The following is a 46,293-nucleotide window of genomic DNA, read 5'->3' as shown; positions in this document are numbered from 1 at the left end:
TGAAGCCACCCGGGCGAAGCCGAGTCTCTGAGCTTTGAAGAAGCGCAGAAGTCTGCCATGAGGTAAGGTGGTGTTTCCCCGGGAGAGCGGGAGTCCTCCCGGGGCCGGGATCAAAGAACAGAAGGGTGATAGAGAACTGAGATGAACAATATCAGGGTGATGGCGGAAGGGGATTCCTCTCTTTTGGTCGAATTCGAGCAGAAAATCAGTCCGGAGGTAAACCGGCGGATTGCGGCGGTGGTGAAGCTGATCCGGCAGCAGCAGATCGAGGGGATCGTGGATATGATCCCGACCTACTGTTCTCTTCTCATAAGCTATAATCCGCTTGTGATATCCTACCGGGAGATCCATGAGCGGATCAGCTCTATCGCGAGGATGGATACGAAGGTGGAGTCCGTCCGGAAGAGAATCTTCGAGATTCCGGTGCTCTACGGGGGAGAGGGGGGGCCGGATCTCCCGGCGATCGCCTCTCACGCAGGGCTCTCAGAGGAAGAGGTGATCGCGATCCACTCGGGGCGGGATTATCTCATTTATATGCTGGGCTTCCTGCCGGGCTTCACCTATCTGGGCGGGCTCGACGAGAGGATACACACGCCGCGGCTTCCGAATCCCAGGGTCCGGATCCCGGCGGGCTCAGTGGGGATCGGCGGCTCCCAGACGGGGATCTACCCCGTGGATTCTCCGGGCGGCTGGCAGCTCATGGGGATCACGCCGGTCAAAACCTATGATCCCGGGAGGGAGAAGCCGATTTTGGTCGAAGCGGGGGACTATATCCGCTTCCGGCCGGTTTCCGCCCCGGAGTACGAGGAGATCCGGGGGGCAGTGTCCGAGGGAAGCTATCAGCTCACAGTGCGAGAAGGAGATTAGGATGGGATTCAGAGTTCTGAAGGGCGGTATGCTCACGACGGTTCAGGATCTCGGAAGGAGCGGTTATCAGAGTCAGGGCTTCAATGTGGGCGGCGTTATGGATGTGCGCTCCTTCCGGATCGCAAATCTCCTCCTCGATAATCCGGAGAACGAGGCGGTGCTGGAGTGCACCCTGATCGGACCGGTGCTGGAGTTCACCGCGGCGCAGATCATAGCGATCACCGGAGGGGATTTCCGCCCGGAGCTAAACGATGAGCCGATCCCGATGTACACGGCGATCTATGTGAAAAAGGGCGATGTCCTGAAGGTGGGATCCGCGAGGACGGGGAGGAGCTGCTACCTCGCCTTCTCAAACTATATCAAGGTGCCGGTCGTGATGGGCTCCCGCTCCACGAATTTAAGATGCGGGATCGGCGGCTTCAAGGGCCGGAAGCTGGAGGACGGGGACTTTCTGGACAGCAGGATCAACCGAAGGATCTATCTGCCCTACTTCCTCTCCCGGACGCTGGACATCCGGGACTATGAGAAGAGCAGCGTGACGATCCGCGTCATCATGGGACCGCAGGAGAGCTACTTTTCCCGGAGGGGGATCGAGAACTTCCTCTCGGAGGAGTATACGGTCTCCAGCCAGTTTGACCGGATGGGGCTTCGCCTGGAGGGACCCTTCATCGAGACGAAGAAGGGCTCCGACATCATCTCGGACGGCATCGCTCTGGGGGCAGTCCAGGTGCCGAGCCACGGAAAGCCCATCATCCTCCTCTCGGACCGGCAGACGACGGGGGGCTATGCGAAGATCGCGACGGTCGCCTCGGTGGATCTTCCGCTCCTCGCCCAGAGGAGAATGGATGACAGGATCCGCTTCCGGAAGATTTCCGTGACGGAGGCACAGCGTCTGCTCCGGGAGGAGGAGCAGAAACTGCAGCTTATGCGGGACCGGATTCACAGGCCCTGCCGGGAGGTGCTGGAGTGCAGACTCGCGGCAAAGCGCCTGGAGAAGCTTTTCCGGGAGCTTCAGCCCTGATCAAAGATCAGGATGAAATCAAAGCAGGGAAGGTTCGGAGCAGAGTTTCCATGGATAAATATCCATGTCTGAGGGAGATAAGATGGATTTAGAGAAGATCGAGGGACTGGTGAAGATATTGGAGAGCTCCTCCTTGAATGAGATGACGATCCGGGACGGGGATTTCAAGATTTCGATGAGCAAGCTCTGCCCCTCCGCACTGATTTCGGCTTCCGGCATAGGGACGGCCCCGGCTGTCTCCTATGAGGAGAGGAGCGCGGAAGCAGGGGGGGAGGCTGAGGAGAAGGAGGTCAACATTATAAGCCCGATCGTCGGGACCTTCTACTCCGCCTCCGGGCCGCAGATTCCGCCCTATGTGAAGGTCGGGGACAGCGTGAAGGCGGGAGACACCGTCTGCATCCTCGAGGCGATGAAGATGATGAATGAGATCACGGCGGAGTTCGACTGCGAGATCGAGGCGGTGCTCGTCTCCAATGAGCAGAAGGTGGAGTACGGGCAGCCGCTCTTCCGCGTGAAGAAGCTTTGACGGGAGGGAAAGGTGCTGAAACGGGTACTGGTTGCTAACCGGGGAGAGATTGCGGTCCGCATCATACGCGCTCTCCGGGATATGGGGATTCCCTCTGTCGCGGTCTATGCGAAGGAGGACAGGACAGCGCTCCACGCGAGGCTCGCGGACAGCAGAGTCTGCATCGGGGAGGGACCGGCGAGGAATTCCTATCTGAATATGGATGCGATTCTCACCGCCGCGAAAAATATGGACTGTGATGCGATTCACCCGGGCTACGGCTTTCTCTCGGAGAACAGCGCCTTCGCCAGGAGCTGCGAAGAAAACGGGATCCTCTTCGTCGGTCCGAAGGCAGAGGTCATCGATGAGATGGGCAATAAATCCGCGGCGAGAAGCAGGATGGAGAAGGCGGGAGTCCCCGTCGTCCCCGGGACGAAGGAGCCGGTCTATGACGCGGAGAAGGCGCTTGAGCGGGCGCGAGAGATCGGCTTTCCGATCATGATCAAGGCGAGCTCCGGCGGCGGCGGAAAGGGCATGAGGGAGTGCCTGAGCGAGGAGGACTTCGAGGCGGAGTTCAACATGGCGCAGAGGGAGAGTGCGAATGCCTTCGGGGATGACTCCATGTATCTCGAAAAGCTGATCCTTCACCCAAGGCATGTCGAGGTGCAGATCATGGGGGATTCCTTCGGAAATGTGGTATCCTTAGGGGAGCGGGACTGCTCCGTACAGAGAAATCACCAGAAGCTGATCGAGGAATCTCCTTCCCCCGCGGTATCGGACGGGACGAGGCGGGAGATGATGGAGGCGGCGGTCCGGGCGGCGAAGGCAGTGCACTATACCGGGGCCGGCACGATAGAATTCATCATGGACCAAGGCGGAGCCTTTTATTTTATGGAGATGAACACGAGGATCCAGGTCGAGCACGGCGTGACGGAGCTTGTGAGCGGGACCGACCTCGTCATCGAGCAGCTCAGGATCGCGTCCGGGGAGCCCCTAAGCTTTCGGCAGGAGGATATCCTGCTCCGGGGGCACGCCATAGAGTGCCGCATCAATGCGGAGATTCCGGAGCAGAATTTCATGCCGAGCCCCGGGAAGGTCACCGCACTCCATTTCCCGGGGGGAAACGGGGTGAGGATCGACAGCGCGCTCTACGCGGGCTACAGCATCCCCCCGGAGTTTGATTCCATGATCGCGAAGATCCTGGTACACGCGGAGAACCGGGAGGCGGCGATCCGGAAAATGCGCTCTGCCCTGGATGAGACGCTGATCCTGGGCATAGAGACGAATCTTGATTTCCAGTACAAGATCATGCAGTCCGAGACCTTCTGCCGGGGCAAAGCGGACACCGGCTTCATCGAAGCGTTTACGCTGGGAGGGAAAAATCATGAGAGTGGATCTGAACAGTGATGTGGGGGAGAGCTTCGGACGCTATAAGATCGGAATGGATGAGCGTTTGATTCCTCTGATCAGCTCTGCCAATGCCGCCTGCGGCTTTCACGCGGCGGATCCCGTCGTCATGGAGAAGACCGTGCGCCTTGCGGCGGACGCCGGCGTGGAGATCGGGGCCCATCCGGGGCTTCCGGATCTCATGGGATTTGGGAGGAGGAATCTCTCGCTCTCCGCGGAGGAGGCGAGAGCCTACACCCTCTATCAGCTCGGAGCCCTTGCGGCCTTCCTCCATCCCTACGGCGTGAAGCTTCAGCATGTGAAGCCGCACGGCGCACTCTATAATATGGCGGCGAAGGACAGCGCGCTCGCGGAGTCGATCTGCGCTGCGATCCGGGACTTTGACTCCGGACTCATCGTCCTTGCGCTCTCCGGAGGAGAGCTCTACCGGGCGGCGAAGAAGCTCGGTCTCCGCACGGCGGCGGAGGTTTTCGCGGACCGGGCCTATGAAGCGGACGGGAGCCTGGTCAGCCGCCGGAAGGAGGGAGCCCTGATCCAGGATGAGGAGCTCGCCGTCAGGAGAGTGGTCCGCATGGTAAAGGAGGGAAAGGTAAAGAGCATCGCGGGGAAGGATATCCCGATTCGTGCTGACTCGATCTGTGTCCATGGGGACGGGGAGAAGGCCCTGCTTTTTGTGGAGAGGATCCGCCGTGCCCTCTCGGAAGAGGGGATCGAGATCGCGCCCTTAAAGGAAATTGTCTGAGATTGCGCCGTCCTTTCGGGAGGAATATCACAGCTGTTTCTCGACCTTTCCCATTACGGCGGTGCCGTTCCTGGCTTCCTTTGCGGTGGACGTTCACTGTACAGGATCGGAAAGCCGTGCTATGATAGCGGCTGTAAAAGCCGGTTGATTAGAGAACGGAAGGAGTGCGGCAGATGCTGAGAAACAGGGAGATTATTCGCTTTGGCCTTCGGCAGTTTCGGGAGAATCTGGGGATTACCCTGGGCTTTCAGCTGCTTCATGTCTTTTCGCTCTTCCTCGCCGGTCTCTTTTTTGCGGGAATCGGCCTTTTCATCTGCCGCCCGCTTTTCCTGTTCTCTGAGACCCAGAACTCGGGGACCGTGCGCGTCGCGATTTTCTCTTTCATCGCGATTTTCATCGCTTTCTTTGCTTTATTGCTCCTCTTTTTCACGATATCCTGTGCTCTTGGCTCCTTTCGCTTTTATCTGAAGCTGGCCTTTGGGAGGGAATTGAATCTTTTCGAGCTCTTCTACGGCTTTTCGCACAGAGAGCATTTCCTTCGTTTTGCGGGGGTCAATCTTCTGGTTGTTCTTCTGTCCTGCCCCTTCCTGATCCCGTTTTTGATTCAGAAGCTGAAGGGAATTTCGACCAATCTTTGGATCCTTGAGCTCTTTGGACTGATCTTTTTCACCGTGATAACTCTCTTCCTCGCGATGGCCGCTCTTGCTTCGGCGAATGACGAGCGGCTGACGGCGATTTCCTCCCTCAGGCTCTCCATCCGGATGATGAGCCGGCGAAAGCTCAAATATTTTGCGCTTCTTCTGCCCTTCGCTGTGGTCATGTACCTCCTCTCGCTTATTTTCCATGGTTTTTTTAATATCTTTTTCGTCCCCCTCGTCAATACCATCGTGTCGGTCTTTTTCCTCTCCGCCTATAGTGAGGATTTCCCCGCCGGAACAGAGCCCGCCGGGACAGAGCCCGGGGGAGAGAGTCTGAGAGAAGAGAAGGAGTTTTTTGAAAACGGGGAGCAGAGGCAGGAAGCGGAAGAGAGCGGGGAACGGAGGGAGGAGATCTTTGAGGAGAGCCCGGGGGCGAAGGAGCTTCCGGGAGATCAGGAGCATAGGGGAGAGAGCGGAGAAGCGGAAGAGAGTCCGGAGATGAGGAAGCGAAGCTTTGAGGAGCTTCGGCTTCGCTATACCGCGGAGGGGATAGAAAGTACCCGCGCGGAGGAAGAGAGCTCTGAAGAAAAGAGAGAGGATGCGCCTCTTCCCGCTCTTCCCGCCTCCGCCTGTCCGCCCGCTTCCCCGAGTCCTTCCGCTTCTTCCGAGGAGGAGGGGAAGGATGCTCCCCATTCAGAAGAAGGGGAGGATGCTCCTCTTTCAGGGGAAGGAGAGGCTCTCATTCCTTCCGGGGAAGGGGAGAGCGCGCCCCTTTCCGGGGGATCGGAGGAGGGCGGAAGAGCGCCGGAGGAAGAGGAATGAAGTGCCCCTATTGCAGTGCGGAGGGAACGAGAGTGATCGATTCCCGCCCCGCGGATGAAAATACCGCCATCCGGAGAAGGAGGCAGTGCGAGAGCTGCGGCAGGCGCTTTACGACCTACGAGAAGCTTGAGACCATGCCGCTCATGGTGATCAAAAAGGATCAAAGCCGCGTGCCCTATGAGAGGAGCAAGATCGAGGCCGGAATTCTCCGCTCCTGTCACAAAAGGCCCATCTCCACCGCACAGATCGGGCGGATGGTCGATGCGATCGAGAACGAGATATTCTCCGCGGCGGAGAAGGAGATCTGCACCGAGCGGATCGGAGAGCTCGTCATGGAGAAGCTGAAGGAGACCGACCAGGTCGCCTATGTCCGCTTCGCCTCGGTCTACCGGGAGTTTAAGGATATCAATACCTTTGTGGATGAAATCGGAAAGCTATTAAAGAGCAGGGAGGGAGAGAGCGTATGAAGCGGGAGAGCCAGAGGAGAGAGGCTGCCCCCGCAGGGAAGAGGAGGAGGAGAAGGAGAGGACCGCGGCTTCTCCACCGCCTCTTTCCGGACTGCGTAGTGGATTCCGTCTACGAGATCGACTACGACAGGCTCTACCGCTCCGGCGTCCGGGCGGTGCTCTACGATATCGACAATACCCTCGTCTTACACGATGAGCCGGCGACAGAAGAGGCGAAGAGGCTTTTCCGAAGGATTCACGGGGCGGGACTTCGGATCGCCCTCCTCTCGAACAACCAGGAGAAAAGGGTCGGGAGCTTCGCGAGGGAATGCGGGGCCGACCTCTACTTCTGCGATGCGCATAAGCCCTCGCCGAAGGCCTATAGGAGGGCAGAAACGGAGCTCGGGCTCCCGGGAAGGGACCTTTTCTTTTTCGGGGATCAGCTCTTCACCGACATCTGGGGGGCGAAGAACGCGGGGATTCCCAATGCGCTGGTGAGACCCCGGGGAAGGGAAAAGTATTTCCACATCCGGCTGAAGCGTCTTTTGGAACGCCCGCTTCTCTTTTTGTACCGGCATTTTGGAGAGTACCGGGAGGGAATCCGGATAGAGGAGGACGGGGCGCAGAAATAGGCTTTGGATTTTGGGAGGGGAGATGGGAAGGACAAAGATCTGCATTCCGCTGAAGGGCGGGAGAGAAGAAGAGCTTTTGCGGGAGGCGGAGGCTCTCTCCGCGCATCCTCTCTCCCCTCTTATCTCTATTGTGGAATTTCGGGACGATCTCTCTGCGGGGATTTCCGATGAGGCTCTCCCGGCCTTTCTTCACTCGCTCTCCGAAAGGCTCCCCGGGAAGAGTCTCCTCTTCACACTTCGAAGCGCGGCGCAGGGGGGCGCCTTTCCGGGAGACTTCGAGGCTTACCTTCTCCGAAATGAGGCGGCGCTGAAAGCAGAGGGGCTTAGTCTCATCGATCTTGAGCTCCCGCGGGATGCTCGGAAGGAGGAGAAAGGGAGGGAGAGATGCGAAGAAGAGGCGGAGAGCTCCCGGAGAGAGAGGATCCGCCTCTTCCTTGATAGAGCGAAGGCGCGCGGACTTCGGGCGATTGCCTCTTATCATGATTTTGAGAAAACAGAGGGAAGGGAGAAGCTCCTTCAGATCTACCGGGATCTAAGAGCGCTCGGCGGGGACATCCTGAAGCTTTCTCTTATGCCGAGAAAGCCGGAGGATGTACTTTCTCTTCTCTCCGCCTGCCGGGCTTTCCGGGAGGAGGACAGGGAGAGGCACGAGTATATCGCGGTCTCTATGGGGCAGCTTGGGCGTTTTTCCCGCATTGCGGGACAGCTCTCCGGCTCGGATTACAGCTTCGCCTCCCTCTTCGCCCCATCGGCCCCGGGGCAGTGGAGACTGGAGGAGATGGAGAGCATGCTCTCTCTTTTGGAGCGCTGAGTCCGCCGGATCTTTATGGAAGGAAAGGAGCGGAGGATGAATCTTTTTCTCATCGGCTTCATGGGATGCGGGAAGTCCTCCCAGGCACCGCTTCTTTCCGAGCGCCTGGGTCTTCCTGTGATGGAGATGGATCGGGAGATCGAGGAGAGGGCGGGGATGACGATCCGTGAAATCTTTGAGCGCTTCGGGGAGGAGGATTTCAGGATGCGGGAGAGCGGGCTACTCCGGGAGCTCGGAGACAAAAGCTATGTCGTCTCCTGCGGGGGCGGGCTTCCGCTCCTTTTGGGGAATCGGAGAATGATGCGGGAGAGCGGGAGGGTGATCTACCTCACGGCCGCCCCGGAGACGATCCTGAAAAGGCTCGAGAGAGGGAGAGAAGAGCGCCCGCTCCTCCGGGGAGGGGCCGGGCTTTCCGAGATCCGAAGCCTCATGGAAAGCCGGGAGAAGCATTACCGGGCGGCGGCGGATTTTCTGGTGGCGACAGACGGGAGAAGCCCGGAGGAGATCCGGGAGGAGATTTTGAGCCTTCTTCCGTTTTCCGGATCATGAGGCGGCTCCTATCTTCTCCTCGGCCGGGCTCTTAAGGCAGAAAGCCATTTTTTCAGGTTCTGATCTGACAGATTCGACAGAATATTTCCGAGCTGCGGTCAAATTGCACCCTGGTTTTGCAGGATCCTTCTTTTGCTTGTCGTATCTGCACATTGTCAAAGAAATCCGTGCATGATACTCTGAACTTAACTTTCCATTATGCTATCAAAGGGGGATAAGATGGAAGAGTACAAAAAGGCTTTACTTGCGCCGTGCAAGCCCATGGGACTTCCCTGGTGGCTTGCGCTTATCATCGTGGTACTCACATATATCAGTGTGAACCGCGGCACCTTGTCCACGGATCTTGCGGGCTGCTTCCTTCTGATGCTCAGCATCGGGATCGTCTGCGATCAGATCGGAAACCGGCTTCCGATCTGGAATACCTATGTCGGAGGCGGCATCGTTATGACCTATATCGTCTCCGCCGTTTTGTTCAGCTATAACTGCATTCCGGATAAGTATGTCACGGCGATCAGCACTCTGATGGATGATTCCGTGAAGATGCTGGTGAACGGGACGGAGGCGAAGGCGGTCGGATCGGACTTTCTCTCCTTCTTCATTATCTTCTTGATCACCGGCTCCATCATCTCCTTGGACCGGAAGCTCATGATCAAATCCTTTATCGGCTACATTCCCTCCATCTTCGGAGGCTTGATCGGAGCAGCGGTCTTCGGGGTTCTCGGGGGGCTGCTCTTTGGCGTCACGCCGGCCATGATCCTCATTAAGTATGTGCTTCCCGTCATGGGGGGCGGAAACGGAGCGGGTGCTGTGCCGCTCTCCCAGATCTACGAGTCCGTGACCGGGGATAATGCGGCGAATTATTACAGCTTTGCGATCGCGATCCTGACGATCGCCAATGTCTTTGCGATCATCTCCGGCGCGCTCTTAAAGAAGCTCGGCGAGGCAAAGCCTGATCTGACCGGAGGAGATGGGGCGAAGGCCCGGCTGATGCGGGAGGGGCACTTCGACGCGGATGATTCCAAGCTCGCAAAGCCCAGCCTCGGGGACTACGGCGGAGCGATCCTCCTGGCCTGCGCCTTCTATGCCCTCGGAAGACTCTTCGCGAAGGCCATTCTCCCGGAGATCGGAGGCGCTCCGATCCACCAGTTCGCCTATGTGATTCTCTTTGTCGCGATCGCCGCTCTGACCGGCATCATACCGGACAATATCCGAAATGCCGCGAAGACGCTTCAGAGCTTCTTCACGAAGAATCTCATCAATATCATCATGGTCGGAGTTGCGGTGGATACGAATATCCATGATCTTCTCGCCGCTTGTACCTTTTCCAATGTGGTGATCGCAGCGCTCATCGTGCTCGGCTGTATCATCGGCTCCGCGATCATCGGTTATCTGGTTGGATTTTTCCCGATCGATACCGCAGTCACTGCCGGACTTTGCATGGCAAACCGGGGCGGCTCCGGAGATCTCGCTGTGCTCGGCGCGGCGGATCGGATGTCTCTGATCCCCTATGCGCAGCTCTCCAGCCGTCTGGGAGGAGGAATCGTCCTGGTCATCGGATCCTTTATCTTCGGACTGCTTCTGAAGTGAGGAATTTCCCGGCTCCCCTTCGGAGTTTCGGGGCGGGGCGTTTGTTTCGGAACCTTCTTCACTTCCTTCTCACTGATACGGTTTCTCAGGGAGGCATGGCCGCTTTGTCGGCTGTGCCTCCTTTTTTGCGGAGTCTTGCTATTTTCCGACGGGAGCGCTATAATCTGGGATGTACTTTAGCACTTTAAAGCTTTTAAGCATACAAGCGGGCAGAGAGGAAGGCAGGAGGAGAGGATTATGGATTTACGGAGACGGGCGGCGCTGCCGCTTTTATCCCTGGTATTGACAGCGCTTTTGCTCGGGCTTTCGCCGTTTTGCGGTTTTTCGGCGGGACAGGAGGTTCTTTCTTCGAAGGGCCAGGAGACGCTCTCTTCGGAGGAGCAGCGGGAAGAGAAGAGCTCCGCGGGAGAAGAGGAGAGCGGAGCTTTCTCTTCGGGAGAGCGGGGAGAGGAGGAGAGGCCGCAGACCGGAGAGAGCGGGACATCGGAAAACGGCGGAGAGAGGGAGTACCGGGTCGGGATTTTGCAGCTCATTCAGCACCCCGCTCTGGACCGCGCCAATGAGGGCTTTGTGCAGGCGCTCTCGGATTCCGGCCTCCGCTTTCACATCGATCAGCAGAATGCCTCCGGGGATCAGTCGGCCTGTCAGACGATCTCCGATAAGTTCGTGGGGGATCGGGATGATCTGATCTATGCGATTGCGACACCGGCGGCGCAGGCCGCCGCGGCCGCGACGACGGAGATCCCGATCGTCCTTTCCGCGGTGACGGATCCCGCGGCCTCCGGACTGGTACAGAGCAATGAGCATCCGGGAGGAAATGTCACGGGGACCTCGGATCTCACGCCCGTGGAGAAGCAGATGGAGCTTTTGAAGAAGCTCTTTCCGGAGACAAGGACGGTGGGGATTCTCTCCAGCAGCTCGGAGGCGAATTCCGCGATCCAGGTGGAGCTTGCGGAGAAGAGCTGCGCGGAGCTCGGTCTCGAGACGAAGAGCTTTTCCGTCTCCTCCTCCAATGAGATTCAGACGGTGACAGAGTCCATGATCGGAAAGATCGATGTGCTCTATGTTCCGACGGACAATATGATTTCGGCCGGAATCGCGACGGTAGCCGCTGTCACGACGGACCATGGGATTCCGATCATCGTCGGGGAGGAGGGAGAGCTTGTGGGAGGAGGGCTCGCGACCTACGGCGTGGACTACTACGAGCTCGGCTATCTCGCGGGACGGCAGGCGATCTCCATCCTAAAGGATGGGAAGAAGCCGGGAGATATCCCGATCGAGCAGCTCCCGGAGGAGAAGCTCAAGCTCAAGATCAATCAGGAGCAGGCGAAGCTTCTCGGGCTCTCGATCGATGATGAGCTCCATGTCACGAAGCTTTCGGAGCAAAGGAGCGGGAACGGCTTTCTCGCCTCTCTCCTCGGCGCGGCCGCCCAGGGTCTGATCTGGTCTCTCATGGTGCTCGGCGTCTACATTACCTTCCGGATTCTGAATATCGCGGATATGACGACGGACGGCTCCTTCACGCTCGGCGGCTGTGTCTGCGCCATGCTGATGCTTTCGGGAGTGGATCCGACGATCGCCCTGCTCTTGGGCGCGCTTTCCGGGGGCCTCGCCGGGGCAGTGACCGGTATTTTGCACACCTTCTTCGGAATCCCCGCGATCCTCGCGGGGATCCTGACGCAGATATCACTTTGGTCGATCAATCTTCGCATTATGGCAAACAAGTCGAATCAGTCCGTGAACCGGATCGCGTCGGACATCACCTTTTTTGCGGGGCGCTTCGGCCTGACACAGTCGGAGGCGACGCTCGTCGTGGGATTGCTCGCCGCCATCCTCGCTGTCCTCCTTCTCTACTGGTTCTTCGGGACGGAGATCGGCTCCTCTCTCCGGGCGACCGGGAACAATGAAGACATGATCCGGGCCCTCGGGGTGAACACAAACAGCGTGAAGCTTCTCGGGCTCGTCATCGCAAATCTCTTCGTCGGGCTCTCCGGGGCCCTGGTAGCGCAGTCCACGAAGTATGCGGATGTCAATATGGGGACCGGCGCGATCGTCATCGGACTTGCGGCGATCGTCATCGGTGAGGTGCTCTTTCGGAAGGCTCGTAATTTCGGGCTGAAGCTGGGCTGCTCCGTTCTGGGCTGCATCATTTACTTTATGATCCGCGCTTTCGTGCTGCGGCTTGGAATGCGGGCCAACGATATGAAGCTGCTCTCGGCCCTCATCGTCGGGCTTGCGCTCTGTGTGCCGGTCGCTCTGTCGAAGTGGCGGGAGAAAAAGTCCTATCGGGAGTACAGCGCGGAGGATGAGGAGGAAGCGGAAGGAGTCGGGGAAAATGCTTAGGATAACGAAGATCCGGAAGACCTTTCACAGAGGGACGGTCAATGAGAAAAGGGCGCTCTGCGGCGTGAGCCTTTGTCTTAAGGAAGGCGATTTCGTGACGGTGATCGGGGGAAACGGCGCGGGGAAATCCACTCTCTTAAATATGATCGCGGGCGTTTACCAGCCGGATTCCGGCGTGATCGAGATCGACGGGACGAATATCACGAGGATGCCGGAGCACCGGAGGGCGAAATATATCGGAAGAGTATTTCAGGACCCGATGAAGGGGACCGCGGGGGATATGCAGATCGAGGAGAATCTCGCCCTCGCCTATCGGCGGGGGGAGAGGAGAGGACTCCGCTGGGCCGTGCAGGAGAAGGAGAGAGAGCTCTACCGGAAGGCGCTGGGCAGGCTCGAGCTCGGACTCCAGGGCAGGATGGGGACGAAGGTGAAGCTTCTCTCCGGGGGACAGAGGCAGGCGCTCACCCTCCTCATGGCGACACTGAAGCGGCCGAGACTGCTGCTCCTCGACGAGCACACGGCGGCTCTGGACCCAAAGACCGCTTCGAAGGTCCTGGAGCTTACGAGAGAGATCGTCGAGGAGGACAAGCTCACGGCGCTGATGGTCACGCATAATATGCGGGACGCCATCGCGATCGGGAACCGCCTCATCATGATGCACGGCGGCTCCATCCTCTACGATGTCTCCGGGGAGGAAAAGAAAAGGCTCACGGTGGAGGAGCTCCTCCATAAATTCGAAGAGGCCTCCGGCGGAAGCTTCGCGAACGACCGTATGATCCTCTCAAAATGAGAAAGAGCGGTCCTTACATTTGATCCTGATGTTTTCCTGTTCGACGCAGCACGCTGTCACTCCGACGGCCCTGTTTTGCGGCGGGGAGACTCGGAGCGTACCTGATAAAATATGCGGACAGGCAGAGCTCATCGAGTTTGTCTCATTAAGGGGGCCATATAGTATGCCGCAGCCTGCCGCTTCCTTTTCCTAAGGAAGAAAAGGAAGCGGCAGAAAGAAAGGGAAGGGGCGAAAGGAAGGAGGACTGGAAAAAGTCCGCAGAATTATGTTATGATTCCGGTGTCGAAGCTCTCTCCTCCGCGGCAGGCTCTGATAATGATTCAAAGCGCCCGGCGGCAGAGAAGAACAGAGAAGATTCGGAGCAGAACTTTCTATGAAGATACCAAGGATCAGGTTTCGTTTCGGGGGGACCGGCAGGCCGCTGCTTCCCGCCTCCCTTTTCCTCGCCCTTCTTTTCCTCATACTCCTCTTCCTCGTCCGGGGAGGGGCGCTTTCCGGGAGAGGCGCGGGGAAGGAGGCCGGATCACTCTCCTCCCAGGAGGGGCCTGCGACCGCCTCGGAGATCAAGAGACTTTCCGGGCAGCTTCTCGCGGAGGAGATGAAGCAGGCGCTCTCCAATTACCAAAATCTTGGCATCATACAGTGCGCGTCTTACATTAACTTCCGCTCGAAGCCGAACCAGACGGATATCACAAATATCATGGGCATGCTGAAGGACGGGGCGGCTGTGGATATCGAGGAGATCGATCCCGAGGGCGCGCAGGGCTGGGCCCATGTGAGATCCGGAGGGATGGACGGCTATATCTCGACCTCCTTCCTCCTGGGCGGAGAAGAGGCGAAGGAGAAGGCGAAGACGCTGTTCGCCCCCAGGGCGAAGGTTCTCGCGGATAAGCTCAGGATCCGTTCCACACCGGAGATCAGCGACGGAAATACGGTGGGCTCCGCCGCGGCGGGGGAGACCTACCAGCTGATCGGGAGAGCGGGCCGGGACTGGGTTGAGATCACCGTGGATAATATCGACGGCATCTCCTCCGCCTACATGTCCGCGGACCCGGAGAATGTCTCTTTGGACTACGGTCTCGACGAGGCGAGGTCTCTCAACTTAAAGCAAAAGGTCTTAAATCTCTATGACCGTCTCGGGGTCTCAAAGGCGGGGGATTATATCAATATCCGTTCGAGTCCGGAGGAGGACGGCATACGAAACATCGTCGGCAAATTCCCGGGCTTTGCGGGGGGCAATATTCTGGGGGAGGAGAACGGCTGGTACAAGATCCAGTCGGGAGCCGTGACGGGCTATGTGAAGGCGGAGCTCGTTGCGACCGGGGCGGAGGCGGAGAGACTCGCCGTTGACAATGCGCAGGTCATGGCGATCGTCAATACGAATTCCCTCAATGTCCGCTCCGAGCCGAGCACGGAGTCCAGGGCCTGGACGCAGATCACAAAGGATCAGAGGTATCTGGTCGTCAATCAGCTCGACGGATGGGTGCAGCTCGACCTGGACAGCGGGGATGACGACGATGGGGAGCAGGGGGCCTATGTCTCCACGAGGGACAACAATGTCTCCGTCACCTACGGGCTCCAGGAGGCTGTAGAATATCATCCGGCGCTGGAGGCGGCGAATGCGGCGATGGAGAGGCGGAACCAGATCGTAAACTTCGCCTGCCAGTTTGTCGGGAACCGCTATGTCTGGGGAGGGACATCCCTCACCCATGGCGCGGACTGCTCGGGCTTTACGCAGTCCGTCATGAAGAATTTTGATATCTACCTTCCGAGAGTTTCGAGGGAGCAGGCCAGGACCGGTGTCAAGGTGGACAGCGGCAGCATGCGGCCGGGCGATCTTATCTTCTACGCAAACCGCTCCGGGAGGGTGAACCATGTCGGGATCTATATCGGAAACGGGCAGGTCGTAAACGCGGCGTCCAGAAGATCGGGTATCCGGATCTATCGCTGGAATTACCGGACGCCGGTGGCGATCCGAAATGTCATCGGAGACTGAGGCGCCGGAGAGCGGGAAATGAAAGGTGACTTTTCCTATGCTCTGTGCTAGGATATCCGAAGTGAGAATTTTTTGTCAGCCGGCTCAGGCTGGAAAGGTGAGGTAGAAGTGATGGAAGAAGAGCGGGAGAAAGAGATGATGACATCGGACGGGAAGGAAATTCCCTCCATGGAGGATTATAAGGAGGAGCTGGAGGAGTCCCTCCGCAGCCACAGGCAGCAAAAGAGAGCGGACATGGCCCAGTGGGAGAAGATCCTGGATGATTATGAGAATAAGATTCCGGTAGAGGTGGAGATCCAGGAAGCGGTGAAGAGCGGTGTGACCACGACTCTCGAGGGGATTCGCGCCTTCATCCCCGCCTCTAAGCTCTCCCTCTCCTTTGTGGAGGAGAAGGATCTCCCGAACTGGGTCGGAAAGCGGCTTACGGTGAGAGTCGTCACTGCGGAACCCGAGGGGAACCGGCTTGTTCTCTCCGCAAAGGAGCTTCTCCGGGAGGAGGCCGAGAAACTGCGGGCGGAAAAGGCCGCGAAGCTGGAGGTCGGATCCGTGCTGGAGGGGAAGGTTGAGAGCCTGAAGGATTACGGCGCCTTTGTCGATATCGGGGACGGCGTGACCGGGCTTTTGCATGTCTCCCAGATCTCCCAGAGGAGGATCAAGACGCCGGCGGATGTCCTGAAGGAGGGGCAGAGCGTCACGGTCAAGATCACGGCGATGAAGGACGGCCGCATCAGTCTCTCCATGAAGGAGCTGGAGAGCGAGAGAGCGGACAGGGAGGAGAGGAGAGAGCGGGAGAACTTCCGCGAGAACTACCGTGAGAGCGGTGCCGTCACAACGACGCTGGGAGAGCTCATGAAGAAAAGCGGTTTCCGCACCTGATCGTTCAGAAGCTCCGCTTTTTGCCGTACCATTCCAGGAAGCTGTGCTTTACGCCGTTTTCCCGGACGGCGAGAACCGTATTTAAGGATACGTTCTCCATGGATTTAAAAAGATTTTTTTCGATAAAGGGGTTCGTCCTTTTGAGACTTGCGATGAGCCTCTTTGTCTCAAGCCGCTTGGAGCTGCTCGTGCCGTCGGTCTGACAACTGCTGCAGCTCTCGGTGAACTTGCAGGCGCACTGGATAAAGTTCAGATGGTTTTCGTCCCGCCAGCGGAGGATATCCTCCTCCCGGATCAGGTAGAGGGGGCGGATGAGCTCCATGCCCTCGAAGTTTGTGGAGCGGAGCTTCGGCATCATGGCCTGAAACTGGCCGCTGTAGAGCATGCCCATCAGTACGGTCTCGATCACATCGTCATAATGGTGGCCGAGCGCAATCTTGTTGCAGCCCAATTCCCGGGCCCTCCTGTAAAGCCAGCCGCGCCGCATCCTGGCGCAGACATAGCAGGGGGATTTTTCGATGTGAAAAACCGCGTCGAAGATCTCCGTCTGGAAGAAGCAAAGCGGGATGCCGAGGAGGGCGGCGTTTTCCTCGATGATGCGGCGGTTCGCCTCATTGTAGCCGGGGTCCATGCATAAAAAGACAAGCTCAAAGGGGAACTTATTATGCCTCTTTACCTCCTGAAAGAGCTTTGCCATGAGCATGGAATCCTTCCCGCCCGAGATGCAGACACAGATCCGGTCTCCCTCCTCCACAAGCTCATAATCATTCAAGGCCTTTGCGAAGGGGGTGTACAGCCTTCTTCGAAAGCGCTTTCGGATGCTTTCCTCTACCTCTCTCCGGCGCTCCTCGGGGCAGAGCTCCCTCTGTATCTTCCGGAGCAGCCAATCCCCATAGCCCCCCCTCAGGCTCCAGGCATCATAGCCCTGCTCAAAGAGCAGCTCAGCGGCCTGCCGGGAGAGGGAGCCGTATTTGCAGTAGAGAAGAAGACGCCGGTCTTTCGGGAGTCCATGCTCCCCATCGGCAATCCTCTTGATGTCCATCCGGACGGCATCGGGAAGCTTTCCCTGTCGGAAATCCTCCTCGTCCCGGATGTCGATGCTTCTGTATGAGGAGCGCGGCCAGCTCTCAAGCTCCTCCGCGCTGACTTCTCTTGTAAGCTCCTCCATCGATACCTTCCCTCCCCGACTGCGGTTCTCTGCTTTCTTCTATCTTTCAAATCCTCCGGACAGCATAACAGTTTTTTTTCGGAAAGAAAAGACACCAATCTTGCCAGGCAGGAAACAGCTTGTTATCATAGCGTAGAAGTCTGCCATCAGGCAGACTCGGAGCGACCTTGAGTCTTCTCGGAGAGAAGTGCCTCCCGCAGGGAGATCGGCTGAAGCCACCCGGGCGAAGCCGAGTTGCCGGGGCGGCAGACGGCCTGTGCGCGGACAGACAAAATGGCCGGGGCGTCAGACTCGGAGCGTTTAAGTACCGGGGCGAAAGTATCGGCGCGAGTCTTTGGGGAATAGAATGGAAGAGAAGAGGGAAGAAGGAGAGAAGTGTTTTTCTGAGGATCCTTCCGGGATTCTGTCCTCCTGCCGTCTCTGTCCGAGGCAGTGTGCTGTGAACCGCCTCCTCGGGCAGAGGGGCTTTTGCGGAGCCTCCTCGAAGCTTTTTGTGGCGAGGGCCGCTCTCCATTTCTGGGAGGAGCCGTGCATCTCCGGTAAGGAGGGGAGCGGGGCCGTATTTTTCACAGGCTGTGCCCTTCGCTGCGTCTTTTGCCAGAATTCTGCGATTTCCCGGAGGGAGGGTGGGAGAGCGTTTCGCCCGTCGGAGCTTTCGGAGCTTTTTCTCCGGCTGCAGAAGGAGGGGGCAAACAATATCAATCTCGTGAGTCCGGATCACGAGATCCCTCTGCTGGTCCCCGCGATGTGGGAGGCGAGGGAGAGAGGGCTCCGGATTCCCTATGTGATCAACTGCTCGGGCTATGAGTGCAGACCTCAGCTTCGGCTCCTGAAGGGACTCGCAGACATATATCTCATGGATTTTAAATATATGGATCCTGAGAAGGCTCAGCGCTATTCTGCTGCCTTCGATTATCCAGAGAGAGCGAAGGAGAGCCTCAGGGAGATGACGGAGCAGTGCGGGGAGGCGGTCTTTGATTCCCGGGGGATGATGAGGAGGGGCGTGATCGTCCGCCATCTTCTGATGCCCGGTATGGTGCGGGACGGGAAGGCAATCGTTCGCTATGTCCACGAGCATTATGGGGAGAAGGTATATCTCAGCCTCATGCAGCAGTACACCCCCGTTCCGGGCCTCTCGGCTTATCCGGAGATCAATCGCTGTGTGACAAAGCGGGAGTACGGGCGGCTCTTGGACTATGCGCTCTCCCTCGGAATAGAGCACGCCTTTATCCAGGAGGAGGGCGCGGCGAAGGAGAGCTTTATCCCGGACTGGGACTGGCTCTAAGAGGGAGAAAAGCGGCACAGCGGGGCCGACATTATGTCTGGGACTGACTGGGAGAGGATCCGCCCTGCGGTATTTCTCCGGCGGGGAAACGAAAAGAGAGGGGGCGGTCTTTTTCGAAGGCGCTCACGCCCTGCGGAGGAGAAGTGGGAAGTGGAAGGAGAGAAGGCGGGCGGAGAGGGAGAAAAAAGACGGAAGGAGGGCTTTTGATGGGAGAAAGAGCAGAGCGGAAGCTTTTGGATTATGAGATCAGACACCGGGCTTTGGCGAGGCGAGCCGCGGCAGAAGGAATCGTGCTTTTGAAAAATGAAGGGATCCTTCCGCTTGCTGCGGGGCAGAGTATCGCTCTCTATGGCGCGGGCGCGGTGAGGACCGTAAAGGGAGGAAGCGGCTCGGGAGATGTCAATGCGCGGGAGTCTGTGAACATCTGGCAGGGGCTGAAAAGCGCCGGCTTTACAATCGAAAATGAGGACTGGCTCTCCGACTATGAGAAGCGCTTCCAGGAGGCGAGGCTTTCCTGGCGAGATAGGATTCTCTCGGAGTTTGAGGAAGGGAATGGGAATGATGCGGAATTTTTTGAGATTTATGCCAAAAATCCATTCCGCAGCCCAAGCGGCGGAAAAATCGTAAAGACAGAGGCGGACTGCGCGATCTATGTCCTGAGCCGGACCGCCGGAGAGGGAAAAGACCGGAGGAAAGAGCCGGGAGACTATTTTCTGAGTAAAGAGGAGGAGCGGGAGCTTTCGGAGCTTTCAGAGTTCTACCGGGATCTGATCCTCCTTCTGAATACCGGGGGTCCCGTGGATCTCTCCTTTACGGAGCGGCTTCCGAATATCCGCGCGATTCTCTTCCTTTCTCAGCCCGGGATGGAAGGGGGGAATGCCGTCTCGGATATCTTATCCGGCGCGGTCTCTCCCTCCGGGAGGCTCACAGACAGCTGGGCGCTTCGCTATGAGGACTATCCGAACGCGGAGTCCTTTTCCTATCTGAGCGGCGATCTCTCTCGGGAGGAATACAGGGAAGGGATTTATGTCGGCTACCGCTATTTTGACAGCTTCTCTGTTCCGCTTCGCTATGGCTTTGGAGAGGGACTTTCCTATACGGATTTTAGCATCCGCCTCGAGTCGCTTCGCTTTTTGGAGGGGGAGGCGGAGTCCGCGCTCTCCTATGGCTCCACGCTTCTCTCCGGACTTGGCCTGCAATCCGGGGATCGGGAAGAGCAGGCGGAGGGCGTGGAGAGAGAGCCGGCCCTGGAGCTTTCGATCCGGGTCGAGAATACCGGCTCCCGCTATGCGGGGAGGGAGTGCGTCCAGATCTATGCTTCCCTTCCTGCCGGAGAGCTGGAGAAGGAGCACAGGAGGCTGATCGGCTTTCGAAAGACCGCCCTGCTTTCCCCGGGGGAGAGTGAGGAATTTTTGCTTCGGATTCCGATCTATCTTCTCGCTTCCTACGATGAGAAGCGATCTGCCTATCTCCTGGAGAGAGGCCGCTATGGGATCTGGATCGGCGGAAGCCTCAGGACGTCGAAGGCGGTCTGGAAGCTTCGGCTCGAAAGAGAGGCTGTGCTTTTGAAGCTTCGCCCGGAGCTTTCGATCCGGGAGGAGCTCTCCGAGATCAGACGGAGCCGGGAAATGCAGGAGAAGCTCTGCGCGGCCTGGGAGGAGCTTTCGCTTCCGGAGACGGAGCTTCCGGCGGAGAAGCTCTGTCTTCGCGAGCTCCCCTATCGGGAAGAGGGGCCTTTGCCCGGAAGGAGGGCCGCGGAAATCGCGGCGGGACTTTCGGAGGAGGAGCTCCTTCATCTTGTGACGGGGAGGATCAGAGAGCAGGAGGGGAAGGAGGCTTTCCCGCAGTCCGTGCCCGGCGCCGCCGGGGAGACGATCGCTTTGGATACTGCGTTTGGGAAAGTGGAGTCGATGATGCTCGCGGACGGCCCGGCAGGGCTTCGCCTGGAGGCAGAGCCGAGGGAGAAGGACGGAAGGCTTCTCTCCGGCGGACTTATTTCCGCGCTGGAGTGCGGCTTCTTTCGGAAAGCGGAGGAGAGGGATCCCGCGGAGCGCATCGTTTATCAGTACTGCACGGCCTTTCCGGTGGGGACTCTCCTTGCGCAGAGCTTTGACCCCCGGCTCCTCCGGGAGATCGGAGAGGCGGTTTCCGAGGAGATGGAGCTTTTCCATATCACGATTTGGCTTGCGCCCGGCATGAACATTCACAGGAATCCGCTCTGCGGGAGAAATTTCGAATATTATTCCGAGGATCCGCTTCTCTCCGGCGTCATGGCGGCCTCCCTTTCCCTCGGGGTGCAGGAGAGGAAGGGGCATTTTGTGACGATCAAGCATCTTGCGGGGAACAATCAGGAGGACAACCGCATGGGCTCCGACGATATCGTCTCCGAGAGGGCTCTCCGGGAGATCTATCTCCGCGGCTTTGAGCTCGCCGTGAAAAATGCGGCTCCGGGGGCGATCATGAGCTCCTATAATCTCATCAATGGAGTGCACAGCGCGAATAACCGCGCGCTCTGCACGGAGATCGCGAGAAAGGAATGGGGTTTCCGGGGGTTCATCATGAGCGACTGGGGAACGACGAATATGAGTACAGATGCTGCGCTCTGCACGGCGAGCGGCTGCATCAGGGCGGGGAATGATCTCATCATGCCGGGAGCTCCGGAGGATCTTGAGAATATGAGGGAGGCCCTCCGGAAGGGAGAGCTCAGTCTTGAGCTCCTTCGACTCTCCGCATCGAGAATCCTGGAAGCCGCGGGGAAGACGGAGACAGGAGCGGAAGCTGTCCGGGCGGAGGGAAGGAAAGGCGGGGAGCGGCGATGAAGTATATCATGGCTTTGGATTCCGGTACGAGCAGTGTGCGCTGCATCCTCTTTGACCGGGAGGGGAAAACTGCCGCGCTTTCGCAGCGGGAGATCACGCAGCATTATCCGAAGCCCGGCTGGGTGGAGCACGACGCGGAGGAGATCTGGCAGGCACAGCTCTCCGCGGCGAGGCAGGCCATGAAGAAGCTCGGAATCAGCTGGCGGGAGCTCGCCGCGATCGGGATCACGAATCAGCGGGAGACCACGATACTCTGGGACCGGAAAACGGGACAGGCGATCGGCCCCGCCATCGTCTGGCAGTGCAGGAGGACTGCGGACATGACGGAGCGCCTCCGGGCGGAGCATCCGGAGAGCGCGGAGCTTTTTCGAAAAAAGACCGGGCTTCTTCTGGACCCCTACTTCTCGGGCACAAAGATCCGCTGGATTTTAGACCACACGGAGGGGGCCAGAGAGAGGGCGGAGAGAGGGGAGCTTTGCTTTGGCACGGTGGATTCCTGGCTGATCTATAAGCTCACAAAGGGCAGGGTTCACGTGACGGACTATTCCAACGCCTCCCGGACTCTTCTTTTCAACATCAATACTCTCTCCTGGGACCGGGAGCTCTGTGATTTCCTGGAAATTCCCATGGCGCTTCTCCCGGAGGCGAGACCCTCGAGCTTCCTCTACGGGAAGAGCGAGCCGGAGTTTTTCGGGGGAGAGGTCCCGATCGCCGGCGCGGCGGGAGATCAGCAGGCGGCGCTTTTCGGGCAGACCTGCTTTTTGGAGGGAGAGGCGAAGAATACCTACGGCACCGGCTGCTTCATGCTCATGAATACCGGGGAGAGGCCGATTGATTCGAAAAACGGTCTCCTGACGACGATCGCCTGGGGGATAGACGGGAAGGTGAACTATGCCCTGGAGGGATCCGTCTATGTCGCGGGGGCCGCGATCCAGTGGCTCCGGGACGAGCTCCGCATCCTGGATCAGTCGCCGGATTCCGAGTACTTTGCGACCAGAGTCAGCGATACCAACGGCTGCTACGTGGTGCCGGCCTTCACCGGGCTCGGAGCACCCTTTTGGGATCCCTATGCGAGAGGCGCGATCACCGGCCTTACGAGGGGGGTAAATAAGTACCATATCATCCGGGCGACCCTGGAATCCCTCGCCTTTCAGAGTAATGACGTCCTCCGCGCGATGGAGATGGACTCCGGCATCCATCTCTCCTCCCTCCGCGTGGACGGCGGGGCCTGCCGGAATGACTTCCTCATGCAGTTTCAGGCCGATATCTGCGGCTCCCCGGTGCGGCGCCCGCTCTGCGTCGAGACGACGGCGCTGGGGGCGGCTTATCTTGCAGGGCTTGCGGTCTCCTTCTGGGAATCCCGGGAGGAGGTGAAGAGGAGCTGGGGCATAGACCGGGAATTTCATCCGAAGATGACGGAGGAGGAGAGAGGAAGGCAGATCCGAGGCTGGAACAAGGCGGTCTCGTCCTGCTTTGGCTGGGCAAAGGACGAGGAAGATGGACAGAAGGGCGGATAAAAAGCCGGACAGAAAGTCGGACAGAAAAGCGAATAGAAGGGCGGATAAAGGAAGAATGCTTAGAGGAAGGAAGCCTGGAATAAGATGAGATTTTTTCACCTCTCCGATCTGCACATCGGACTCAAGCTTTTTAACCGGGATCTCCGGGAGGATCAGGAATATATCTTTTCGGAGATCGCGGATTACGCGAAGAGGGAGAAGCCGGACGCGATCCTCATCGCGGGGGACATCTACGATAAAGCGGTCCCTTCCGCAGAGGCCGTGGAGCTCTTTGACCGCTTTCTCGACATGCTCCTTCAGGCCGCCCCGGGGACGGAGCTTATGCTGATCAGCGGAAATCACGACAGTGCGCCGAGGCTCAATGTCTTTCGGAGCATCCTTCGGAGGGAGCATGTCCACATGATCGGTCAGCCTCCGAGGAGGGAGGATGAGTTTATGGAGAGGGTCCGCCTGGAGGATTCCTTCGGGGCGGTCAACTTCTATCTCCTCCCCTTCGTCCGGCCCTCCATGCTGACGAAGCTCTTCAAAAGCGAGGAGGCACTCAGCTACGACGACTGCCTCCACCGTCTTTTTTCCCGGGAGAAGATCCGGGAGGAGGAGAGAAATGTCCTTCTCAGCCACCAGTTTTACCTTCCGTCCTCGAAGAAGGCGGGGGAGATCGAGAGGATGGACTCCGAGATCCGGACGATCGGGAATATCGATGCGGTAAAGGCCGATCTCCTGGAGCGCTTCGACTATGCGGCACTCGGACATATCCATAAGCCCATGCGGGTGGGGTCGGAGTTTTTCCGCTACTCCGGCTCCCCCCTCGCTTTTTCCGTGAGCGAGGCGGGGCAGGAAAAGGCTGTCATCCTGGTGGAGATGGAGAAAAAGGGAGAGATCCGCACAGAGCGGCTGCCGCTTCACCCGCTCCGGGAGCTCCGTGTTCTCCAAGGGAACGCGGCGGAGCTTCTGGAGTCCCCTACGACGGACTATGTCACGCTTCTCCTCACGGCGGAGAGCGAGGAGTCTCCGGACATCCGGGACAGACTGCGCGCTGCCTTTCCGAACCTTTTGGAGATTCGCCGTCTTCTCCCGGAGGAGAAGACGAGGCAGTCTCTCCCGCTCGAGGAGGAGAGCGATCCTTTTTCGCTCTGCTGCGCCTTCCTCGGGGATCCGGATGAGGAGGAGAAGAGGATTCTCGCGGATGCCCTGAATTCGATCTGAGAGCTTCGGAGCGCAGCCGTGAATTGGCGTGCAGTTATGATTTAGCGCGCGGCTGTGATCCGGTGCGCAGCGTGATTTGTCGTGTAGCCGTGATTTGTCGTCTGCTGCCCTTCTTTTTTGGGAAGGAGTGCGCCGGAAGCATTGTCCTTTTATTGGGAGAGCGCCGCTTTTATGGCGGAGAAAAAAAGCGGGGAAAAATCCCCAAAGTGCTGAGAACGGAGAATCTTATGCGCCCTTTGCAGCTTAAGCTCCAGGCCTTTTCCTCCTACGGGAAGGCCGTGACCATCGATTTTACAAAGCCCAATCAGGAGCTATTCCTCGTGAGCGGAAATACCGGCTCCGGGAAAAGCTCGATCTTTGACGCCCTGGTCTTTGCCCTCTACGGAGAAGCGAGCTCCGGGGCGAATAAAAAGAGCGGATCCGAGCTTCAGAGCCAGTATGCGCCGCTTTCCTTAGAGCCCTTTGCGGAGCTTCGCTTTTCGGAGAGGAGGGGGGAGAGGGAGGAGATCTACACGGTGCACCGCGTTCCCCGCCATATCCGCCCCTTAAAAAGAGGACAGGGCTTTAAGGAGGAGAGCGGAAGGGTATCCCTCCTTCTTCCGGACGGGAGCGAGTATCCGGAGAAGGAGGCGGACCGAAAGCTTGTCGAGCTTGTAGGGCTGAGCAAGACACAGTTCATGCAGGTCGCGATGATCGCGCAGGGAGAATTCATGGAGCTCCTCCGGGCGCGCTCTGAGGAGAAGAAGCTGATCTTTCGAAAGCTTTTCGGGACGGAGCTCTATCAGAGACTGACGGATGAGCTTTTAGGGCGCCTCCGGGAGAAGGAGAGAGGACTGGCCGCCCTCTGTACGGAGAGCAGGACAGAGCTCTCCCACCTTCTCGTCCCGGAGGGGGGGAGCTGGCAGAGACTTTTGGAGCTTCAGAAGCGTCTCCTCTCGGAGGATGGCCTCTCCGCCGCACTGATGGACGACTTTCTCCGGGGACTGGAGGCGCTGCTCTCCTCCTTGGAGGAGGAGAACAGAGAGATCCTTTCACGCTATGAGAGCTGCTCCCGGGAGAGAAATGAAAAACGGGACCGCTATAAGGAGGGGGAGGCTCTGGCGCGGGCCTTCACCGAGCTCTCGGATGCGGAGAAGGAGCTGTCCGAGCTTAAGGGACTTGATCCTGAGTTTTCGGAAAAAGAGCTTCTCTCCCGGAAGATCCGCTTCTCCTATGAGATCTCCTCCCTCTTTCTCCGCCTAAGAGACAGTGAGAAGAGGCTGTCTCTTCTCCGGGAGCAGGAGACGCGGGAGAGGGAGGCTCTTCCGGGCTTTCTCGAGAGGGAGAGGGCAGAGGAAGCGGAGCACGAGAGGCGGAAGCTCGCCTTCGAGGAGGCGACGAGAGACTATGCCAAGATCAAGGAGAGGGCAGAGGAAGCGATTGAGAGCTTTCAGAGAAGAAAAAGAGCGGAGAAAAAATTCCTTTTGGCGGAGGATGCCCTCAGAAAGACAGAAAAAAGCCTTTTGGAGCTTGCGGGAAAAAGAGCAGAGCTCTCCGGGAAGAAGGAGGAGGCGGAGAGGGAGCTCCGGGCGCTCTCGGATCTTGAGGTCCGGCAGGAGCGCTGGAAAGGGGAGTGGAGGGAGGCAGAGCAGAGAGAGGAGGAGCTTCGGGATCTGGAGAGAGCGCTTCGGGAGCTGAGCCTGCAGGAAAAGAGGGCGAAGGAGCTCAGGGAGCGCTATGACAGGCTTTGCGGAGAGGTCCGGAGGAGAAATAAGTTCTATCAGGAGGCGAGGGAGGCCTTTCTCGATGCGCAGGCGGGAATTCTCGCGAGGGAGAAGCTATGTCCCGGCTCCCCCTGCCCTGTCTGCGGCTCCCTGGAGCATCCTTCTCCCTGCAGGATTCCGAAGGAGAAGAGGATTCCGGGGAGGGAGGAGCTCGAGAAGCTGAGGGAGAGTGTATTTCTCCTGCAAAAGGAGCAGGAGGAGCTCTCCGGAGAGGCCGGGGCTTCAGAGAAGCTCCGGGAGGAGAAAGCGAGGGCATATTCCAGAGCGGTCGAGGAATTCCGCGGGAGGATTTCCGCGGAGGAAGGGAGCATGGAAAGGGAAGAGGAGCTCTCCGCTTTTTCCTCTAAGCTCCTCCTGGGAAGGGAGAGACTGGAAAAAGAGAGAGAGAGGCTTCGGAAAGAGGGGGAGAGGGCGGCCTCTTTGGAAGAAGGGATCAAAAAGCTTTCAGAGATCCTGGAGAAAGCCGCAGAGGAGGAGAAGAAGGCCGAGAGCGAGCTTCTCTCCCGGAAAGAGGAGCTCAGTGCGGCGAAGGCGGAGCGGGAGAGCTGCCTTTTCAGGAAGCTCTATCCGGATGAAGAGGCCGCGAAGGCGGATCTCAAGAGGGCTTCGGAGAAGCGGAAGGAGGGACAGAGGAGGCTTTTAGAGCAGGAGCAGAGACTTAGAGAGCTGAGGGAGAAAAGGGCGGCCTCGGAGAGTCTCCTTTCCAGCATCCGATCGGAGCTTCCCGCCTGTGATGCGGAGCATAAGGAGAGGAGAGCGGCCTATGAGGGGCTCCTCATCGAAAGGAAGCTCTCTGAAAAAGAGTGGATGGAGGTCTGCGGAGCACATCGAAGGGAGGAGAGCGATGCGCTCGCCTCAGAGCTTAATAGACATGCGGAACGGAAGGCAGCGCTTTCCGGGAGGATCCTCGCCGCGAAAAAAAGCACAGAAGGGAGGGAAAAGCCGGAGCTTTCAGAGCTTTTCCGGGAGAGGGAGGAGGCAGAGCGGCGCTTTCTCCTTCTCTCGGAAAAAAAGGAGAAGCTCTCGATGCTCCTCCTCTCGGACCGCGCTCTCTCCCGGGCGCTCCTTCCCAGGATGGAGGAGCGGGAGAAGCTCTCGAAGGAGGCCTCCCGCCTGGAGGGACTTTACCGGTGTCTCTCCGGGAAAAGGAGCGGCTCCCGCATGGATATCGAGACCTATGTGCAGAGATATTTCCTAAGGCGCATCCTTCGAAATGCGAATCTTCGCTTCCGGGAGATGAGCCTTGGGCAGTACGAGCTTCGCATGATCCCGGAGGAGCAGGCCGGGGACGGGAGGAACCGGGGCCTGGACTTGACGGTATATTCCTATGTGACGGGGAAGGAGAGGGAGGTCCGCACGCTCTCCGGCGGGGAGTCCTTTATGGCGGCTCTCTCTCTTGCGATGGGGATGGCGGATCAGATCCAGGAGAGCTCTGCTTCGGTGCATCTGGAGCTTATGTTCATAGATGAGGGCTTCGGCTCACTGGATGAGCATGCGAGAGAGCAGGCGGTCCGCGTGCTCCGCGATATGTCCGGCGGGGGAAAGCTTCTTGGTATTATATCCCATGTCTCCGAGCTGAAGCAGGAGATCGAGGATCAGCTCCTTGTCACAAAGGACGCGGAGGGGAGCCATGTCCGCTGGCAGATCAGCTGAGAAAGGCTGAGCCGGAGTTGACAAAACGGGTCGATTTTGACATAATGCGAGAAGACAGAGCAACGGAAGAAGATCTTGTTCTATCGCTTTGGAGCAAGGGGGATCGGTATGAAAAGGAATGGGATTAGGAGGCAGTCCCGGAGAAAGGCGGGCGGGGCGGTGATCGAGCTTCCCGCGGGATACCGGAGAGTACAAAAAGGGGGAAGAGGGCATTTGTTTGCCCCGGCGCTGGCCCTTCTTCTCGTCAGTATAAATCTTCTTGGCGCCGGAAAGAGGATGCAGTCGCAGGCTGTCACCAGAAACGGAAGCTCCTCCGGAGAGAGCGCAAAGGCAGAGGGGGGAACTCAGGTTTTGGATTATCAGAGCCCGGTGGGATCGATTCGCCCCGCCCGCTCTTCCGATTCGCCCATGATCTCTGACTTCGGTCCGATCACGGGAGAGGGCGGCGTCATTGATCTCGGAGTCTTTGAGCTGACGGCCTATGACAGGACGGAGTGCCTCGACGAGGAGGGGAATCTGAACCGGACCTGTACCGGCACGATACCGCAGGCGGGACATACCATAGCCGTGGACCCGACTGTCATTCCGCTCGGCTCCCGGATCGAATTTGACGGCGTCGTCTATACGGCGGAGGACACGGGGGGGAAGATCAAGGGGCGCATCATCGACGTCTACTTTGATACGCACGAGGAGACGGAAGCCTTCGGAAGACAGCGGAAGAATCTGTACCTGATCCGCTGAGCTTTTCTTCCGCTCTCTCGAATAAGCGGGACAGGAGCTTTGCGAAGCCGAAAGAGCGCGCCGGAGAGCGCGCTCTTTCGGCTTTACGGCCCTCCCGCAGAGGAGCTTACCATGGGAAAGGCTGTGAGCCATCGCATTTTGGAGATCCTGCTGGATCTTCTGAAGATGAGTGCCGCGCTTTTGATCGTCGCGGCGTCCGTCTATTTCTTTTTGATTCCGAGTGGGGCGTCGGTCTCCAGTATCTCAGGGCTTGCGATCATTCTGCAGCACTTTACCGGGCGCAGCATTTCAGAGCTCACGATGCTTCTGAATATCGCCCTCCTGCTCCTTGGATTTCTGACCTGCGGCAGAGAATTCGGAGCAAAGACGGTCTACGCCTCGATCCTGCTTCCGCTTTTCCTCGGATTTTTCGAGCGTCTTTTTCCGGCGCAGGGCTCCCTCACGGGGGATCAGACTCTGGATGTGGTATCCTACATCTTCACCGTGAGCATCGGCCTTTGCATCCTCTTTAATGACAATGCCTCCTCCGGCGGTCTCGACATCGTGGCAAAGATCATGAACCGCTATCTCCACATGGAGATCGGAGCCGCGATGTCTCTTGCGGGGATGTGCATCGCCCTTTCCTCGGCGCTGGTCTCGGATAAAAAAACGCTGGTTCTCTCTATCTTGGGGACCTATTTCAATGGCATCATCCTGGATCATTTCATCTTCGGACAGACGATGAAAAAGAAGGTCTGCATCATTTCAAAGGAGCAGGAGAGAGTCCGGAGCTTCATCCTCCGGGAGCTCCACAGCGGTGCTACGGTCTACGATATCATCGGAGCCTATCAGCTTGAGAAGCGGCAGGAGCTGGTCACGATTGTGAACCGCCAGGAATTCCAGCGGCTCATGCGTTTCCTCCGGGAGATCGATAAGGAGGCTTTTATCACGGTCTACCAGGTCACGGAGATGCACTATATCCCGAAGGGGCCGCTCTATCCTCCTCCCGGAGAGCGGATCCCGGGTCCTTCCTCCGGGGCAGAGGAGGAGAAGGACCGAGGCTAAGCTCTCTTTAGAGGAGCCGGGGAGAACGGAGAGGGAAAAGAAAACGGGGATCAGTCAGCGGAAATCGAATCGGCGCATGGAGGAGGCGAAAAAGATGGATGATAGGAAGAGGAGCAGAGGGAAGAAGCAGCTTCGGGGAAGAAATCTTTGGATCTTCCGGCTGCTGCTCCTTTTGTCTGCCGCGGGGATCCTTCTCTTTGGCTCCCTTTTTCTGAAGGAGTACAGGGAGTACAGGGCGGCGGATCAGGAGTACGCATCGCTTCGCGAACATATCGAAGTCGGAACGGAGAGCGGAGAGACGGAGGAGAGCGCGGAGAGCGGGGAGAAGGCAGAGAGCGGAGAGAGCGAGCGCCCGGAGCTTAAGATCGACTATGCGGCCCTCCAGAAGGTGAACCCGGACTTCTCCGCGGTTCTCTATTTTCCCGCTCTGGACCTCCGCTATCCGATTGCGGCCGGGAAGGACAATGAGGACTATATGCACCGATCCTTCGAGGGAAAGTCCAATGCGGCGGGCTCGATCTTTTTGGATGCGGCGGCCTCAAAGGACTACAGCGATCTCAATACCTTTGTCTTCGGACACAATATGAAAAACGGATCCATGTTCGGGAAGCTGAAGCTCCTCCTGAAGGACCCCGGGCTCGCATCCTCCAATCCCTATCTCTACCTCTGCCGGCCGGACGGCATCCGGAAATACCGGATCTTCTCCTATTTCGTCACCGACGTAGAGGATGCGGTCTATCGGGATGTGACGGAGGCGGACTATGAGAGCTATGTGGAGCGGAGTCTGAAGCGTTCCGCTGCCCCGGAGTCATCAGAGACCGGCATCGACTTCACGGAGAAGCCGAAGCTCCTCACCCTCTCCACCTGCTCCGGCCCGGGAAGTGCGGGGAAGAGACTTCTCGTCCAGGCGGCCCTGGTGGAGCAGTGGCAGGAGGGGGATGCGCAGTGAGGCTTTTGGGAAGGAGAGCTTGCTTTCCGGCCTGACTTGACAGGAGAGGGCGGCAGATGATAGAATCCCTATCAGTCGGCGGGGATTTTGGGGTGTATCGTTTTGTGCCCGGGTCCGGCAGAGAAGAGAAAGAGGAGAAGAGCATGGCAAAGCAGAAAAAAGAGATGATCTTTTCTTGTTGCCTCCGTATGTGTGACGCATAGGAGGCCTTTGCCGCGCGCGGATTTCGCGTATTCCAGGGAGGAGCAGGCAGGACCTGCTCCTCCCTTTTTACGTATCGGCTCTTCATTACGGACCCATTTCTCCGGCGCGGGGAAGATAAGCAATCGGACAGGAGGCAGCGTGGATTTTTCATTTATTCGAAGATTTGCACCGATGTATTTTGATGCGGCGAGGCTGACTCTGGGGATCGCAGCGCTCGGCATTCTCTTTTCCGTTCTGATCGGAGCGCTTTGCAGCGTCACAGAATACTATAAGCTTCCCATCCTCCGCCGGATCGCTTCGGCCTATGTGGAATTGTCCCGGAATACACCTCTCCTCGTCCAGCTCTTCTTTCTCTATTTCGGACTTCCGAAGCTTGGAATCCGGATGAGCTCCGGACTCTGCGGCGTCGTGGGACTGAGCTTTCTGGGCGGAGCCTATATGACGGAGAGCTTCCGGGCGGGGCTGGAGGCCGTGGAGGGGGTCCAGAGGGAGGCGGCGCTGTCTCTTGGGCTCACGCCGCTTCAGAGCATGGGCTATGTGATCTTCCCGCAGGCTCTTGCGCTCTCTGTCCCCTCCCTCGTCGCGAATGTGATCTTCCTCATCAAGGAGACCTCCGTCTTCTCCGCGATCGCTCTGGCGGATCTTATGTATGTGGCGAAGGATCTGATCGGCCTTTATTATCAGACCGAGGAGGCGCTTTTCATGCTGGTCCTCTTCTATCTCGTGCTTTTGCTTCCGATCTCTATTCTCGGAACTCTCCTGGAAAGGAGGCTTCGCTATGCGGGCTTCGGCGATTGAGCTCTTTTCTCTTTCTTCGCTTCTCTCTTTGCAAAATACGGGCGGGAGAGAGCGGGGCATCGGCATCCTCTTTGACGGAAATAATTTCGAGAGGCTGATGGGAGGACTTTTTGTGACGATCCGGATCAGCCTCCTCTCCGCGGCGCTCTCCCTTCCGCTCGGCATCCTCTTTGGCATGCTCATGACGAGAAGGAATCCCCTTACAAAGGCGCTGAGCCGGATCTATCTCGACTTTATCCGGATCATGCCGCAGCTTGTGCTCCTCTTCCTGGTCTATTTCGGAACGGCACGGGCCTTCGCTCTGAGCCTCTCCGGGGAGCTGAGCGCGGTCATCGTCTTCGTCCTATGGGGGACGGCGGAGCTCGGAGACCTTGTGAGGGGGGCGCTTGTCAGCATACCGAGGATACAGTATGAGAGCGCCGCGGCACTCGGCCTGACACCGCTTCAGACCGCATTTTTCATCATCATACCCCAGACGGTCCGGCGTCTGATCCCTCTCGCCATCAATCTTGTGACGAGAATGGTAAAGACGAGCTCCCTGGTCGTCCTGATCGGGGTCGTGGAGGTCCTTAAGACAGGGCAGCAGATCATCGATGCGAACCGCTTCCGCTACCCGACGGCGGCGCTCCCGATCTATGGCGTGATCTTTCTCCTCTACTTCCTGGTGTGCTGGCCGATCTCTCTTTTCGCGGGCTATCTGGAAAAAAGGTGGAGGGACTGATGCCCTCTCTGCGGGTCGGCATCGCTTTGGATGGGACGGGGAAGGGGCAGCTTCAGTCTGCGGGAGCGGAAAATTTCAGGAAAGAGGGGAAGGGAAATCATGACGGAAGATGTTCTTCTTTCTATCAGAAATCTCCATAAGAGCTATGAGTCGGGAAATGCGATTCTCAGAGGGATCGATCTGGATGTGAAAAGGGGAGAGGTGCTCGTCCTCCTCGGGCCCTCCGGCTGCGGGAAGTCGACCCTGCTCCGCTGCATCAATGGTCTGGAGAGGATCGACGGGGGGAGCATCCGCCTGGACGGAGAGCTCATCAGCGGGAATCCGAGGGAGCTTCCGAAGATCCGGCAGAAGCTCGGCATGGTATTCCAAAGCTACGAGCTTTTTCCCCACATGACAGTTCTGGAGAATATCACGCTCGCGCCGATCCGGGTGCAGAGAAAGGGGAGGGCGGAGGCCGAGCGGGAGGCGAGGGAGCTTCTCCTCAGGGTGAATCTGTCGGAGAAGGAGAAGGCCTACCCCAGGATGCTCTCCGGAGGGCAGAAGCAGAGGGTCGCAATTGTGCGGGCCTTAGCCATGCACCCGGAGATGATGCTCTTTGATGAGGTCACGGCCGCGCTGGACCCGGAGATGGTCAGGGAGGTTCTCGATGTCATGATGGAGCTCTCCGAGCGGGGGATGACGATGCTGATCGTCACGCACGAGCTGGCCTTTGCCCGGGCGGTCGCGGACAGGATCCTCTTCATGGACCAGGGGAATATCGCGGAGAGCGGGGAGCCCGAAGCCTTTTTTACGGCTCCGAAGACGGAGAGGGCGAGAGACTTCCTCGGGAACTTCCTCTTCTCCTCCAAAAAGAAGGGAAGAGAGGGAGAGGGGAGGCTTTCGGAAGAAGCGGATTGATCCCTGCAAATTTCGACAGGATCCGCATTTTCCGAGGATGGATGGAAAAGTTTTTTGGATCAGTGCCGGATGAGAGGATGAGATCCGGAGAAAGGGAGAGACAGTATGAAAAAATCAATGGCGGCAGCAGTTTTTCTTTCGGCGCTTCTTCTTGCGGGGGCCCTGTCCGGCTGTGCCTCTCAGAGCGAAAAGACCGGGAGCAGCGCGCAGAGCGCGGCGGAGGGGAAGAAGGAGGGATCTGCATCCTTTCGCACGGTGGAGGAGATCCGGAATTCCGGGGTGATCCGGATCGGTGTCTTTACGGACAAGGCTCCGTTTGGCTATATCGATTCAAAGGGGGAGAATCAGGGCTATGATGTCTTCTATGCGAGGCGCATCGCGGAGGATCTCGGGGTGAAGGCGGAGTTTACCTCCCTGGACCCGGCCTCCCGCGTGGAATATGTGAGCACCGGAAAGATTGACATTACTCTTGCGAATTTTACGGTCACAAAGGAGAGGGCGGAGCAGGTGGATTTCGCGCTTCCCTATATGAAGGTCGCGCTCGGCGTGGTTTCCCCGGAGGACAAGGAGATCAAATCCGTCGAGGAGCTGAAGGGAAAGACCCTGATCATCGCAAAGGGCACGACGGCGGAGACCTATTTTGAGAAGAATCATCCCGAGGTAAAGCTCCAAAAGTACGATGCCTACGCGGACGCCTATAATGCGCTCTTGGACGGAAGAGGGGACGCCTTCTCCACGGACAATACCGAGGTCATAGCCTGGGCGAAGACGAACCCCGGTTATGTGGTGGGGATCGAAACTCTCGGGGACTACGACACGATTGCGGCCGCGGTCGCGAAGGGCAATACGGAGCTTCTGGATTTCCTAAATGAGGAGATCCGGGCGCTCGGGAAGGAGAATTTCTTCCATAAGGACTATGAGGAGACCTTAAAGCCGGTTTTCGGGGACGACACGGACCCGGATTCCATCGTGGTCGAGGGCGGAGAGGCTGTAAAGAATTGATCCTCTCATAATCTTAGAAACCGCCTCCAAACGCCGTGCCTTATCCGAGAGATAAGAAGCGCAGTCTGCGGGAGGGGCATCCCGGGAAAGGCCGGAAAATTCCTCCCCGGGAGGGAGTGCCTTCTCTGAAAACGCGAAAGAATGAAATACTATCTGTCGGACCATTTACATTTCTCTGAAAAATTGATAAAAACGAATTGACAGAAGGGCCGCGGTCCTGATAGTTTAAACTATCGGTGCAGCGCGGAGAGAAACATGAAAAGCAGAAGATAGGAGGAAGCAGTATGCGTTATCAGATCGAGGGAGGAAGTCTTCCGGCGGTTGTCATCCAGCTGGACGCGGGAGAGACGATCATGAGTGAGCTCGCGGGGAGGACCTGGGCCAAGGGACCCATAGAGACGGAGACGAGGGGGACCGGCGGGATCGGGAAGAGCATCGGGAGGATGTTTTCCGGAGAGAGCCTCTTCATGAGTCACTATACCGCGAAGGGACCGGCGGAGATCGGCTTCGCCTCTTCCTTTGCGGGGAGCATCATCGCGAGAGAGCTCGGGCCCGGAGAGAGCCTGATCTGCCAGAAGTCCGCCTTCCTTTGCTCTACGTCCGGCGTTGATCTGTCGATCTTCTTCCAGAAAAAGCTGGGGGCCGGCTTCTTCGGAGGAGAGGGCTTCATCATGCAGAAGGTCACGGGACCGGGAGTGGTCTTCCTGGAGCTGGACGGCTATGTCAAGGAATATGACCTTGCGGCGGGGGAGGAGCTTGTCTGCGATACCGGGGTGCTCGCGCTGATGGATGCGAGCTGCAAGATGGATATCCGGATGGTAAAGGGCTTAAAGAACAAGCTCTTTGGCGGAGAGGGCCTTGTGGACACCGTCATCACCGGCCCGGGGAAGGCCTATATCCAGACGATGTCCCTCGCTCACCTGGGCGGGATTCTGTCTCCCTATATCGTACAGAAAAAGTAGAGAAGCGGATTTTCGAAGGGGAAAATGGACGCACCGGGACGGCTCTTCTTGTAGAAGAGCCGTCCCGGTGTTATAATCCTTCTCATTCCGCGGGGAGGGAAGACCGGATTCCCCTGCCCCGGAGAGGATGAGGGGGATTTTTATGAAGCTTGTGAAATTCGGCGGGAGCTCCTGTGCTTCCGCGGAGCAGTTTAAAAAGGTCAGGGAGATTGTTTTCTCGGATCCCGCGAGGCGCTATGTCGTCGTCTCCGCGCCGGGGAAGCGCTTCCCGAAGGATGAGAAGGTCACGGACCTTCTCTATCTTCTCTATGAGGATCTGCGGGAGGGGAGGGGGATGGAGCGGCAGCTCCCGAAGATCGAGAGGCGCTATCGGGAAATCATAGACGGCCTCTCCCTTTCCCTGAGCCTCGAAGAGGACTTCAGGGAGATCCGGGAGAGACTTCTCGCCGGGGAGAGCTGTGCCTACGCGGCCTCCCGCGGGGAGTATCTGAATGCGAAGCTCATGGCGGAGTATCTCGGCTTCCCCTTTTTAGACGCCGGGGAGCTCATCGCATTCCGCCCGGACGGGGAGTGTGACTTCCGGGAGACGGAGAGAAGAGTCGGGGAGAGACTCCGGGACATGGAGAAGGCGGTCATACCCGGCTTCTACGGTCTGGACCCGGAGGGAAGGACCGTGACCTTCTCCCGGGGCGGCTCCGATGTGACAGGCTCCTTGATCGCGGCGGGACTTCACGCGGATCTCTATGAGAACTGGACGGATGTATCCGGCTTTTTGGTCGCTGACCCCCGGATCGTGAGAAAGCCGGAGGTGATCGACTATATCACCTATCGGGAGCTTCGGGAGCTGAGCTATATGGGGGCGAGCGTGCTCCATGAGGACGCGATCTTCCCCGTCCGGAAGGAGGGCATCCCGATCCAGATCAAAAACACCAACCGACCCGAGGATCATGGGACGATGATCGTCGCAAATACCCTGAAGAAGCCGCGCTTCATCATCACGGGGATCGCGGGGAAGAAGAATTTCTGTTCCATCAATATCGAAAAGGCGATGATGAACTCGGAGATCGGATTTATCCGGAAGGTCCTTTCCGTGATCGAGGAGAACGGGATCAGCGTGGAGCATACGCCGTCCGGCATCGACACGATGACTCTCTTCATTCATCAGGAGGAGCTGATATCGAATGAGCAGAAGGTATTGCAGGGGATACAGAGGGCGGTGAATCCGGATCTCATCGAGCTGGAGGCGGATCTGGCCCTGATCGCGGTCGTCGGGCGCGGCATGAAGTCCGCCCGGGGCGTTGCGGGCCGCGTCATGAGCGCTTTGGCGCATGACTACATCAATATCAAGATGATCGATCAGGGATCGAGTGAATATAATATCATCATCGGGGTCCGGAATGAGGACTTTGAGGCGGCGATCCGCGCGATCTACAATATGTTTGTGCTTTCCGCGTCGTAGAAGAGGGGGGCTTCGGGCCGTGAAAATCGCAGTGATCGGCGGAGGAGCCGCCGGAATGATGGCAGCGCTCTCCGCAAAGAAAGTGAATCCCGGGGCCGAGGTTTTGCTCCTGGAGAAGAACGAAAAACTCGGGAAGAAGATCTTTATCAGCGGAAAGGGCCGCGGGAATCTCACAAATTCCGCGGATATCGGGGACTTTCCGCAGCACTTTTTCAGAAACCCCCGCTTTCTCTACTCCGCCTTCTCCGCCTTTTCCAACCGGGACCTATGGAGGCTCATGGAGGAAAACGGCTGTCCCCTGAAGGAGGAGCGGGGAGGCAGGGTCTTTCCCCTCTCTGACCACGCCTTTTCGATCACAGACGCTCTGAAGCGCGCCCTGAAGAAGGCGGGAGTGAAGCTTCTTTATCGAACGGAGGCAAGAGAAATCCGGCTTCAAAACGGAGCGGTTTATTCCGTTTGCTGCCGGGAGGGAGAGATTTCAGCGGATCGGCTCATCGTCGCCACGGGGGGGCTTTCCTACCCCTCCACCGGCTCTACGGGGGACGGCTATCGCTTTGCCGGGGAGACGGGACATCGGCTGCGGGAATGCCTCCCCTCCCTCGTTCCGCTCCTCGTAGAGGAGGGGGACTGCCGCTTTCTCCAGGGGCTGAAGCTAAGGAATGCGGGGCTTTCGATCCGGGACGAGGAGGGAAGGTCTTATTATGAGTCCTTCGGAGAGATCGATTTCCTCCCGGATGCGCTTTCCGGGCCGATCATCCTATCCGCTTCCGCCGAGCTGACAGAGCTTTTGCATTCGGAAGAGGCGAAGCGGGGCCTTCTTCTCACAGCGCACATCGACCTAAAGCCCGCCCTCACGGAAAAGATGCTGGAGGGGAGACTGATCCGGGAGCTGGAAAACGCCGGGGGCGGAGGGCTGGAGCGGGTGCTCTCCGCCCTTCTTCCGCTCCGATTTCTTCCGGTTTTTTTGAGGAGACTGGAGAAAAGGGGGATCTCCCGCCGGGAGAAGGCAGGGGAGCTCTCCCGGGAAAAGAGGAGGGAGATCGAGACTCTCTTTCGGGATTTTTGCTTTACGATCCGGGGCACCGCCTCCTTTCGGGAGGCCATCATCACAAGGGGAGGGGTCGATACCCGAGATATTTCCCCAAAGAGCATGGAGTCCCGGAGGGTCCGCGGCCTTTACTTCGCCGGGGAGCTCCTCGATATCGATGCCTCTACCGGGGGCTATAACATGCAGGCGGCTTTTTCCACAGGCTTTCTCGCGGGGAGGTCCGCGGCGGAGGAAAGATAGGAGGACGCGGATTGTATCGAGAATCCACCCGCACTTCTCCTCCTTCGGGGAGGGAGCGCTTTTGTCAGCTTGCGGCAGAAAATGCCGCGGATTTCGGAGGTCTCTATGCCCTATACTATCGCAATCGACGGTCCCGCGGGAGCGGGAAAGTCTACGGTCGCCCGCGCTCTTTCGCGAAGGCTCGGCTGTCTCTATGTGGATACCGGTGCGATGTACCGCGCTCTTGCGCTTTTTTGCCTCCGGCATGCGCTCCCGCTCCACGACGAAGAGGCTGTCTCGAAGGCCGTGGAAGGGGTCTCTGTCTCCCTTCGCCCCGGGGAGGACGGGGGACAGAGGGTGGAGCTTGACGGGGAGGATGTCTCCGGGGAGATTCGGACGCAGGAGGTCGGGGATGCCGCCTCTGTGATCTCCTGCTACGGCGCGGTCCGCACGAAGCTCCTCTCCCTGCAAAGAGAGCTCGGAGAGAAGCATTCCGTGGTCATGGACGGCCGGGATATCGGGACGAGGGTTCTCCCCGGGGCAGATCTTAAGATCTATCTCACGGCATCCTCCGAGGTCAGAGCCCGCCGGAGGATGCGGGAGCTTCTCGAAAAGGGGGAGAAGGCGGATTACGCTGCGGTGAAGAGAGAGGTGGAGGAGCGGGATTACCGGGATATGCACCGGGAGATCGCGCCTCTTAAGAGGGCGGAGGACGCGCTGCTTCTGGACTCCTCCGATCTTACGATCGAGGGGACGGTCGATGCGATCCTCGCTCTCTCAAAGGGCTGAGAGGAGAGCTTTCTTATGGCGGGATCGGGGAAGAGGGTGGTGGTCGCAAAGAGCGCCGGATTTTGCTTCGGGGTACAGCGCGCGGTGGATCAGGTCCTCCGGATCGCGGAGAGGGAGGAGGCAAAGCCCCCCTCCGAGAGGAAGCCGATCTATACCTACGGGGCGATCGTACACAACGATACCGTGGTCACGGCCCTGAAGGAGCGAGGCGTGTCCGTGCTGGAGACACGGGAGGAACTCGAGGCGCTTTCCGGGGGCATCGTCATTATCCGGGCGCACGGAGTCCCCAGGGAGATCTATGAGCTCCTCCGGGAAAAGGGGATCGAGACGGTGGACGCGTCCTGCCCCTACGTCCGGAAGATTCAGCGCCTCGCGGAGGAGCACACGGGGAGAGGGGAGAAATGCTTCATCGTCGGGGATCCTCATCACCCGGAAATCATCGGCATCATGGGCTGGGCCAGAGGAAGAATCACGGCGCTTCCCGGTCCGGAGGAGGCGGAAAAGCTTCCGGACGGAGGGGGAGAGCGGGTCCTTGTGCTGGCACAGACCACATTTAATGTGGACAAATTCAAGTTGCTTATTGATATTTTAGAGAAAAAGCGGTATCATACTAACGTTATAAATACGATTTGCAACGCAACTTTCGAAAGACAGGAAGAGGCCAAGAAGCTTGCAGGGAGCTCCGATGCCATGATCGTCATTGGAGGAAGCAGTTCATCAAACACGAAGAAGCTATTTGAGATTTGCCAGTCGGAATGTCGGAACACGCAGCTGATACAAACGGTCAAAGATCTTAAACTCTACTCGGATGAAGCGATTCGCAACGTAGCTATTACAGCAGGGGCCAGTACCCCGAAAGAAATCATTAAGGAGGTTCTAACTTATGTCAGAAATGAGTTTTGAACAAATGCTGGAGGGATCACTGAAATCAATTCATGCGGGAGAGATCGTAACAGGCAAGGTCATCAGCGTCAAGCCGGATGAAATCGCTCTGAACATCGGTTACAAGTCCGACGGGATCCTGACCCGCAGCGACTACAGCACCGATAATTCCCTGGATCTCACGACGGTTGTCAATATCGGAGACGAGATCGAGTGCAAGGTGAAGAAAGTAAATGACGGCGAGGGGCAGGTCATCCTCTCTCACAGGGACGCGCTGCAGTCCAAGGCCTCCGAGGAGCTCAGGAAGGCCTTCGAGGAGGGCGCAGTCCTCACCGGACGCGTGATCCAGGTGGTCAAGGGCGGACTCAATGTCGAGGTGAACGGAGCGAGAGTTTTCGTGCCGGCCTCTCTGGTCTCCGACAGCTTCGAGAGGGATCTGAACAAGTATCAGGGGCAGGACATTCAGTTTGTGATCACGGAGTTCAATCCGCAGAAGCGCAGAGTGATCGGAGACAGGAAGCAGATCATGCTCGCCCTGAAGAAGGAGCAGCACGACAAGCTCTTTGCGGAGCTCCGGGAGGGAGATGTGAGGACCGGCGTCGTGAAGAATCTCACCGACTTCGGCGCCTTCATCGATCTCGGCGGTGCGGACGGCCTTCTCCATATCTCCGAGATGAGCTGGGGACGCATCGAGAATCCGAAGAAGCTCTTTAAGCCGGGGCAGGAGGTCAAGGTCCTGGTCAAGGAGATCAACGGCGAGAGGATTGCGCTGACGAGAAAGTTCCCGGATGAGAACCCGTGGAAGGATGCGGATACGAAGTATGCCGCCGGGCAGATCGTAAGAGGAAGGGTCGCCCGCATGACGGACTTCGGCGCCTTCATCGAGCTGGACAAGGGGATCGACGCCCTGCTCCATGTCTCTCAGATTTCCAGAGAGCATGTCAACAAGCCCTCGGATGTCCTTTCGGTGGGACAGGAGATCGAGGCAAAGGTCGTGGATCTCGATGTGAATAACCACAAGATCTCTCTTTCCATGAAGGTCCTTCTCCCGGAGGAGGGCAGGAGAGAGGATGCCGATGTAGCCGATGTGGATATCGAGGCGGTCGGAAGAGCGGAAGCGGACGATGAGCAGTAAAGCATCGGAAAGCGCCGTTTAAGAAGGGCTTTGCGGCCGGGCAGGATAGCTGCCCGGCCTTTCCTTTTCCGAGGAGCGGAATGCCCCGGGACAGAAAGACGCGGCCCGTTTTTCCGCGGAGAGGGAATCCGCATCTCCTGCGGCATAAAAGCAGGGACATTTCGAAAGGGGCAGAGGCAGTTCGCCGGAAAAGCATCCCGGAACAAAGGAGGGGGACATGGCACTGGAGATCGAGAGGAAGTGGCGGATCCGGAGACTTCCGGAACGGCTCTTGGAATATCCGATAAAGGAGATCGAGCAGGGCTACCTGAACTTTTCTCCTGCGATCCGGGTGCGCCGCTCCCGGCTGGACGGGAAGGAGCACTACAGCATGAGCTATAAGGGCTCCGGACTCCTCTCCCACGAGGAGGTGAATCTCCCGCTGGACAGGGAATCCTATCATTCCCTCTTAAAGAAGGCGGAGGGGATCATCATTCGAAAGAGGCGTAGTCTCATCCCCTTTGGGGAATACCGGATTGAGCTGGACCGCTTCCTGGGCGAGCTGGAGGGGCTCTGGATCGCGGAGGTCGAGTTTCCGAGCGTGGAGGAAGCGAGGCGGTTTCAGGGACCGGACTGGTTCTCTGAGGATGTGACGGAGAGCGGGGAGTATGCCAACTCCCGCCTCGCGCGGCTCGGGAGACCGCCCGCTTCTGCCCTTTTTCCTCAGGAATCATGATAGGGCCGCACTTTGCCAAAGGAGGTTTTGCCAAAGGGGGTTTTTATGAAGCCTTTCATTGTATATTATTCCTATTCAGGGATAACAAGAAGATTAGCGGAAGATATTGCCTTGATTACGGATGGAGAACTGAGAGAACTGAAACCGGAAAGGCCTTATTCCTTTTCGTATAATACAGCGGTAAAGGAAGCGAGAGAAGAAATTGAAAAGGGATATTGTCCTCCTCTTATTCAGATTCAGGGGGCGGAAGCGATTAAGAATGCAGAGCTGATTTTTATAGGCTCTCCGAATTGGCTGAAAACCTTTGCCCCACCCGTTCGCTCGTTTTTAAGAACGGTGGATTTGAGCGGAAAGACCATCATTCCCTTTTGCACGCATGGCGGAGGCGGCTTTGGGAGAATGATTGAGGATTACAAAAAGGAATGTAAGCATTCCATCATTAAAGATGGGATAGCGTTAAAGGGGGACTACAGCTTTGATGAACTGAAAGCATGGTTAGACAGTAATTTGTAGGTCTCCATTTATGCTTTCGGCCGGTGAGCGGAAGCGGGAAGGAGCATTTACAGGCCGGCAGCGCTTTTACGATGTGCGGCTTGCCAGCGCTGTATTTCAGTGTTATACTGCATAACCGGGTGCGCCGTGGATTCGGCGGGGATCATGACAGAAGATTTGTGGAGGTGCTCTTAAATGAGTGTTAAAGTTGAAAATTTAGAAAAAAACATGGCGAAGCTCACCGTGGAAGTGGATGCCGCGGATTTCGATCAGGCGCTTACGGAGGCCTACAGAAAGAATAAGGGCAGATTCAATCTTCCGGGCTTTCGCCGGGGCAGGGCGCCGATGCAGATGATCGAAAAGATGTATGGTCCGCAGGTCTTCTATGAGGATGCCCTGAACGGGCTTTTGGACAAGAGCTATCCGGATGCTGCGAAGGAGTCCGGCCTCTCCATTGTCTCCCGTCCGGAGATCTCCGTGGAGCAGATTGAGAAGGGAAAGAATCTGATTTATACCGCGACGGTTGCCCTGAAGCCGGAAGTGAAGCTGGGAGAGTACAAGGGAGTGAGCGTCGAGGGCGCGGATTCTTCGGTGACGGAAAAGGAAGTCGAGGATCGTCTCAGACAGGAGCTGGAGAAGAACGCCCGCATGATCGATGTCGACCGGGAGATCAAAAAGGGAGATATCAGCTCCATTGACTTTGTGGGATCCGTGGACGGGGAGGAGTTCGTCGGCGGACGGGGAGAGGATTATCCGCTCACCATCGGGAGCGGGACCTTTATCCCGGGCTTTGAGGATCAGCTGATCGGCCATAAGGCGGGGGAAGAGGTCGATGTCAATGTGAGCTTCCCCGAGGATTACGGGGCGAAGGAGCTCGCCGGAAAGGCAGCGCTCTTCAAGGTCAGCATCAAATCCGTAAAGGAAAAGCAGCTTCCGGAGGCGGACGATGAATTCGCCTCCGAGGTCTCCGAGTTCGATACCCTGGAGGAATACAAGAAGGATCTCGAGAAAGGGCTCCGGGAGGAGAAGGAGAAGCAGGCTGCGCTGCAGAATGAGAACCGCGTCATCGATAAGGTCGCTGAGAATGCGGAGCTGGACATCCCGGAGCCGATGCTCGAGGAGCAGCTGGAGCAGATGTACCGGGACTATGCGATGCGGCTTCAGCAGCAGGGGATTCCCATCGAGCAGTACATGCAGATCACCGGACAGACCGAGGAGAAGCTGAAGGAGCAGATGAAGCCGGGGGCGGAGAGAAGCATCCGAAATTCCCTGGTGCTCGAGGCGGTCCAGAAGAAGGAGAATATCACGGTACCGGACGAGCGGGTCGAGGAGGAGTTTAAGAAAATCGCGGATCAGTACAAGATGAAGTATGAGGATCTCATGAAGACGGTCAGCGAGTCCCAGAAGGCATCCGTCCGGAGAGAGCTCGAGCTTCAGGCGACGGTCGATATGCTGCTTTCCGAGGCAAAGCTCACAAAGCCGGAGAAGAAAAGCGAGAAGAAATCCGAAAAGAAGTCCGAAAAGAAGTCTTCGGAGAAGAAGGAAGAGGGAGAGGAGTCCTGATTAAGATCTCCGGGAGAGATTTGGGAGCGCTGCGAAAGCCGCGCTCCTTTTTTGAGAGAGGATCAGAGGATTTGAGGATCGCTTCCCTCGAGACTTTCAACCGGCAGTTTATTCCTCTTTCAGGGAAAACATGGTAGCATAGCGGCATAGCGTTTCCCTTGGCGATAGAAGGAGAAGATAGAAGGAGAAAATAAGATGAGAGATTTTTCCGATCCGAGAGGCATTGCCACGATCCCCTATGTCATTCAGTCCACATCGCGCGGAGAGCGGAGCTACGACATCTTTTCCCGCCTCCTGAACGAGCGCATCGTCTTTCTCGGGGACGAGGTGAATAACGATACCGCATCCCTTGTGGTGGCTCAGCTTCTCTATCTCGAGTCAGAGGATCCGGACAAGGATGTCAGCCTTTATATCAATTCCCCGGGAGGGGTGATCACGGCCGGCATGGCGATCTACGATACGATGCAGTATATCAAATGCGATGTCTCCACCATCTGTGTGGGTATGGCGGCCTCGATGGGGGCCTTCCTCCTCGCCGGCGGCACAAAGGGGAAGCGCATGATTCTTCCGAATGCGGAGGTCATGATTCATCAGCCCTCCGGAGGCGCCCAGGGGCAGGCGACGGAGATTCAGATCACCGCGGAATGGATCCTCCGGACGAAGAAGCACATGGCGGAGATCCTCGCCGAAAACTGCGGGCAGAGCCTGGAAAAGGTGCTGGAGGATACGGAGAGGGATCATTGGATGGACGCGGAGCAGGCGCTCTCGTACGGACTGGTCGATCGGATCTTCCGCTCCAGAGGGGAGTCGGAGGGAAAGGCGTAAGGGGCTATGCAAAAGATGGATATGAGGGAGCGCTGCTCGTTCTGCGGAAGACGCTATGATCAGGTGAAGAAGATGTTCCGGGGCAATAACGGGGCCCTGATCTGCAATGAGTGCATCGAGCTGAGCAGCGAGATCCTGGCGGAGGATTATCGGAGGGAAGAGGCGGAGGCGCAGGCGGAAATCACCCCGAAGCTCTTAAAGCCAAAGGAGATCAAGGGCTTTCTCGATGAGTATGTCATCGGTCAGGATGAGGCGAAGAAGGTGCTCTCCGTCGCGGTCTACAATCACTATAAGAGAATCAGCTCCCGGATTCAGGACATTGAGGTCCAGAAATCCAATATCCTGCTGATCGGAGCGACGGGGACCGGGAAGACCTACCTCGCGCAGACTCTCGCGAAGATCCTGGGTGTTCCCTTTGCCATTGCGGACGCTACGGCGCTCACAGAGGCGGGATATGTCGGAGAGGATGTGGAGAACATTCTTTTAAAGCTCATCCAGGCGGCGAATCTCGATGTGAAGAGGGCAGAGTACGGCATTATTTACATCGATGAGGTCGACAAGATCACAAAGAAGTCGGAGAATGTCTCGATCACGAGGGATGTCTCCGGAGAGGGAGTCCAGCAGGCGCTCTTAAAGATCCTGGAGGGAACCGTCGCCTCCGTCCCGCCACAGGGTGGCAGGAAGCATCCGCAGCAGGAGCTGATCCAGATCAATACGAAGAATATCCTCTTTATCTGCGGAGGAGCCTTCGACGGACTGGAAAAGATCATCGAAAAGAGGATCGCCTCCGGCTCCATCGGCTTTGGAGCGGAGATCGTGGAGAAGAATCGAAACAGCTATGACGAGCTCCTGAAAAAGGTGCAGCCCGAGGATCTGGTGAAATTCGGCCTCATCCCGGAATTCATCGGCCGTGTCCCGATCGACGTCGAACTGGAGAGCCACGATGTGGAGAGCTTAAAGCGCATCCTGACCGAGCCGAAGAATGCGCTGATCCGCCAATATCAGAGGCTTTTCGAGCTTGACGGCGTGGAATTAAGCTTTACGGAGGACGCGATCCGCGCGGTCGCGGAGAAGGCGATCCAGAGAAAGACCGGGGCGCGGGGGCTTCGCTCCATCATGGAGGACATCATGATGGGGCTTATGTATGAGATCCCCTCCGATCCCTCGATCAGCGCGGTGGAGATCACAAGAGAGGTCGTGGAGGGAAGGGGGGAGCCTGTGCTGAGCCGTGATGAGAGCGCACTCAGCGCCGCAGCCTCCGATACGGCGGCCCGGCGCGGCGGCCGGGGGCGACGGCCCGGAAGGAGCGGAGAGGGAGCGTGAAGATTCGATCGGTGGAGCTTGCGAAGGTCTTGGGGGTGAAATCGGAGCTTTTTCGGAGCCGGGAGCCGGAATTTGTGATGGCGGGCCGCTCCAATGTCGGAAAGTCCTCCTTTATCAACTCCTTTATCCGGAGGAAATCCTATGCGAGGATCTCCTCTACCCCGGGGAAGACCCGGACCATCAACTTTTATCACGTAAACGGAAGCTTCTATCTGGTAGATCTGCCCGGCTACGGCTATGCTGCGACCGGGGCAGTGGAGCAGGAGAAGTGGGACCGCATGATCCGGAAATATCTGAGGGGCTCCGAGAGCATCGAGGAGGTCATACTCCTTGTGGATATCCGGCATGATCCCACGAAACAGGATATCCAGATGTTCCGCTGGATCGTGGATGCGACCGGCTACGAGCCGATTGTGATCCTGACGAAGTCGGACAAGATCGGAAAGACACAGCTTGAGAAAAGAGAGAGCTCGATCCGCGCCGTCCTCGGCGCCTCCGATGCCTGCCGCCTGATCCCCTTCTCCGCGCGGAGCCGGCAGGGCCTGGAAGAGATCTATGAGATCTTCGACAGCCTCCTCACAGAAGAAACAGCTTCGGAAGCGGACCATGGGGAGGGAGCTGTCAATCATAGGGAAGAAGCTGCCGGAATGACGGAGCGGAAGCGGACAAAAGAGGATTGACAGAGGCCCGGATCTGCGCTAAACTGAGACAGTCGCACAGACAGAAAAGCAGGTATCCACCTCACCTTGGCAGACAAAGCTCTGAACCCGGGTTAAGATTGAAGCTTTACTTCGCGAATTTCCATTCGCGAATTTTCAATGGTGGATCAGATTAAGATCCGCCATTTTTAGTGTATCAGTCCCTCTCAGGCGCCGGAGCAGACGCCGTGTTTACACGGGCGGCCGCTCCGGCATCTGAGAGGACAACAGGAATGAGCATGCAGGGCCGAAGGCCCGGAATGCGAATTCCTGGCAGCGTCGCGAAAGCTTCGAAGAAGCGAAGAGACGCTGGGACGGATACACGGCATGCCAACCGGCGTTCCGGGGCAAGCAAGCGCAAAAGACCGGCATCGAGGACGGCAG

At 57.8% G+C, this 46,293-nt stretch carries 41 protein-coding genes and 1 pseudogene; 41 read left to right on the top strand and 1 reads right to left on the bottom strand.

What is annotated here, in order from left to right; genetic code table 11:
• Nucleotides 1-141 precede the first annotated feature (141 nt).
• The 16 genes and pseudogenes from pxpB to HMPREF1986_RS12190 all read left to right on the top strand — a co-directional run bounded on the left by pxpB (nucleotide 142) and on the right by HMPREF1986_RS12190 (nucleotide 16,032).
• Nucleotides 142-867 (top strand): 5-oxoprolinase subunit PxpB, encoded by a 726-nt coding sequence (pxpB, locus tag HMPREF1986_RS12255; protein WP_021775181.1) that lies wholly within the window; start codon nucleotides 142-144, stop codon nucleotides 865-867.
• Between the two features lies 1 nt (nucleotide 868).
• On the top strand, nucleotides 869-1,888 hold the full coding sequence (locus HMPREF1986_RS12250) for a biotin-dependent carboxyltransferase family protein (protein ID WP_021775180.1): 1,020 nt from the start codon (nucleotides 869-871) through the stop codon (nucleotides 1,886-1,888).
• A gap of 82 nt (nucleotides 1,889-1,970) precedes the next feature.
• The gene (gene accB / locus HMPREF1986_RS12245; protein ID WP_036600679.1) at nucleotides 1,971-2,414 is read left to right on the top strand and encodes an acetyl-CoA carboxylase biotin carboxyl carrier protein; all 444 of its coding nucleotides are present in this window, start codon (nucleotides 1,971-1,973) and stop codon (nucleotides 2,412-2,414) included.
• A gap of 12 nt (nucleotides 2,415-2,426) precedes the next feature.
• On the top strand, nucleotides 2,427-3,800 hold the full coding sequence (accC, locus tag HMPREF1986_RS12240) for an acetyl-CoA carboxylase biotin carboxylase subunit (RefSeq protein WP_021775179.1): 1,374 nt from the start codon (nucleotides 2,427-2,429) through the stop codon (nucleotides 3,798-3,800).
• Nucleotides 3,778-4,542 carry a LamB/YcsF family protein gene (locus tag HMPREF1986_RS12235; RefSeq protein WP_021775178.1) on the top strand — a complete coding sequence of 255 codons (765 nt, stop codon included), beginning with the start codon at nucleotides 3,778-3,780 and terminating at the stop codon, nucleotides 4,540-4,542. Before accC ends, HMPREF1986_RS12235 begins: the two co-directional genes overlap by 23 nt.
• Before the next feature lie 173 nt (nucleotides 4,543-4,715).
• Entirely contained in the window at nucleotides 4,716-6,002 is a 1,287-nt protein-coding gene (locus HMPREF1986_RS12230; RefSeq protein WP_021775176.1) for a hypothetical protein, read from the top strand.
• Nucleotides 5,999-6,469 (top strand): transcriptional regulator NrdR, encoded by a 471-nt coding sequence (gene nrdR, locus HMPREF1986_RS12225; protein ID WP_009216030.1) that lies wholly within the window; start codon nucleotides 5,999-6,001, stop codon nucleotides 6,467-6,469. Before HMPREF1986_RS12230 ends, nrdR begins: the two co-directional genes overlap by 4 nt.
• The gene (locus HMPREF1986_RS12220; RefSeq protein WP_021775175.1) at nucleotides 6,466-7,080 is read left to right on the top strand and encodes a YqeG family HAD IIIA-type phosphatase; all 615 of its coding nucleotides are present in this window, start codon (nucleotides 6,466-6,468) and stop codon (nucleotides 7,078-7,080) included. The genes nrdR and HMPREF1986_RS12220 overlap by 4 nt, the downstream gene beginning before the upstream one ends.
• 22 nt (nucleotides 7,081-7,102) lie before the next feature.
• Nucleotides 7,103-7,891, top strand: a complete 789-nt coding sequence (locus HMPREF1986_RS12710; protein WP_021775174.1) for a type I 3-dehydroquinate dehydratase — start codon at nucleotides 7,103-7,105, stop codon at nucleotides 7,889-7,891.
• A 36-nt stretch (nucleotides 7,892-7,927) separates the two neighbouring features.
• On the top strand, nucleotides 7,928-8,440 hold the full coding sequence (locus HMPREF1986_RS12705) for a shikimate kinase (protein ID WP_242837392.1): 513 nt from the start codon (nucleotides 7,928-7,930) through the stop codon (nucleotides 8,438-8,440).
• Between the two features lie 219 nt (nucleotides 8,441-8,659).
• Entirely contained in the window at nucleotides 8,660-10,027 is a 1,368-nt protein-coding gene (locus tag HMPREF1986_RS12210; protein WP_081688491.1) for a 2-hydroxycarboxylate transporter family protein, read from the top strand.
• Nucleotides 10,028-10,264: 237 nt separating this feature from the next.
• Nucleotides 10,265-11,383: pseudogene (locus HMPREF1986_RS13815) on the top strand (ABC transporter substrate-binding protein); the annotation flags it as partial.
• Nucleotides 11,375-12,370 carry an ABC transporter permease gene (locus HMPREF1986_RS13810; RefSeq protein WP_256377467.1) on the top strand — a complete coding sequence of 332 codons (996 nt, stop codon included), beginning with the start codon at nucleotides 11,375-11,377 and terminating at the stop codon, nucleotides 12,368-12,370. The pseudogene HMPREF1986_RS13815 and the gene HMPREF1986_RS13810, both read left to right, overlap by 9 nt.
• Nucleotides 12,363-13,160, top strand: coding sequence for an ABC transporter ATP-binding protein (locus tag HMPREF1986_RS12200; RefSeq protein ID WP_021775169.1), 798 nt, complete (start codon nucleotides 12,363-12,365; stop codon nucleotides 13,158-13,160). Before HMPREF1986_RS13810 ends, HMPREF1986_RS12200 begins: the two co-directional genes overlap by 8 nt.
• A gap of 373 nt (nucleotides 13,161-13,533) precedes the next feature.
• The gene (locus HMPREF1986_RS12195) at nucleotides 13,534-15,156 is read left to right on the top strand and encodes a C40 family peptidase (RefSeq protein ID WP_021775166.1); all 1,623 of its coding nucleotides are present in this window, start codon (nucleotides 13,534-13,536) and stop codon (nucleotides 15,154-15,156) included.
• A gap of 135 nt (nucleotides 15,157-15,291) precedes the next feature.
• Nucleotides 15,292-16,032, top strand: coding sequence for a S1 RNA-binding domain-containing protein (locus HMPREF1986_RS12190; RefSeq protein ID WP_242651674.1), 741 nt, complete (start codon nucleotides 15,292-15,294; stop codon nucleotides 16,030-16,032).
• A 4-nt stretch (nucleotides 16,033-16,036) separates the two neighbouring features.
• On the opposite strand, the gene HMPREF1986_RS12185 is transcribed toward HMPREF1986_RS12190, so the two are convergent.
• On the bottom strand, nucleotides 16,037-17,200 hold the full coding sequence (locus tag HMPREF1986_RS12185; RefSeq protein ID WP_021775165.1) for an ATP-binding protein: 1,164 nt from the start codon (nucleotides 17,198-17,200) through the stop codon (nucleotides 16,037-16,039).
• Between the two features lie 346 nt (nucleotides 17,201-17,546).
• On the opposite strand from HMPREF1986_RS12185, the gene HMPREF1986_RS12180 reads away from it, so the two are divergent.
• The 25 genes from HMPREF1986_RS12180 (at nucleotide 17,547) to yihA (ending at nucleotide 45,891) form a co-directional block, all read left to right on the top strand.
• Nucleotides 17,547-18,485: a radical SAM protein gene (locus tag HMPREF1986_RS12180; RefSeq protein WP_021775163.1), complete on the top strand. Its 939-nt coding sequence runs from the start codon at nucleotides 17,547-17,549 to the stop codon at nucleotides 18,483-18,485.
• Nucleotides 18,486-18,691: 206 nt separating this feature from the next.
• On the top strand, nucleotides 18,692-21,304 hold the full coding sequence (locus tag HMPREF1986_RS12175; RefSeq protein WP_021775161.1) for a glycoside hydrolase family 3 C-terminal domain-containing protein: 2,613 nt from the start codon (nucleotides 18,692-18,694) through the stop codon (nucleotides 21,302-21,304).
• Nucleotides 21,301-22,821: a glycerol kinase GlpK gene (glpK, locus tag HMPREF1986_RS12170; RefSeq protein WP_009216015.1), complete on the top strand. Its 1,521-nt coding sequence runs from the start codon at nucleotides 21,301-21,303 to the stop codon at nucleotides 22,819-22,821. Before HMPREF1986_RS12175 ends, glpK begins: the two co-directional genes overlap by 4 nt.
• 84 nt (nucleotides 22,822-22,905) lie before the next feature.
• Complete coding sequence (locus tag HMPREF1986_RS12165; protein ID WP_021775160.1) at nucleotides 22,906-24,027, top strand: exonuclease SbcCD subunit D; 1,122 nt, start codon at nucleotides 22,906-22,908, stop codon at nucleotides 24,025-24,027.
• 227 nt (nucleotides 24,028-24,254) lie between these two features.
• The gene (locus HMPREF1986_RS12160) at nucleotides 24,255-27,443 is read left to right on the top strand and encodes an SbcC/MukB-like Walker B domain-containing protein (RefSeq protein ID WP_036600665.1); all 3,189 of its coding nucleotides are present in this window, start codon (nucleotides 24,255-24,257) and stop codon (nucleotides 27,441-27,443) included.
• Between the two features lie 108 nt (nucleotides 27,444-27,551).
• Nucleotides 27,552-28,184 (top strand): 3D domain-containing protein, encoded by a 633-nt coding sequence (locus tag HMPREF1986_RS12700; protein ID WP_009216012.1) that lies wholly within the window; start codon nucleotides 27,552-27,554, stop codon nucleotides 28,182-28,184.
• Nucleotides 28,185-28,295: 111 nt separating this feature from the next.
• The gene (locus HMPREF1986_RS12150; protein ID WP_021775158.1) at nucleotides 28,296-29,228 is read left to right on the top strand and encodes a YitT family protein; all 933 of its coding nucleotides are present in this window, start codon (nucleotides 28,296-28,298) and stop codon (nucleotides 29,226-29,228) included.
• 94 nt (nucleotides 29,229-29,322) lie between these two features.
• A complete protein-coding gene (locus HMPREF1986_RS12145) occupies nucleotides 29,323-30,177 on the top strand; it encodes a class B sortase (RefSeq protein ID WP_196806139.1) in 855 nt (284 codons plus the stop codon).
• A 56-nt stretch (nucleotides 30,178-30,233) separates the two neighbouring features.
• On the top strand, nucleotides 30,234-30,380 hold the full coding sequence (locus HMPREF1986_RS13215) for a hypothetical protein (protein ID WP_155978815.1): 147 nt from the start codon (nucleotides 30,234-30,236) through the stop codon (nucleotides 30,378-30,380).
• Nucleotides 30,381-30,519: 139 nt separating this feature from the next.
• Nucleotides 30,520-31,179 (top strand): amino acid ABC transporter permease, encoded by a 660-nt coding sequence (locus HMPREF1986_RS12140; protein WP_036600661.1) that lies wholly within the window; start codon nucleotides 30,520-30,522, stop codon nucleotides 31,177-31,179.
• 97 nt (nucleotides 31,180-31,276) lie between these two features.
• The gene (locus HMPREF1986_RS12135) at nucleotides 31,277-31,900 is read left to right on the top strand and encodes an amino acid ABC transporter permease (protein ID WP_051273938.1); all 624 of its coding nucleotides are present in this window, start codon (nucleotides 31,277-31,279) and stop codon (nucleotides 31,898-31,900) included.
• A 99-nt stretch (nucleotides 31,901-31,999) separates the two neighbouring features.
• On the top strand, nucleotides 32,000-32,797 hold the full coding sequence (locus HMPREF1986_RS12130; RefSeq protein WP_036600643.1) for an amino acid ABC transporter ATP-binding protein: 798 nt from the start codon (nucleotides 32,000-32,002) through the stop codon (nucleotides 32,795-32,797).
• 105 nt (nucleotides 32,798-32,902) lie between these two features.
• Nucleotides 32,903-33,799, top strand: a complete 897-nt coding sequence (locus tag HMPREF1986_RS12125) for a cysteine ABC transporter substrate-binding protein (protein WP_009216004.1) — start codon at nucleotides 32,903-32,905, stop codon at nucleotides 33,797-33,799.
• Nucleotides 33,800-34,083: 284 nt separating this feature from the next.
• Entirely contained in the window at nucleotides 34,084-34,761 is a 678-nt protein-coding gene (locus HMPREF1986_RS12120; RefSeq protein ID WP_036600641.1) for an AIM24 family protein, read from the top strand.
• A 142-nt stretch (nucleotides 34,762-34,903) separates the two neighbouring features.
• Nucleotides 34,904-36,220 (top strand): aspartate kinase, encoded by a 1,317-nt coding sequence (locus HMPREF1986_RS12115; protein WP_036600657.1) that lies wholly within the window; start codon nucleotides 34,904-34,906, stop codon nucleotides 36,218-36,220.
• A gap of 19 nt (nucleotides 36,221-36,239) precedes the next feature.
• Nucleotides 36,240-37,508, top strand: a complete 1,269-nt coding sequence (locus HMPREF1986_RS12110) for an NAD(P)/FAD-dependent oxidoreductase (RefSeq protein ID WP_021775149.1) — start codon at nucleotides 36,240-36,242, stop codon at nucleotides 37,506-37,508.
• A 105-nt stretch (nucleotides 37,509-37,613) separates the two neighbouring features.
• Complete coding sequence (gene cmk / locus HMPREF1986_RS12105; RefSeq protein ID WP_036600655.1) at nucleotides 37,614-38,276, top strand: (d)CMP kinase; 663 nt, start codon at nucleotides 37,614-37,616, stop codon at nucleotides 38,274-38,276.
• A 15-nt stretch (nucleotides 38,277-38,291) separates the two neighbouring features.
• Nucleotides 38,292-39,179 carry a 4-hydroxy-3-methylbut-2-enyl diphosphate reductase gene (gene ispH, locus HMPREF1986_RS12100; RefSeq protein WP_021775147.1) on the top strand — a complete coding sequence of 296 codons (888 nt, stop codon included), beginning with the start codon at nucleotides 38,292-38,294 and terminating at the stop codon, nucleotides 39,177-39,179.
• Nucleotides 39,160-40,293 carry a 30S ribosomal protein S1 gene (gene rpsA / locus HMPREF1986_RS12095; protein ID WP_036600639.1) on the top strand — a complete coding sequence of 378 codons (1,134 nt, stop codon included), beginning with the start codon at nucleotides 39,160-39,162 and terminating at the stop codon, nucleotides 40,291-40,293. The genes ispH and rpsA overlap by 20 nt, the downstream gene beginning before the upstream one ends.
• A 217-nt stretch (nucleotides 40,294-40,510) precedes the next feature.
• Nucleotides 40,511-41,008 (top strand): CYTH domain-containing protein, encoded by a 498-nt coding sequence (locus HMPREF1986_RS12085; protein ID WP_021775146.1) that lies wholly within the window; start codon nucleotides 40,511-40,513, stop codon nucleotides 41,006-41,008.
• A 45-nt stretch (nucleotides 41,009-41,053) separates the two neighbouring features.
• Entirely contained in the window at nucleotides 41,054-41,521 is a 468-nt protein-coding gene (locus tag HMPREF1986_RS12080; RefSeq protein WP_021775145.1) for a flavodoxin, read from the top strand.
• Nucleotides 41,522-41,695: 174 nt separating this feature from the next.
• Nucleotides 41,696-43,063, top strand: coding sequence for a trigger factor (tig, locus tag HMPREF1986_RS12075; RefSeq protein WP_021775143.1), 1,368 nt, complete (start codon nucleotides 41,696-41,698; stop codon nucleotides 43,061-43,063).
• Nucleotides 43,064-43,258: 195 nt separating this feature from the next.
• Nucleotides 43,259-43,888, top strand: a complete 630-nt coding sequence (gene clpP / locus HMPREF1986_RS12070; protein WP_009215993.1) for an ATP-dependent Clp endopeptidase proteolytic subunit ClpP — start codon at nucleotides 43,259-43,261, stop codon at nucleotides 43,886-43,888.
• 6 nt (nucleotides 43,889-43,894) lie between these two features.
• A complete protein-coding gene (gene clpX / locus HMPREF1986_RS12065) occupies nucleotides 43,895-45,211 on the top strand; it encodes an ATP-dependent Clp protease ATP-binding subunit ClpX (protein WP_021775142.1) in 1,317 nt (438 codons plus the stop codon).
• Entirely contained in the window at nucleotides 45,208-45,891 is a 684-nt protein-coding gene (gene yihA, locus HMPREF1986_RS12060; protein ID WP_021775141.1) for a ribosome biogenesis GTP-binding protein YihA/YsxC, read from the top strand. The genes clpX and yihA overlap by 4 nt, the downstream gene beginning before the upstream one ends.
• Nucleotides 45,892-46,293: the final 402 nt, after the last annotated feature.

Source organism: Oribacterium sp. oral taxon 078 str. F0263 (assembly GCF_000469565.1).
Taxonomy (GTDB): domain Bacteria; phylum Bacillota; class Clostridia; order Lachnospirales; family Lachnospiraceae; genus Oribacterium.
Note: the sequence above shows the minus strand (reverse complement) of the source record. Positions and strands in the feature narration are given on the sequence as shown.

What these genes read in the sequence shown, in the direction of transcription:
- pxpB (WP_021775181.1), top strand. Translation starts at nt 142, where the DNA reads ATGAACAATATCAGGGTGATGGCGGAAGGGGATTCCTCTCTTTTGGTC.
- HMPREF1986_RS12250 (WP_021775180.1), top strand. Translation starts at nt 869, where the DNA reads ATGGGATTCAGAGTTCTGAAGGGCGGTATGCTCACGACGGTTCAGGAT.
- accB (WP_036600679.1), top strand. Translation starts at nt 1,971, where the DNA reads ATGGATTTAGAGAAGATCGAGGGACTGGTGAAGATATTGGAGAGCTCC.
- HMPREF1986_RS12235 (WP_021775178.1), top strand. Translation starts at nt 3,778, where the DNA reads ATGAGAGTGGATCTGAACAGTGATGTGGGGGAGAGCTTCGGACGCTAT.
- HMPREF1986_RS12230 (WP_021775176.1), top strand. Translation starts at nt 4,716, where the DNA reads ATGCTGAGAAACAGGGAGATTATTCGCTTTGGCCTTCGGCAGTTTCGG.
- nrdR (WP_009216030.1), top strand. Translation starts at nt 5,999, where the DNA reads ATGAAGTGCCCCTATTGCAGTGCGGAGGGAACGAGAGTGATCGATTCC.
- HMPREF1986_RS12220 (WP_021775175.1), top strand. Translation starts at nt 6,466, where the DNA reads ATGAAGCGGGAGAGCCAGAGGAGAGAGGCTGCCCCCGCAGGGAAGAGG.
- HMPREF1986_RS12710 (WP_021775174.1), top strand. Translation starts at nt 7,103, where the DNA reads ATGGGAAGGACAAAGATCTGCATTCCGCTGAAGGGCGGGAGAGAAGAA.
- HMPREF1986_RS12705 (WP_242837392.1), top strand. Translation starts at nt 7,928, where the DNA reads ATGAATCTTTTTCTCATCGGCTTCATGGGATGCGGGAAGTCCTCCCAG.
- HMPREF1986_RS12210 (WP_081688491.1), top strand. Translation starts at nt 8,660, where the DNA reads ATGGAAGAGTACAAAAAGGCTTTACTTGCGCCGTGCAAGCCCATGGGA.
- HMPREF1986_RS12200 (WP_021775169.1), top strand. Translation starts at nt 12,363, where the DNA reads ATGCTTAGGATAACGAAGATCCGGAAGACCTTTCACAGAGGGACGGTC.
- HMPREF1986_RS12195 (WP_021775166.1), top strand. Translation starts at nt 13,534, where the DNA reads ATGAAGATACCAAGGATCAGGTTTCGTTTCGGGGGGACCGGCAGGCCG.
- HMPREF1986_RS12190 (WP_242651674.1), top strand. Translation starts at nt 15,292, where the DNA reads ATGATGACATCGGACGGGAAGGAAATTCCCTCCATGGAGGATTATAAG.
- HMPREF1986_RS12185 (WP_021775165.1), bottom strand. Translation starts at nt 17,200, where the DNA reads ATGGAGGAGCTTACAAGAGAAGTCAGCGCGGAGGAGCTTGAGAGCTGG.
- HMPREF1986_RS12180 (WP_021775163.1), top strand. Translation starts at nt 17,547, where the DNA reads ATGGAAGAGAAGAGGGAAGAAGGAGAGAAGTGTTTTTCTGAGGATCCT.
- HMPREF1986_RS12175 (WP_021775161.1), top strand. Translation starts at nt 18,692, where the DNA reads ATGGGAGAAAGAGCAGAGCGGAAGCTTTTGGATTATGAGATCAGACAC.
- glpK (WP_009216015.1), top strand. Translation starts at nt 21,301, where the DNA reads ATGAAGTATATCATGGCTTTGGATTCCGGTACGAGCAGTGTGCGCTGC.
- HMPREF1986_RS12165 (WP_021775160.1), top strand. Translation starts at nt 22,906, where the DNA reads ATGAGATTTTTTCACCTCTCCGATCTGCACATCGGACTCAAGCTTTTT.
- HMPREF1986_RS12160 (WP_036600665.1), top strand. Translation starts at nt 24,255, where the DNA reads ATGCGCCCTTTGCAGCTTAAGCTCCAGGCCTTTTCCTCCTACGGGAAG.
- HMPREF1986_RS12700 (WP_009216012.1), top strand. Translation starts at nt 27,552, where the DNA reads ATGAAAAGGAATGGGATTAGGAGGCAGTCCCGGAGAAAGGCGGGCGGG.
- HMPREF1986_RS12150 (WP_021775158.1), top strand. Translation starts at nt 28,296, where the DNA reads ATGGGAAAGGCTGTGAGCCATCGCATTTTGGAGATCCTGCTGGATCTT.
- HMPREF1986_RS12145 (WP_196806139.1), top strand. Translation starts at nt 29,323, where the DNA reads ATGGATGATAGGAAGAGGAGCAGAGGGAAGAAGCAGCTTCGGGGAAGA.
- HMPREF1986_RS13215 (WP_155978815.1), top strand. Translation starts at nt 30,234, where the DNA reads ATGATAGAATCCCTATCAGTCGGCGGGGATTTTGGGGTGTATCGTTTT.
- HMPREF1986_RS12135 (WP_051273938.1), top strand. Translation starts at nt 31,277, where the DNA reads ATGGGAGGACTTTTTGTGACGATCCGGATCAGCCTCCTCTCCGCGGCG.
- HMPREF1986_RS12130 (WP_036600643.1), top strand. Translation starts at nt 32,000, where the DNA reads ATGACGGAAGATGTTCTTCTTTCTATCAGAAATCTCCATAAGAGCTAT.
- HMPREF1986_RS12125 (WP_009216004.1), top strand. Translation starts at nt 32,903, where the DNA reads ATGAAAAAATCAATGGCGGCAGCAGTTTTTCTTTCGGCGCTTCTTCTT.
- HMPREF1986_RS12120 (WP_036600641.1), top strand. Translation starts at nt 34,084, where the DNA reads ATGCGTTATCAGATCGAGGGAGGAAGTCTTCCGGCGGTTGTCATCCAG.
- HMPREF1986_RS12115 (WP_036600657.1), top strand. Translation starts at nt 34,904, where the DNA reads ATGAAGCTTGTGAAATTCGGCGGGAGCTCCTGTGCTTCCGCGGAGCAG.
- cmk (WP_036600655.1), top strand. Translation starts at nt 37,614, where the DNA reads ATGCCCTATACTATCGCAATCGACGGTCCCGCGGGAGCGGGAAAGTCT.
- ispH (WP_021775147.1), top strand. Translation starts at nt 38,292, where the DNA reads ATGGCGGGATCGGGGAAGAGGGTGGTGGTCGCAAAGAGCGCCGGATTT.
- rpsA (WP_036600639.1), top strand. Translation starts at nt 39,160, where the DNA reads ATGTCAGAAATGAGTTTTGAACAAATGCTGGAGGGATCACTGAAATCA.
- HMPREF1986_RS12085 (WP_021775146.1), top strand. Translation starts at nt 40,511, where the DNA reads ATGGCACTGGAGATCGAGAGGAAGTGGCGGATCCGGAGACTTCCGGAA.
- HMPREF1986_RS12080 (WP_021775145.1), top strand. Translation starts at nt 41,054, where the DNA reads ATGAAGCCTTTCATTGTATATTATTCCTATTCAGGGATAACAAGAAGA.
- tig (WP_021775143.1), top strand. Translation starts at nt 41,696, where the DNA reads ATGAGTGTTAAAGTTGAAAATTTAGAAAAAAACATGGCGAAGCTCACC.
- clpP (WP_009215993.1), top strand. Translation starts at nt 43,259, where the DNA reads ATGAGAGATTTTTCCGATCCGAGAGGCATTGCCACGATCCCCTATGTC.
- clpX (WP_021775142.1), top strand. Translation starts at nt 43,895, where the DNA reads ATGCAAAAGATGGATATGAGGGAGCGCTGCTCGTTCTGCGGAAGACGC.